We start from the raw sequence: 54,338 nt of genomic DNA, 5'->3' as shown, positions 1-54,338 counted from the left end.
AGGTCGCGGTCGATCCCGCCACCGGCCAGGTGACGGCCGAGCTGCGCTTCGCCGACTACCCGCCGGCGGCCAAGCTCGCCCGGTGGGGCATCGACGGGCACATGGGCCTGCTGTTCGGCCTGGCCAACCAGATCCTACTGGCCGTGCTGGCCATCGGCCTGATCACCCTGATCGTGCTCGCTACCGCATGTGGTGGCGCAGGCGGCCCACGCGCGGCTTCGGCAAGCCGTATCCCCGCACGGCCGACAGACAGGTGCACTGGGCTCTGCTGGCGCCGCTCGGCCTGCTCGCCGTCGTCGTCGGGATCTTCCTGCCGTTGATGGGCATCTCGCTGGCCGCGTTCTTGGTGATCGACGCCGTACTCGGGCTCCGCTCCCGGATGGGTTAGTGCTGGTCGCGCGCTTGGACCGAGCCCCGCCCTCGCCTGATATCAGATTCCCTGGCCAGGAGGAACCTCACGGCCAGGTCGCCGGCCGACTCGGCGACGTCTTGAGAGCCATCGACATCCAGGACCGGCACGTCATGCTTGACAGCTTGACGTCGGATCTCGGCGTCCCAGAGCTCGTCACGGCCCAGGCGATTCGCCAACGCCTGGGCGTGGTCGCTGTCTCCCCAGTTGGCTCGTGCCCGGTCCGGGTCAGCGAATCGGGTGCCCAGTGCATGGCGACGGAACCCGGGGGTCGGCAGCAGAAATACGGCCTGCTCACGCCACGTCAGCAATGGCGCGACGTACGCGGGCAGCGTACGGAAGTCGTCGACCAGCACGGGCCGGTCGGCCGGCAGGGCGAGCAGGTCTTCGATGACGAATCCGAACGTCTCGCCGTACAGACTGGGCATGCTCTGGAAGATCTCTTCCGGCGTGCGGCCCGTCCATCTGCGCTCCACGGGTGTTCGCAGCAGTTCGGACATGTAGGGCTGTTGTTGGGGCGTACACCGCTGCACGTGGCTACGTTCGGCGAGGTCGCCGTCATACACGAACACGTCATGGCGTTCGGCCAGGACCCTGCTGAGAGTGCTCTTGCCCGAGCCGGTGCCTCCGGCGATCCAGCGGACATGCGCGAGCCGGCGGACGAGATCGGCAGGGTCATGTCGGTTCAGGATGGTCATGCCCAGCAGTCTGCCCCGCCGGCGGGGACGTCACGGATTGAAGCGGTAGCCCATGCCCGGTTCGGTGATCAGGTATACGGGGTGGGCGGGGTCGCGTTCGAACTTCTTGCGGAGCTGGGCCATGTACTGACGCAGGTAGTGGGTCTCCTTGACGTGCTTGCTGCCCCACACCTCGGTCAGCAGGTGGCGCTGGGGGATGAGCTTGCCGGGGTTGCGGAGCAGGATCTCCAGGATGTGCCATTCGGTGGGCGTGAGCCGCAGCCCGCCCGAGACCGTCTTGCCGACGAGGTCGACTGTGTGGTCGCCGATCTGCATGCTGGCGAGGTCGGCCTCGTGGATGGCGGCGCGGCGTGAGACGGCGCGGATGCGGGCGAGGAACTCCTCGATGCCGAAGGGCTTGGTGACGTAGTCGTCGGCGCCCGCGTCCAGGGCCTCGATCTTGTCCTGGTTGCCGGCCCGGCCGGACAGGACGACGATGGGGATCCGGGTCCAGCCGCGCAGGCCGTGGATGACGTCGACGCCGTCGATGTCGGGCAGGCCGAGGTCGAGCACCACCAGGTCCGGGTGCCATTCGGCGGCACCACGCAGGGCGGAGGAGCCGTCGGAGGCGACCGCGACCTCGTAGTGGCGGGCGGCCAGGTTGATGCGCAGCGCGCGCAGGATCTGCGGTTCGTCGTCGACGACGAGGATCTTGGTCATGCGGTCACCGCCTGGGATGAGGTGGGCATCTGGACGGTCATAGTGAGACCTCCCCCTGGCGTCTCCTCGGGTACGAGGGTGCCGCCCATGGCTTCGGTCAGGCCGCGGGAGAGCGCGAGCCCGAGGCCCACGCCGGTGCCGTTGTCGCGGTCGCCGAGCCGCTGGAACGGCTGGAAGACCCGGTCGCGGGCCTCGGGCGGGATGCCGGGGCCGCGGTCGATGACGCGGATCTCGACCTGGTCTTCGTGCCAGCTGCCGGTGATCAGCACCTTCTGGTCGGCGGGGCTGTAGCGGACGGCGTTGGTCATGAGGTTGACCAGGACGCGTTCCAGCAGCGCGGGGTCGGCGACGATCTCGGGGAGGTCGATGGAGATGTCACCCTCGATGCGGTCGCGCAGCGGGCCGAGGTCGTCGATGGCGCGGGGAACGACCTCTTCCAGGGCGAGGGGCTGGAGGGAGAGGCCCAGCACACCGGCTTGCAGGCGGCTCATGTCGAGCAGGTTCTCCACCAGCCGGTCCAGCCGGGCGAGCGACTCCTGGGCGGTGTCGAGCAGTTCGTCGCGATCCTCCGGCGACCAATCGATCTCCTTGCTGCGCAGGCTCTCGACGGAGGCCTTGGCCGCTGACAGGGGGGTGCGCAGGTCGTGACTGACGGCGGCGAGCAGGGCGGTGCGCATCCGGTCGGCCTCCGCCAGGGGTTTGGCCTGCTCGGCTTCCTCCTGCAGGCGTTCCTGGCGCAGCGCGACGGCGGCTTCGGCGGCGAAGGCCTCCAGCACCCGTCGGTCGCTGGCGTCCAGCAGCCGGCCGCGGGCGGCGAGCACCAGCCGGTCGCTGATCTGCACGTCGGTGTCGGCGGTCGCGGGGGCAATGCACGGCGTGGCTCCGGTGGTGGCGACGATGCGCCAGGCTCCGGGCTCTGACTGGTCGTCCGGGGTGGGCTCGCCGGCGCGTTCGAGCAGGGTGACCGAGTCCAGGGAGAACGTCTCGCGCAGGCGGCCGAGCAGTGACGGCAGCGCGGCCTCGCCGCGCAGCACGTGCCCGGCCAGCGTGGACAGCGCCTCGGCGTCGGCGCGGGCGCGGGCCGCTTCTCTGGTACGGCGGGCCGCCAGGTCGACGATCGTGCTGACCGCGGCGGCGACCAGCACGAAGACGATCAGCGCGAGGAGGTTCTCCGGGTCGGAGATCGTGAGTTGCCCGACCGGCGGCGTGAAGTACCAGTTGAGCAGCAAGGACCCGCCGACGGCGGCGGTGAAGGCGGGCCAGGTGCCGCCGATGAGGGCGACGCCGACGACCAGGCAGAGAAACAGCAGGATCTCGCTGGGCAACGAGAGCACGTCGCGGAAGGGCAACAGGGCTGCGGTCAGCAGCGGCAGGCCGATGATCGCGACGGCCCAGCCGATGATGCGGCGCTTACGGTCCAGCGCTGCGCGCGAGCGATCCGGTTGGCGGCGGCCCTTCTTCGCCTCCTCGTGGGTGACGAGGTGGACGTCAATGGAGCCGGACAGGGCCGTGGTCTCCACTCCCACGCCACGGGAGAAGATCTGCGCGAAGCGCCCGCGGCGGGAGGCACCCAGGACGAGCTGGGTGGCGTTGACGCCGCGGGCGAAGTCGAGCAGCGCACGGGGGATGTCGTCGCCGACGACCTGGTGGTAGGTGCCGCCCATGCTCTCGACCAGGGTGCGCTGGCGGGCCAGGTTGGCCGGGTCGCCGCCGGCCAGCCCGTCGGAGCTGGTGACGTGGACGGCCAGCAGATCGGCGCCCTTGGTACGGGCGGCGATGCGAGCCGCCCGCCGTACCAGAGTGTCACCCTCGGGGCCGCCGGTGAGTGCCACCACCACGCGCTCGCGGGTCTCCCAGGTGGCGGCGATGCCGTGGTCGGCGCGATAGCTGTCGAGCTGGTCGTCGACCTTGCCGGCGACCCACAGCAGGGCCAGCTCTCGTAGGGCGGTGAGGTTGCCGACGCGGAAGTAGTTCGACAGCGCCGCGTCCACCTTCTCGGGTGCGTACACGTTGCCGTGGGCCATCCGCCGGCGCAGCGCCTCGGGCGACATGTCGACCAGTTCGACCTGGTCGGCCCGCCGGACCACCTCGTCCGGCACTGTCTCGCGTTGGGGGATGCCGGTGATCTGCTGGACGACGTCGTTGACCGACTCGAGGTGCTGGATGTTGACCGTCGAGATGACATCGATGCCGGCGTCGAGGATCTCGTCGATGTCCTGCCAGCGCTTGACGTTGCGCGAGCCGGGCACGTTGGTGTGGGCCAGCTCGTCGATCAGCGCCACCTTCGGCTTGCGCGCGATGACGGCGTCCACGTCCAGCTCCGTGAACGTGGCCCCGCGGTGGACCAGCGTCCGGCGCGGGATCACCTCCATGTCCTCCAGCAGCGCCGCGGTGCGGGGGCGACCGTGGGTCTCGACGAAGCCCACCACCACGTCACGGCCGCGCTGCAGGCCCCGGCACCCCTCGCCGAGCATCGCGTACGTCTTGCCCACTCCGGGCGCGGCGCCCAGGTAGACCCTCAGCCGCCCTCTCACGTCATCTCCCGTCGAGTGCCAGGTTGAGTTCGAGCACGTTGACGGCGGGTTCGCCCATGAAGCCGAGGACCCGCCCGGTGGTGTGCTCGCCGATCAGCGTCTTCACCTGGTCGAGGGGCAGCCCGCGTTCCTTGGCCACACGAGGTGCCTGGAGCTCGGCGTAGGCCACGGAGATGTGCGGGTCGAGGCCGGAGCCGCTGGCCGTGACGGCGTCCGCGGGTACGGCGGGTGTGCCCGCGCTCCCCCTGACGGGTACGGTCCGGCCCGCGGCGTAGTCCTCGCCTGGCTTGGCGCACTCCACCTTCAGCCCTTGGTAGGCGGTGACGAAGGGGGTGGCGGGGCAGGCCTGGTTGACGCTGACCGCGTGGCCGGGGAAGACCTTGAGCACCGCGCCGGCCCCGTCCGGGGTGCAGAACGGGCGGGCGCCGCTGACGCCTTCCAGCTCGCCGACCGCCTTCGAGCGGGCGCAGACCTGGGTGAGCAGCGACTGCCTGCCCTCGATGCCGGGCAGCGGCAGCACGTCGATGACGTCCTCGGGACCGAGGTTGGTGGCGCTGGTCGAGGTCGGGTCGTAGCCGTCACCGGCGGCCGACGGGCGGGACTGGAAGTACTTCCTGACCGGGTTACCGTCCTTGTCGGTGAAGGACTGGCCGATGGTTGCGCTGCCCGCGTCCTTGCCGCCGGCCTGCACGATCGAGCCGTTGGCCTTGTCGTGGAACAGTGCCTGGGCGACGCCGGTGGTGACCAGCGGGTAGAGCAGGCCGAGCAGCACGGTGAGCACGGCGACGGCCCTGATCGCGGCGAGATGCTGGCGCAGCCAGCTAGGTAGACGTTCCATGTCAGGACATCCCCGGAAGGAATTGGATGAGCAGGTCGATGAGCTTGATGCCGATGAACGGGGCGACGATGCCGCCAAGTCCGTAGACGTACAGGTTGCGGGAGAGCAGCTTGGAGGCACTGGAGGGCCGATACCGGACGCCGCGCAGCGCCAGCGGGATCAGCGCGATGATGATCAGCGCGTTGAACACGACCGCGGCCAGGATCGCCGACTGCGGGCTGGCCAGGCGCATGATGTTCAGGGCGTCCAGGCCCGGATAGACCGCCGCGAACATCGCGGGGATGATCGCGAAGTACTTGGCGATGTCGTTGGCGATCGAGAACGTGGTCAGCGCTCCGCGCGTGATGAGCAGCTGCTTGCCGATCTCGACGATCTCGATGAGCTTGGTCGGGTTGGAGTCGAGGTCGACCATGTTCCCGGCCTCTTTGGCGGCGCTGGTGCCGGTGTTCATGGCGACGCCGACGTCGGATTGGGCCAGGGCGGGGGCGTCGTTGGTGCCGTCGCCGGTCATCGCGACCAGCCGTCCGCCCTCCTGCTCCTTCTTGATCAGCGCCAGCTTGTCCTCAGGCGTCGCCTCCGCGAGGAAGTCGTCCACCCCGGCCTCGTCCGCGATGGCCTTGGCCGTCAGCGGGTTGTCGCCGGTGATCATGACCGTGCGGATGCCCATCCGGCGCATCTCGTCGAAGCGTTCGCGCATGCCCTGCTTGACCACGTCCTTGAGGTGGATGACGCCGAGCACGCGGCCCTTCTCCGCGACCACCAGCGGGGTGCCGCCGGAGCCGGAGATGCCGTCCACGAGGTGGCCGACCTCGTCGGTGGGGTGGCCGCCATGGTCGCGTACCCACTTCATGACCGCCGTGGCCGCGCCCTTGCGGACCTCCCGCCCGTCCAGGTTCACCCCTGACATGCGGGTCTGAGCGGTGAACGGCACCCACTCGGCATGGGCCAGCTCGCCCGGTTGGCGCTCCCGCAACCCATACGCCTGTTTCGCGAACACCACGATCGAGCGACCCTCCGGCGTCTCGTCCGCCAGGCTGGACAGCTGCGCCGCCTGCGCCAGCTCCGCCTCGCTCACCCCCGCCACCGGGACGAACTCCGACGCCTGCCGGTTGCCCAGTGTGATCGTGCCGGTCTTGTCCAGCAGCAGCGTGGAGACATCCCCCGCCGCCTCCACCGCCCGGCCGGACATGGCCAGGACGTTGCGCTGGACGAGGCGGTCCATGCCCGCGATGCCGATGGCCGACAGCAGTGCGCCGATCGTGGTCGGGATCAGGCAGACGAGCAGGGAGACCAGCACGATGCCGCTGACGCCGTCGGTGGTCAGCGCCAGGGAGTCGGGCACGCCCGGGTTGATGGACTTGGCGTAGATGGCCAGCGGCTGCATGGTCGCGGTGGCGACCAGGAAGATGATCGTGAGCGCGGCGAGCAGGATGTTGAGGGCGATCTCGTTCGGCGTCTTCTGCCGGTCGGCGCCCTCGACGAGAGCGATCATGCGGTCGATGAAGCTCTCGCCGGGCTTCTGGGTGATCTGGACGATGATCTTGTCGGACAGCACCTTCGTGCCGCCGGTGACCGCGGAACGGTCGCCGCCCGATTCGCGGATGACGGGCGCGGACTCGCCGGTGATGGCCGACTCGTCCACCGACGCGATGCCCTCGATCACGTCGCCGTCGCCGGGGATGGTCTCGCCGGCCTCGACGATGACGATGTCACCTTGCTGGAGCTCCGGGGCTCTGACGACGTCCCACTCGGCCGAGGTGCGGCTCTTGAGCCGGCGGGCCTGGGTGTCGGTCTTGGCCTTGCGCAACGTGGCGGCCTGGGCCTTGCCGCGGCCCTCGGCCACGGCCTCGGCCATGTTGGCGAAGACGACCGTCAGCCAGAGCCAGGACACGATGGCCCAGGCGAAGAACGACGAGTTGAGGACCGCAAGCACGGTGGTGAACACGGCGCCGATCTCGACGATGAACATCACCGGGTTGCGGTACAGCGTGGCCGGATTGAGCTTCTTCAACGCGTCCGGCAGCGACCTGAGCAGCTGTTTCGGATCGAGCAGACCGCCGCCCACGCGGCCGGTTCGCTTCGGCGCTTCGAGCACGGGGGTTGACATGTCAGGACAGTCCTTCTGCGATGGGGCCGAGCGCGAGCGCCGGGAGGAAGGTGAGGGCGACCAGGATGATCGTCACGCCGACGACCATGCCCACGAACTGCGGCCGGTGCGTCGGCAGCGTGCCCGCGCTCTCGGGCACCGGTGCCTGCTGGGCCAGCGAGCCGGCCAGCGCCAGTGCCAGGATGATCGGCAGGAACCGGCCGAACGCCATGCACAGGCCGAGCGCCACGTCGTACCAGGGCGTGTTGACGGTGATCCCGGCGAAGGCGGAGCCGTTGTTGTTGGCGGCGCTGGTGAACGCGTACAGCACCTCGGACAGGCCGTGCGGGCCGGTGTTGAGCATGCTCGCCCGCTGCTCCGCCGAGCCCATCGCGAACGCGGTGCCGATCAGCACCAGCGCCGGGGTGACCAGGAAGTACAGCGAGGCTAGCTTGATCTCGCGGGGGCCGATCTTCTTGCCCAGGTACTCGGGGGTGCGGCCGACCATCAGCCCGGCCACGAAGACGGTGATCACGGCCAGGATCAGCATGCCGTAGAGCCCTGACCCGACGCCGCCGGGGGCGACCTCGCCCAGCATCATGTTGAACAGCGTCATCATGCCGCCGAACGGCGTGTAGGAGTCGTGGAAGGAGTTCACCGCACCGGTCGAGGTCAACGTCGTTGACGCGGCGAAGGTGGCGGAGTTGGCGATGCCGAAGCGGACTTCCTTGCCCTCCATGGCCGCGCCGACGGCCTGCGGCACGGTCGCGTTCCCGGACAGCTCGAACACGTTGGTGAGCACGATGCTCGCGAGGGCGATGACGCCCATCACGGCGAGGATCGCGTACCCCTGCCGGACCTGCCCGATCAGCTTGCCGAAGGTGCGCGTCAGCGAGAACGGGATCGCCAGGATCAGGAAGATCTCGAACCAGTTCGTCCAGCTCGTGGCGTTCTCGAAGGGGTGGGACGAGTTGGCGTTGTAGAAGCCGCCGCCGTTGGTGCCCAGCTCCTTGATGACCTCCTGCGAGGCCACCGGGCCTCCGGTGATCGACTGGGTGCCGCCGGTCAGCGTGCTCACCTCGTGCAGGCCGGAGAAGTTCTGGATCAGCCCGCCGGCCACCAGGACCAGAGCACCGATGAACGCTATCGGCAGCAGGATGCGGATGATGCCGCGGACCAGGTCCACCCAGAAGTTGCCGATCGTGTCCGACCTGCGCCGGGCGAAGCCGCGCACCAGGGCGACGGCCACTGCCATGCCCACCGCCGCCGAGACGAAGTTCTGCACGGCCAGTGCGGCCATCTGGGTCAGGTGGCCCATCGTGGACTCGCCCGAGTACGCCTGCCAGTTGGTGTTGGTGACGAAGCTAACCGCCGTGTTCCAGGCGATGTGGTCGGTGACCGGCTTCATGCCCAGGCTCAGCGGCAGCTTGTCCTGCAGGCGCTGGATGCCGTACACGACCAGGATCGAGACCAGCGAGAACGCCAGCAGGCTGCGCGCGTACACGCCCCAGCTCTGCTCGGCATCCGCACGCACCCCGAGCAACCGGTAGATCCCGCGCTCGGCGACGCTGTGCCTGGTGGTCGAGTAGACCCGGTACATGTAGTCGCCGAACGGCCTGTACACCAGGCCCAGGGCGACGATCAGGGAGACGATGAAGATCATCCCTGCCACGGTCGTGCTCATCAGAAACGCTCCGGGAACAGCAGGGCCACGACCATGAAGACCACCAGCCCCACCACTACGACGAGACCAGTGGCGTTGACGGCGCTCACAGCCGCTCCACCGCCTTGACCACCAGCCCGAAGACCACGAAGATCGCGATCGTCAGGGCGACGAAGACGACGTCAGCCATCCCCACTCCTCAATCTGGACATGTTGGTTCGGCCACGCCCGTTCAGGGCGGCTCAAAGGCAAGCAAATCCCGAGATTTAGGCGGTTCTGGCGTTCTTGACGGCTTTCATACGGCCCGAGCCTGATTTTTAACGGCGTCCCTACGCGCCGCTTCGCGCGGCCGACTCGCCGATTTATACGTTTTCTTGACGCCTTGTCCTCCTCAACCGCTCTTTCGCCCCAGGTAGTGTCCGATGAGTCTTTACGGGGCCTTGACGAGGAGTGACCGTTATGGTGCTGGCGAAGCGGCCGGCCGCTACGGAAGGGACTGTGCGGTCCTGGCTGTTGGAGGGCTTGCAGACCGACCGTAAGCAGATCGAACACGGTCCCCACGTCAAGCACCCATGGTGGCGGGTGATGTGCCTGACCGGCGTGGACTACTTCTCCACACTGGGCTACCAGCCGGGCATCGCCGCGCTGGCGGCGGGCCTGCTGTCGCCGCTGGCCACGCTGTTCCTGGTGGCGCTCACGCTGCTGGGCGCGCTGCCGGTCTACCGGCGGGTGGCGGCCGAGAGCCCGTACGGGCAGGGCTCGATCGCGATGCTGGAGAAGCTCGCGCCGCAGTGGTGGGGCAAGATCTTCGTACTGGCGTTGCTCGGCTTCGCCGCCACCGACTTCGTGATCACGATGACGTTGTCGGCGGCGGACGCGACCGCGCACATCCTGGAGAACCCGTTCGTGCCGGACTTCCTGGCCGGCCAGCAGGTGATCGTGACCCTGGTGCTCCTGGCGGCACTGGGTGGCGTCTTCCTGATGGGGTTCACCGAGGCGATCGGCATCGCCGTGCTGCTGGTCTTCGTCTACCTGGCGCTGAACGCCGTCGTCGTCACCGTCGCGATCGCGCACGTGCTCGAGGCTCCGCAGGTGGTGGTGGACTGGCAGCGCGCGCTGAGCCTGGACTTCAGCAGTCCGCTGGCCATGGTCGGGCTGTCGCTGCTGGTCATGCCGAAGCTGGCCCTGGGCATGTCCGGGTTCGAGACCGGCGTCGCGGTGATGCCGGTGGTCAAGGGCGACATCCCGCAGCGGGTCAAAGGCACCAAGCGGCTGCTGACCGTCGCCGCGCTGATCATGAGCGTGTTCCTGGTCTTCTCCAGCTTCGTCACCACGGTGCTGATCCCGCATCAGGAGTTCGAGGAGGGCGGCAAGGCGAACGGCCGGGCGCTGGCCTACCTCGCGCACAGCTTCCTGGGCGACTGGTTCGGCACCGCCTACGACATCTCCACGATCGCCATCCTGTGGTTCGCCGGGGCCTCGGCGATGGCCGGGCTGATCAACCTGGTCCCGCGGTATCTGCCCCGGTACGGCATGGCCCCGGAGTGGACGGGCGCGGTACGGCCCCTCGTGCTGGTGTTCTCGGCGATCGGGTTCGGCATCACGATCATCTTCGACGCCGATGTGGACGCCCAGGGCGGCGCGTACGCCACCGGCGTGCTGGTGCTCATGTTGTCGGCGGCGGTGGCCGTGACGCTGTCGGCGTGGAAGAAGCGTCAGCAGCTGGCAACCGCCGCCTTCGCGCTGATTACGGCGGTGCTCGGCTACACACTGGTGGACAACGTGATCGAGCGCCCGGACGGCGTCAAGATCGCCTCGTTCTTCATCGCGGCGATCATCGTCACCTCCCTGATCTCCCGTGCCACCCGCTCGACCGAGCTGCGGGTCACGGAGGTCCACCTGGATCCGCTCGCCGAGGAGTTCGTCAACGACGCCTGCGGCGAGATAAACGTGATCGCCAACGAGCCGAACGCCCGGGACCAGGCCGAGTACAACGACAAGCTCCGCGAGACCTGGCAGACCCACCGGCTGCGCAGCTCGGAGCCGGTGCTGTTCGTGGAGGTGTCGGTGCCGGACGCCTCGGAGTTCGAGACCGAGCTGCACGTCAAGGGCGAGGAGCGGTACGGCCACAAGATCCTCACCATCGAGAGCTCGGCCGTCCCCAACTCGCTGGCCGCGCTGCTGCTGTACCTACGGGACCGGACCGGGGGCGTGCCGCACATCTACTTCCACTGGACCGAGGGCAACCCGGTCGTGGCCATGCTGCGGTACCTGGTCTTCGGAGGCGGCGACGTACCGCCGCTGACCAGGGAGGTGCTGCGCCAGGCCGAACCGGACCAGGAACGCCGTCCACACGTCCACGTCGGCTGACCGGCCCTCAGGCCGGCATGGAACCAGCGCGGCGCGGTGCTGGCCAGGGCTCTGCGGCGGCGCACCGACGCGGTGGTGTGCCGGATGCGCTTCCGCGTCTCATGAGGCCCACCGGCGAGTGGATGAGTACGCTCGGCTACCTGCCGACCCACAAGAGGGTGACACTACAGCTCGACCTGTAGCGGCAGGTCTGCCGGCCGAGGGCTTCACCGCCATCGGTTGTGTCCGGCCGCGTCAGCCTGGTCAAGCGGCCTCGTGGATGCCGTCGCGAACGGCCATGCCCGCTCCCCCTCAGGCGCCGAGCGCGTGCCCTGTCGTTGCGTCGATGTGGTCAGGGATCTCGGCATGGCGGTCGCCGACCGTCGGTGTCCCGGTGGGCTCGAACATGAGGATCGCGGCTCCAGTGGGAGCGGACGGCTTGTGCTCCGTGCCGCGGGGGACGGTGAACACCGCGCCCCGGGGGAGCACGACAGTGCGCTCCTCGCCGGGCTCGCGCAACGAGATGTGCAGCTCCCCGTCGAGTACCAGGAAGAACTCGTCGGTGTCGTCGTGGACGTGCCAGATGTGCTCGCCCTCGACCTTGGCAACGCGTACGTCGTAGTCGTTGACGCGCGTGACGATGCGAGGGCTCCACAGGGCGTCGAAGGAGGCCAGGGCCTTGTCGAGGGCGATGGGTTCATTGCTCACGAGTGAATCGTGGCCCATCGGACATGATTGGCGTGAGTGCTAGGAATAGCACATGGCGCAAGAATCCTCGCACGTCACCCATATGGCGGCTCCGCACCGGGTCGTCGTGATCGTGGACGAGAACTCCAACCCCTTCGAGCTGGGCTGCGCGACCGAGATCTTCGGCCTGCGCAGGCCCGAGCTCGGGCGCGACCTCTACGACTTCCGCCTGTGTTCTCCTGAGCCGCGCGCGCTGATGCGGGACGGCTTCTTCACGCTCTCGGGCGTCGCCGACCTGGAGGCCGCCGAATCGGCGAACACGTTGATCGTCCCCAACCGTCCCGACGTCGAGGTGCCCCGCCGCCCCGCTGTACTCGATGCCATCCGGCGGGCGCATGCGCGCGGCGCCCGCCTCGTCGGCTTCTGCAGCGGCGCTTTCACCCTGGCCGAGGCCGGGGTGCTCGACGGGCGCCGGGCCACCGCGCACTGGCAGTGGGCGGATTCCTTCCGGGTGCGATTCCCTTCCGTCCGGCTCGAAACAGATGTGTTGTTCGTGGACGACGGTGACATCCTCACGGCCGCGGGGAGCGCCGCCGCGCTTGACCTCGGCCTGTACATCGTCGGCCGAGACCACGGCGCGGAGGTCGCCAACTCCGTGAGCCGACGGCTCGTCTTCGCCGCCCACCGCGACGGCGGGCAGCGGCAGTTCGTGGAGCGGCCCGTGCCCGATGTTCCAGATGAGTCCTTGGCGCCTGTCCTGGCCTGGGCTCAGGAGCGGCTGGAGGCCCCGCTCACGGTGTCCGACCTCGCAGCGCGCGCCTCGGTCAGTCCGGCGACACTGCATCGCCGCTTCCGCGCGCAGCTGGGCACCACACCGCTGGCGTGGCTCACTGGGGAACGGCTTGCGTTGGCGTGCCGGCTGATTGAGCGGGGCGAGTCGCGCTTCGAGACGGTCGCGCGGCACAGCGGGCTGGGCACCGCTGCCAATATGCGTGCGCTGATGCGCCGCAGGATCGGGCTCACTCCATTGGAGTACCGGCACCGATTCGGTCCGGGGACAGGCCAGGGACCGGTCTCGTCCTCCTAGCAAGGTCATCGCGCGCCCGCATCCGTCCGAGTCGAAGGCGTCATCGGGGTCATCATCGTTGAAGCAGCCGAGATCCCATTCCCTGCTGAGCAGCCCGCCGTCCCTGCGGACGCTGAGCGACATCACCTCGTCCGGTCCGAGACCCGGCCGCTGAAGCTGGATCCTGTACGGGTCCGGTCCGTCGACGAAGCCGACCTCCTCGGTAGAGGCCAGTGCAACGGCGACCAACCCCCGAACGGCGCGACACTCGCGCCCGGCCCGGCAGAGACGATGATCAGTGATCCGTCGAGCTCAGGTCGCCTGGCTCTATGACCGCTCGTAGCGGAGAAGATCGCCCGGTTGGCAGTCGAGGACATCACACAGGCGCATGAGGGTGGAGAAGCGGATCGCCTTGGCGTGGCCGTTCTTCAGGATGGACAGGTTGACGACGGAGATCTGGACCCCGTTGGACAGCTCGGTGAGCGTCATGCCGCGCTGTTTGAGCAGCTCGTCCAGCCGTACGCTGATGGCCGGCTCGACCATCAGATCGTGGCCTCGACCTCTTCGAGCAGCACCACGCCACGCCGTACGATCTCCGACACGGCCAGCACCGCGACTCCCGTCACGACCCCGGCCACCACCTCGCCCGACGGCGGGTAGAACGAATTGCTCCTGTCCAGCAGCATCGAGGCCAGGATCGGCTCGGCCACCATGCCGAGCACGCCTGTGGCGAGCGAGCCGACAATCAGGATCCAGCCGAGGCGGCGCAGGTGAGCGGCGGTGACGGCGGAGAACAGTGCCCTGTCTCCTGATGTGGCCCTGCTCAGCGAACGGACGACGGTGAACAGCGCGAGCAGGGTGGTCGCGACGCCCGGCACCCACAGGAGCAGGTAGAGCAGGCCGACCAGCGGCGCGGGACCCTGGTGGGCAACCGTCACGTCGGCGGTCGCGCCGACGATCGCGGCTTCCGGTGCCGCCATGCCCTCGACCGGCACGTCGAACACCCGCAGCGGGACGCCGATGCCATTGGAGGTGCCGACGAAAGCGATCAGGACGGTATAGAGCAGCATGCCCAAGGCGCCGAGGCAGGCCAGGACCAGGAAGAGGGTGAGGAGGATTTGCAGCCGGTTGAGCCATCTCGCAGACATAACGATAATCGTAAATAACGACAATCGATATGTCCAGTCGGTGACCGCGATCCTCCGCAAGCCGCCCGTCGAAGAACGGATCGCAGCCAAGGTCGGCGCCTCGATCCACATGGCCGGCGTCGGTTTCGCTCCGGACGTGGTGGACATCGTGAGGGTGCCTCACGCAGGTTCCGGCAGGTGCATCGACGCGAGCCGTGCGGGATCGGCCAAGATTGCGATGGCGGCGATCCGGTTGTGGGTGACCGTGAACGAGATGATGGAGAGCGGGGTTCCGTCCTCGCGCCAGGAGATGAACCCGGGAAGGCCGTTGACGAGCACCGCGCGATGTCGGGCGACTGCGCCGGAGATCATCTGGGCGCCGGAGGCGACTTCGGTAGCGCCCAGGATGACGACCACGCCGTCGGGGGTGTCGACCGTCAGCTTCACATCCGGGTCGAGCACCCGCAGCAGCGCTTCGAAATCGCCATCGCCCGCTGCCGCGCGGAAGGCGTTGATGACCTCTCGTTGTTCTCGTGCGGCCGCCATCGGCCGCTCGGTGGCCTGCACCTTCCTGCGGGCGCGGCTGGCGATCATCTTGGTGGCGTCGGCGGATTTGCCGAGGATCTGGCCGATCTCGGCGAACGGCACCCCGAACAGGTCGTGCAGCACGAACGCCAGCCGCTCGCTCGGCCCGAGCGAGTCCAGGACGACGAGCAGCGCGAGCCCCACTGAGTCGGCCAGTGCCACGTACTCGGCTGGTTCAGCGCTGTCGTCGGCCGTCACCACCAGCTCAGGCAGCAGCTCGTCGTAGGCGGCCTCGGGGCGGATCTGGCGGGACCGTAGGGCATCCAGGCTGATCCGGCCGACCACCGTGGTCAGCCAGCCCGCCAGGTTCTCGATGGTCGTCGCGTCCTGGCGGGCCAGGCGCATCCATGCCTCCTGGACCACGTCCTCGGCGTCGGCGTGCGATCCGAGGACGCGGTAGGCGACTGCGCGCAGCCGGTCGCGGTGGGCCTCGAACGCCTCGGCCACCAGGTTCGTCCCACTGCTGTCAGTCATGTTCCCGCCTCCTCGGATCTGCTCGCCCATGGGTTATGACGCGCCCGGATCGTCGCGTAGCCTACGGTCAGCCATCGGCGCGGTTTGGGCGGCGCTGCTGGCGGAGCGAGATCCGGTTGCCGTCCGGATCCACGGCCTCGATGCCGACGCCGAACGGGTAGTCCTCCGGTTCGGGCCGATCGAATGTCACGCCTCGCCTGCGAAGCACCTCGAAATCCTTCCTCAGGTCGTCCGACTCAAGGATGAGTGGACCGGGGTCGACACCCAGCCGCTGCTCGACCGGCTGCCCTGCGGCCGGCGCATGCGACCAAAGGACGATCTCGACCGGACTACCGGCAACGCCCACGGTGAGCCAGCGTGATTCCCGCCCCGCAAAGTCGACGCGCTTCTCCAGGCCGAGCCCTTCGGTGTAGAACTTCAGCGCGCGGTCCTGATCGGTGACATAGACCGTCACATACATGATGTTCGTCAGCACCTTGATCTCCCATCTCGTGGTTGGTCGGCGGCCGTGGGGATACGCGGCCGTCGCCTGTATGACGGGAGCCGGCGCCAGAAGGTAACAAAGGGACTGGCGGGTGCGTCATGCACCGCCTCCTGGCTCCTCGCTGGTGGCGCTGGCCTCCAGGGCACCGAGCGATATCGCTTGACCCCTCTGGCGATGCTCGCCCGAGCGTGCTTGAACAGGATCGTCGCCTGACCCTCTAATGAGCCTCTGTCAAGCCAAAGGCGACCCAGCCCATGTCGCTGAAGCCCGCCGCCTCTGCGACGGCGGCGGAGGCGAGATTTTCTGGGCTGTGCATGTAGGTGGGGATCGCGCCTTCGTCCAGCACCCGCCTGGACGCCTGGGCAACCAGCTTGCGCGCCAAGCCGCGACCGCGGGCCTCGGGCGCCGTCACAACCGCGAGCTCGTGCCCATGGGCGTCGTGCCGTTTGACGCCTACCCCCGCCAGATACGCTCCACTCACGGGATCCCAGGCGACCAGCACGTCCCCGCCGAAAGGCCGTAGCCAGTCGGGCACCTCGGGCTCGTCTGCGGGCACCCAGACGCCGGCGTCGGGGAGTGGTGCGGGTCGGGTGGTCCAGCGGTAGACGGCGGTGAACCACGCGCGTTCGGGAAAGCCGACCAGGGCGGGGACCTGTGGTCCGAGTACGGCCACATCCTTGTCTTCGGCGTACTGCTCCGCCACCGTCCTGGCGTGCTCGGGCGGAACCGAAAGGACTCCCTGCTCGGGGCTCGCGATACCAATGACCGGATGTGTCTTGCCGTCCCAACCCGGGCGGATGCGTGCCGGGTTGCCAATGATGTCCAGTCCAGTAGTGGCCGGCCAGCCGCCCAGCCAGTGAGTGAGGTGTGCCACGAGCCTGGGCTCCGCGTTCATGCCAATCTCCTATACCCTAGGACCGTATAGTATATCGAAGATCACCAAGGAGGACACATGCGACGCCTGGCCCCGCTTGATCCCGCCAATGCGGCGGAAAAGTCCAGGGAACAGGAATACCATAGGGGGGTATAGTGTTGTTGAGGGCAGCGACCCAAGGGGAGGCTGGACATGAACGGATACAGCGAGAGCAAACACGACCACGCGATGCGGCTGCGCCGTATCGAGGGGCAGATCCGTGGCCTGCAGCGAATGTTGGAAGACGACAAGTACTGCATCGACATCCTCACGCAGGTGTCCGCGGCCACCAGCGCGCTGAGGTCGTTCTCCCTGTCGCTGCTTGAGGAGCACCTGGCCCACTGTGTGGCCGAGGCCACCCTCAAGGGCGGCCCCGAGGCTGAGGCGAAGGTCAAGGAAGCCTCGGACGCCATCGCCAGACTTGTTCGTTCCTGATCGGGCTGAAGGAGAGATCGATATGAGCACCGCCACCTACACCGTCAAGGGCATGACCTGCGGCCACTGCGTCAGCTCGGTCAAGGAGGAGGTCAGCGAGGTGACCGGCGTGACGAACGTCGAGGTCGATCTGGCCACCGGGCTGCTGACAGTGGAAAGCGACGACCCCATCGACACGGCGAAGATCGTCGCCGCGGTCGAGGAGGCCGGATACGAAGTGACGAACCCGTGAACACCGCAGCGAAGCTTGGCTCGTACGTCCTGGGCCTCGCCGTCGTCTTCGGCGGCGCCCTGGGCGCGGGCAAGGCGGTGGGGCCGGTCGGAGCACCTCCGGCCGAGGACCACAGCGCCATGGCGGCGCCCACCGCGAGCGCGGGACACGGGGAGCACGTCACGCAACAGACGAAGAGCGATACCCCCGGGGGGCTGCAAGTGTCCCAAAACGGCTACACCCTCAACCCGCTCACCACGACGATCAAGCCTGGCGAGCCGACCGACTACCGTTTCACCGTGACGGGTCCCGATGGCAAGCCGGTCACCGACTACCAGGTCGAGCACGACAAGAAGCTGCACTTCATCGTGGTCTCCCGTGACCTGGGCAGTTTCCAGCACCTGCACCCCACGGAGGCGGGCGACGGTGTGTGGTCGGTCAAGCTCACTCTCTCAAGTGCGGGAACGTATCGCGCGTTCGCCGACTTCTCGCCCACCGGCGGCAGCGCGCTGACGCTCGGCACCGACGTGCTCGTCGCCGGGGATTACGAGCCCAAGGCGCTTCCGCAGGTCAGCCGAACGGCGACCGTGGACGGCTACACGGTCACCCTGGACGGCGACCTGACGCCCGGACAGGCGAGCAAGCTCACCCTCAAGGTCACCAAGGACGGCAAGCCGGTCACCGACCTGCAGCCCTACCTCGGTGCGTACGGCCACCTGGTGGCTCTGCGTGCCAAGGACCTGGCCTACCTGCACGTCCACCCTGACGGCGAGCCCGGCGACGGGAAGACCAAGGCCGGACCCGAGATCGTCTTCTACGCAGAGGTGCCCAGCACCGGCGACTACCGTCTGTTCCTGGACTTCCAGCACGAGGGGGAGGTCCGCACCGCCGACTTCACTCTCAGCGCGGGCCGGCGTCCCGAGCTACCGACGCCCACGCCCACGCCCAGCGAGCACGGCGACGACCACAGCCACTGAGAAAGGAGAACGGTGATGACCTCTGTCACCGATGACCGGCAGAACGCGGTCGAGCTCTCGATCGGCGGCATGACCTGCGCATCCTGCGCCAACCGGATCGAACGCAAACTCAACAAGCTGGACGGCGTGACCGCGACGGTCAACTACGCCACGGAGAAGGCCAAGGTCACCTTCCCCGAAGGCGTCGACCCGCAGCAGCTCATCGCCGAGGTGGAGAACGCCGGCTACACGGCCGCGCTTCCTGCCCCGCCCAAGGCGGAAACGGCGGAGGAGGAGCCGGAGGACGAGCTCCAGCCGCTGCGCAACCGGCTGATCACGTCGGTGGTGCTGGCGGTGCCGGTGATCGCGATGGCGATGATCCCGCCGTTGCAGTTCACGAACTGGCAGTGGTTGTCGCTCGTGCTGGCGGCACCGGTGGTGGTGTACGCGGGCTGGCCGTTCCACAAGGCGGCCTGGACCAACCTGCGGCACGGCGCCGCCACCATGGACACGCTGATCTCGATCGGCACGCTGGCCGCGCTCGGCTGGTCGCTGTGGGCGCTGTTCTTCGGTACGGCCGGTACGCCAGGTATGACGCACCCGTTCGCGTTCACCATCGAGCGCACCGACGGCTCCGGCAACATCTACCTGGAGGCCGCGGCGGGAGTGACCGCGTTCATCCTCGCCGGACGCTACTTCGAGGCCCGCTCCAAGCGACGGGCGGGCGCCGCGCTCCGGGCCCTTCTGGAGCTGGGCGCCAAGGACGTGGAACTCGCCGACGGCCGCCGCGTCCCGGTCGAACAGCTCAAGACTGGCGACCGCTTCATCGTCCGGCCCGGCGAGAAGATCGCCACCGACGGCGTGATCGAGGAAGGCACCTCGGCGGTCGATGCCTCGATGCTGACCGGCGAGTCCGTTCCGGTCGAGGTCGCGCCGGGCGACGCCGTCACGGGCGCCACGGTGAACGCGGGTGGCCGTCTGATCGTCAAGGCGACCCGGGTGGGCGCCGACACCCAGCTGGCGCAGATGGCCAGGCTGGTGGAGGAGGCGCAGACCGGCAAGGCGCAGGTGCAGCGGCTGGCCGACCGGATCTCCGGCATCTTCGTCCCCATTGTGATCGCGCTGGCCATAGGCACGCTCGGGTTCTGGCTCGGCACCGGCGACGGCGTGGGAGCGGCGTTCACGGCGGCGGTCGCGGTGCTGATCATCGCCTGCCCGTGCGCGCTGGGCCTGGCCACACCGACGGCGCTGCTGGTCGGCACGGGGCGGGGCGCGCAGCTCGGCATCCTGATCAAGGGTCCCGAGGTGCTGGAGTCCACCCGCAGGATCGACACGATCGTGCTGGACAAGACGGGCACGGTCACCGAGGGCAAGATGACCCTCACCGATGTGCACCTGGCAGAGGGCGAGAGCGAGTCTGAGGTGCTGCGGCTGGCGGGCGCGCTCGAGCACGCCTCCGAGCACCCGATCGCCCAGGCCATCGCCAAGGGCGCCGCCGGCCGCGTCGGCGAGCTGCCCGCTCCCGAGGACTTCGCCAATGTCGAGGGGCTCGGCGTGCAGGGCATCGTGGACGGGCACGCGGTGCTGGTCGGTCGGCCCAGGTTGCTGGAGGAGTGGTCGCAGCACCTCTCGCCGGAGCTGGAGCGGGCCTTGCACGCCGCCCAGGCGGCCGGCCGTACCGCGGTCGCCGTGGGCTGGGACGGTCAGGCGCGTGCGGTGCTCGTGGTGGCCGACGTGGTCAAGCCGACCAGCAAGGAGGCCATCGAACGCTTCCGCGCGCTCGGCCTCACCCCGGTGCTGCTGACCGGCGACAACGAGTCCGTGGCCAGGACCGTGGCGGCCGAGGTGGGCATCGACGAGGTGATCGCCGAGGTGCTGCCCGCCGACAAGGTCGACGTCGTCAAGGAACTGCAGAGCGAGGGCAAGGTCGTGGCCATGGTGGGCGACGGGGTCAACGACGCCGCCGCACTCGCCCAGGCCGACCTCGGCCTGGCCATGGGCACCGGCACCGACGCCGCCATCGAGGCCTCCGACCTCACCCTGGTCCGCGGCGACCTGCGGGTGGCGGCCGACGCCATCCGGCTGTCCCGCCGCACGCTGGCGACGATCAAGGGCAACCTGTTCTGGGCGTTCGCCTACAACGTGGCCGCCCTGCCGCTGGCCGCGCTCGGCCTGCTCAACCCGATGATCGCCGGAGCCGCGATGGCGTTCTCCAGCGTCTTCGTGGTCAGCAACAGCCTGCGGCTACGCCGCTTCAAGTAATCATGAATGCGATGCCTCCGAGCCGGCACCGGCTCGGAGGCATCGGCGTGAAGAGGGGACGCGCTTCGCACATGCCGCAGCCCGGTCACAGCACCAGGCGGAAGGCGCCGGCGGCGACCATGGGGGGCGGCCTCAGTGGCAGTCAGGCCGAGCAGCAGGGGTCCACCCGCGCCACGCGCTGGTGCGCGGCAATGGTGGGGCCGACGTACAGGTGGCGCACCAGCGTGTCATTACTCCATGCCCGGGTCGGTATATGGCGAGAGGGTGGGGGCCGCCCAGCTCGGGGAGGCCATCGTCGGGATTCATCGATACGCGGTAACGGCAGCCGTTCCAGGGAACATATGGCCAGGTCGGCCTGGGGCCGACTCGCAAGTCGATGTGCTGAAATCGGGGGGTTCAGCGGTCATGAGCAGCAACACAAGGGCTGTACACAGCGTCTTTCTGACCACTTCCCTGGCGGCGGGAACGCTGGTCCTCGCCGCCTGTGGCGGCAACACAGCGGTCCAGGACATGGCGGCCGGGTCCAGAGCCGCACCGGTCGCCACCACGGCGACCGCTCAACCGAGCGCCGAGTTCAACAACGCGGACGTGCGGTTCACGCAGATGATGATCGCGCACCACCAGCAGGCCATCCAGATGGCCGAGCTGGCCTCGACGCGAGCATCGAACACGGAGGTCAAGGACCTGGCAGAGAAGATCAAGGCATCCCAGCAGCCGGAGATCGAGACAATGCAGGGCTGGCTGGAGGCTTGGGGGAAGCCGATGCCGACCGGCGACATGGGGCATGAGATGCCGGGCGGGATGTCCGACGCGGACATGCAGAAGCTGGAGAAGGCCCAGGGGGCCGCCTTCGACAAGCAGTTTCTCAAGCTGATGATCGTTCACCACAGGGGAGCGATCACCATGGCCCGCGCCGAGCGGAAGCGTGGAGAGAATCCGCAGGCGAAGCAACTGGCGGAGAAAATCATCAGCGACCAGCAGGCCGAGGTGGAGCAGATGCGGAAGATGCTGGACCGGCTCCAATAAGGAATGGCTCTGTTCGACTAGATCGGTCGCTGAGCGACTATGCGGTGGTGCGGCTCGCACGGGTCCCGTGCGAGCCGCACCGAAGATCAGCGGACGTAAGCGACCAGGATGCCCATGGCAAGGTGCGGGGCCGTGGAAGCGGCAGGTTGCCACCTCGTGGAAGCGTGACCTGCCGCGTGGCGGACCCGGATTGTCACACGCGGACGTGCGGCGGGGAATCAGGAGAGTCTTGTTTAAGACATGCTGTCAGGTATGCGACAGTTCGTAGACTAGCCGGATGCCGAAGCTGTGGAACGAGACGATCGAGGCCCACCGGCGTACCGTGCATGACGCGATCCTTGACGCCACCGTCGAGCTGGTGCGGGAACGTGGGCTGCTGGGGGTGACGATGTCGCAGATCGCCGAGAAGACCGGCATCGGCCGTGCGACGCTCTACAAGTACTTCCCCGACGTCGAGGCGATCCTGCTGGCCTGGCATGGTCGCATGGTTGCCGCACATCTGGAGCACCTCGCCCAGACCGCCCAGCGCGAGAGCGACGTCGGACGGCGGCTCGTGGCCATGCTCGAGACGTACGCTCTGATGCACCAGCGAATGGCACGGCACGGGTTTGCCCCCGATCTCGTCGCGCTCCTGCACCGGTCCGAGGACGTCGGCCAGGCCCAGCAGCGGTTGCACGCCATGCTGCGCGACGCGCTCGCCGACGCCGCCCGGGCCGGGCAGATCCGTGCGGACGTGCCGGCGGACGAACTGGTCATGTTCTGCCTGCATGCTCTGCAGGCGGCCACCGCCCTGCCCGCCGAGGACGCCGTCCAGCGGCTGGTCGCGCTCACCTTGGCAGCGCTTAGAGAGAGCTGAGCCGAGACAGGCGGTCCGCGACGGCTTCCATCTGGCGGTCGCGGCTCTTCAGCGGGCCCTGGAGGAGGTGCGGCGGCGCCGGAGGTGGATGGCGACGAGAGCGCCCTTCGCCAGGACCATCGCCAGGATCATCGCCAGCACGGCGTCCGCGCCCAAGCCCGCCCAGTGCGGAACCGTCAGCACACCGGCGCCCAGCCCCATATGCACGGCAACGGCCAGGACGGCGGCCGATGTGAGGGCGACCGCGGTGTGACGCCTCCTGCGTAGGGGGACAGAGGAGGCGCTGGTGGTTCCGTCGGGATGGCGCCACTCCACAGTCAGGTTGTCGCGGCGGCCTATTCTGGTGATGTTCCTGGTGAGAAGGGCTTGGATGCGCTGCAGGCCGTCCTCGTCCACGGCCTCGACGTGCAGCGTTAACTCCTTGGGAGTGGCCCGCAGGGTGCAGGTGCCCCAGTCCAGGCTGATGGTGCCATCCGTCTCGGACCACTTGGCCTCGACGTTCTTCGGGCGTTCGCCGCCAATGTGCGGGCCGCGGTTGGCGTGGCTGGGGAAGCCGTGCCCCATCTGGCTGGCATGGCGGCACAGCTGGACGAGGTAGCGGCTGGCCCGATCGGTTGTGATGTGCGCTTCGGCGGTCGGCATCGCGGTCCTTTCGCGTGGTCAGATTCTGGTGATGGCGGCGAGCCAGGCCAGGACGCCGTCGGGGATGGCGGTGTTGTCGATGGTCCTGGCCTCGATCGAGTCGAGCTTCCAGCCGTCGGCGAACGCGTCCACGATCTCCTCCCGCGTTACGCGTCGCGGCCCGTACTGGCCTTCGCCGGGCTGCTGATCGCTGAAGCACAGCAGGAAGAGACGGCCGCCCGGCCTGACGACCGAGCGCAGGCTCTCCACATAGAGGGGCCGTTCGTCGTCGCCGAAGATGTGGAACACCAGGGAGTCCAGCACGGTGTCGAAGAACTCGCCGAACTCGGCCAGCCTCAGCACGTCGTGCTGGAGGAAGCGCGCTGTGAGTCCCCGTTCGCGCGCCTTGTCTCGGGCGCGGTCGATCGCTCTGGGGGCGAGATCGATCCCGGTGGCGTCCAGGCCACGAGCGGCGCACATGAGGGCGTGCTCCCCGGTGCCGCAGCCGACGTCCAGCACCCGGCCCCGGATGGCGCCGGCGTGGGCGAGGTCGAGGAACGCCGGTTGCGGGCGGCCGGTGTCCCAGGGAAGCGGAGTGCTGTAGAGCTCCTCCTGCGGCCCGTGTGGCGTATCAGTCATGGAAGTGTCGTTCGGTCTCTCCGATGAGCATTATGTATCTGATATATACACCATGTCTCGCAAAATCGTAGAGCCGACAAGGCATCCATACCGCATGAGCTCTCTTGAAGTCCCGGACGCCCGCCTCTACTACGAGATCCACGGCATCGGCCCTCTGATGGTCCTGATCACTGGGGCGCCCGGCGTGGCCGACATCTACCGAGCGGTCATCCCGTACGAGCCGCCCGCCCTGCGGCTGCTCCCCGACGGCGACACGTGGGCGGACTTCTTCTCCGAGGTCTACGACCTATACCTGCGAGAAGGGATCGAACGTGAGGAGCGAATGACAGTGGTGGGCCAGGAAAGAGCTGACGCCGGGCACCAGGGCGACCGCTGTCGGTCCGCTCAGCAGCAGTCCCACGCTGAGCACCCCGGCCAGGCGTTCTACCCGCTTGAGCGGAGATGCGGGATGGAGCATACGACGTACGCGAACCAGCGCGGTCTCCCCACCGGTGCCGAGCGCGAAGGCGGACGTCCGGCCGGTGGCCAGGCCGACCAGTGCGGCGGCGATCTGCTCGGGCGAGAGGCTCCGCAGCGCACCGGTAGTGATCACGGTTTGGGCGTTCCTGCCCGGCAGGCAGTAGGCCAGCCGCTCGTCATGGTCGAGCACTACCGCATCCAGGTCGCCGTCGCGCCGGCCGAGCAGAGCGAGCAGCTCCGCGTGCTCGCGTCGTTCCATGCCGGTCCTGGTCAGGACGACGGCGCCGCACGAGAGCACACGGACGACTGTGGCGCCCGCGACCAGGAGCGCACCGGCCGCCGTCAAGCCCTCGCCGTCGGAGAGCATGGCGGCACACGCTTCGAACAGCCCGGCCAGGCTACTCGCATGAGTCTCGGCAACCAGATCGCGGCGGCCACTATATAGAGCGCCAGGACGACGGCCGCGATCACGCCGGCCCGCCTTTGTAAGGGAACACCTGCAGGGCAGCCTGGAGCGCGGTCGCCTCCTCCGGGGTGAGCCGTTCGAGGAAGTGCACGAGTGTGGCGGCCTGGTTGCCGCTACCTGCCAGCACGGCCCGCATCAGATCGGCTGTGTAAGCCTCTTTCGACGAGATGGGCTCGTAAATATAGGCACGGCCGACGGGCTTGCGCTTGAGCAAACCCTTGGCGTGCAACTTGTCCATCACGGTCATCACGGTCGTGTAGGCGATGGTGCGCTGCTGTTGCAGTTCCTCCAGCACTTCACGAACGGAGGCAGGCCGTCGCCGGGCCCACATCACCTCCATGATGGTGGACTCGAGCTCCCCTAGACCGCGCATCATGCCGTTGATGCTACCGGCCATCGTAGTGATTCTTATTGGTCGACTTCCCTGGTCTGGGCCACTTGCCGGGTCGGACTGGTCGACTCAGGAGAAGGCATGTACGGACGGCCGTAGTGGTCAGCAGTCATGTCGCTGCACCGGAAAGGTAAAAAATCGCGCTCAAAACCCCTGCCCGGCAAGGGATTCTGCCACATCTGGTCAAACCGGATTTGCACCGTTCTATGCATATTTCTTACATTTGGTGGACCTGGGGCCGCACCAGCACAACTGCTTTACGCGGGGAGGTGCGTCCCTGATTGCCGAGACCGCGCTCCACCTGTACGGCAGCATGCCCGCAGGGCAGGGTGCGGCCGCCGAATCCGCGAAGAGAGCGGAACCGGGGACCCAATTTCTTGGGGTGAATCGGAACACCCGCGAGGCAGTTCCGTAGGGCACTTCCAGGCCCGAACCCGTCAGCTAACCCGGTAGGCGGCATGGAAGCAAGGAGCAGCAAACCCCAGCATGACCAAGAACGTACTTTCTCGCGCCTTCGGGTCGGCGAACAGTCCCCGGCTGGTGCTTGGAGCCGCAGTCGCCGCAGGGGCCATCTTCACCGGCACCCCCGCCCTTGCTGCGGACCACCAGAACGACCGCACGGTCGCCCAGCAGAAGCCCGCACAGGTCACGGCGGACGCGGTAATCAAGATCGCGGAATCCCAAGTGGGCGTGACCGAGAACGCGGCGGGTGGCGGCACGCCGTTCCACCAGTGGTACATGTCCTCGCCCCGCGCCATGGAAACCGTCGCCCGTGACGGGGGGAACATCCAGGCGTACGCGAACGCTCCATGGTGCGCGATGTTCGTCTCCTGGATCGGCGAGAAGGCCGGCGCTCGTCCCACCATGGGCTGGGACGCCTACACCATCACCTGGGCCAAGTGGTTCCAGAACAACGGCCGGTGGGGCACCGTCGCCAAGCCCGGCGCCGTCGTCTACTTCTCCTGGGACGACAAGACCGTCGACAGCATTGACCACATGGGCCTGGTCAAGAAGGACAACGGGGACGGCACGATCACCACGGTCGAGGGCAACACCGGCAACGGCAAGGTGGAGGAGCGGATCCGGCCCACGTCGCAGGTCGTGGGCTACGGCTACCCGCAGTACAAGGCCTGAACGAGCGCAACTGATCGGGACGGGGCCGACTGGGCCCCGTCCCGATCATGCGTTGTGCGCCCAGCATGGGCGATTGCCTGGGGGTGAAAATCCGAGCGCCACGAGCAGGGCTGAACCACGGCTTGCCAAGCGGTGACGGCGTTCGGGCATGACCAGCAGATAGCCGGACGGCCCGTCCCACCGGTCAAGCCCGGCGACAAGCCCTGCCCGCCCGTGCACCGTGGACGGGATCGTTTGTTGCGGCAGACCGCGATGGCGTTGCGGCAGGGCGAGCACGTGCACGAACAGAAGCATTCTCGCGAGGTCACGGTACGCCGGATGGCGCTGTCGAGGACTGCTCGGTCGTGGCCAACGGTGGTGAGCATGGCCTGCAAGCCAAGCTCCTTCTCGGTATCACTTGTTCGGAGGCCGGTGCGTCGCTTGCTTTGCCCGGTGGTGAGGTGGAAGGCCAGTGGATGGCAGAGCGCTTGAGGCAGCCCGCGCTCAGACACCGTGAACGGAGATACCACCCCCGGTGAAGCCGCCTGTGCCACCTGTGCGGCCCCTCGGACGGGTTCCCCCGGTCCTGGCGCAGCGCCCGCGTTGCCTGCTGCTTCTGGCGCTCTGCCCGAAGAAGCGCGCGTAGTTGCGCCGACTCCAGGTCAACGCTGATTCCACCGCCGTGGCGTATGCACGGGCCAGGCCATGCCGGAGTCGGTGGCAGCGAACGCCAGTGAGCCGGTCGAGCTTGCCAATGTAGTCAGCGCCCACCTCCGTGAGGGTGCCGTCGTCATGGAACAGGACTGGGTTGTCCTCGTGCCGCGAGTGGAGCATCAAGGTGTCGCCGCGGTCGGCGTGTTGCTTCAGCCAGTGGGTCGGCGTGCTCGGGTTGCAGCCATCATGAGGAGTTCGGGCGCAATGATCCCAGCACTCTGCCCGTCAGCAGGAGTCCAATGACCGGAAGGGCCCAGCCGATGCGCAATGGGAGCGCCGCCAGCCATTCGGGGATGCCGCTGAGCACGATGCCGGTGGCGATTACCGGGAGGCCGCGAGCGTCGATACGGGCTGCCTGGCGTTCCTGCTCGATCATGCGATCTTCCAGCTTGTCGAAGCGGCCCTGGAGGGTTGCCGCCAGTTCGGCGAGTTGTTTGTCCCTCGCGCTCTTTTCGTCGGCGAGGGAGGTCATGAGCTGGTTGAGACGGCCTTCGACGCTGCGGAGGTAGGCGTACACCATCGCGACCTGGTCGGCGACTGGCTGGTCGGTGAGCCGAGGTGGGGGCGCGTTCATGATCGTCGTGTTGCCGAACGTCTCACCGGAGCCGGATGCGCTCAGGCTGAGGGGTTGCGGCGAAGGTTTCCGGATGCGATCGAACTGCGCCCGCATCCACGAGGCAGAGGGCTGGAGGAGTGCCCGCCATCCGGCGGGGCTGATGATGATCGCCCCGATCACGGCGATAACGACACCGACGCCCTTGTTGACTTCGGCGAGGATGGCAGCCTCGGTGACGACGCTCGTACTGTTCACGAGCGCTGAGGTTATCTACAATGGCACGATCTGCCAGGGATGCCACGCTGGAGGCGATTTGGCTGTTACATCCTGGCCCTACTGTCCTGACTCAGTCGAAGTGATGCCCGTCGTGGCGCGCTCACCTGTGGCGCATCAGATGCGCTGGTTGGCTGAACGGGGCGGCATTGGGCTGCCTGAGTCGAGGCATCCAGTCGATGCTCCTTCCGCATCAGCTACCGGTGAACGGGAGAAGGCTGGAACCCGCGTGAAACCCGGTGCACGTGCGATTCCCTACAAGAGATAGACGCCCGGATTTCCTCGAATGTGACAGGATGCCGCGCGCTCAGACAGGCTGTGGGGCTGAACGCGGTTTTAATCCGTATGTTCCAGGTTCGAGACCCGGGCGCCCTACCACTCCGACCTGCGGTTTCCCGTGCCGTCCGACCACCACCACCCCAGCCCTGGCGTGATCATGCTGCCGGCATCGCGGGAGGTGCCAGCGATCCTGCTGATCCTGGACGAGGGCAAAGAGGTCCTCGGAGATGCGGCGATCCGGGGAGATTCGCCAGGCGTTCAACGCGGCCGGCTGCGCCTCGCCTTCTCCCCTTGCGGATGATTCGCGTTGCGCGTGGTGCATCCGGGAAGGTGGAGCGCGAACCGCGCGCCGCGGGGGCTGTCCTCAAGGGTCAGGGTGCCGTTGTGGGCGTGCGCGATCTGCCGGGCGATCGGTAGTCCAAGCCCTGTCCCACCGGCGTCCTTGACTCGGGAGGCCTCAAGCCGCGCGAACCGCTCGAAGATCATCTCCCGTTGCTCGGGTGGCACGCCTTCTCCGTCGTCGCTCACCTCCAGCACCGCCTCACCGTCCTCAAGCGTGAGGAGCACGGTGATGACGGACTCGGCGTGCCGTTCGGCGTTGTCCAGCAGATTGTTCAGCAGCCTGGCCAGGTCGAGGCGGTCACCCTCAACGATCACCCCGGCCATGAGGCGGTGGCGTAGGTAGACCCTGGCCGGCCGCTGGTCCAATTCGCGCCGCACCAGCTCGGTCAGGTCGAGCCTCTCGCGGCGGCCGGTGACACCCGCGTCCAGCCGGGCCACCTGCAGCAGGTCGCAGACCAGGATCTGCATGCGTTCCACGCTCTCCAGCACCGCGTTCGCGACCTTTGGCCAGTTCGCCTGGCGCGGGTCCATCAGGGCCTCTTCGATATGGGTGCGGATGGCGGTCAGCGGGCTGCGCAGGTCGTGGGAGGCTTCGCTTGCGAAGCGGAGCTGCTGCTCGACCGCGGATTGGGCTCGATCCAACGTGCGGTTCGCGGTCTCGGCCAGATCCCGCAGCTCGTCGCGGTACCTGGGCACCAGCACCCGATGGCCCAGGTCGCTGGCGGTGATCTGGGCGAGGTTGCCGGTGATGATGCCCACCGGCTCCAAGGTCTTGCCCACGATCCGATAGCTGCCCGCTGCGGTCGCCCCGACCAGGAGCAGCCAGCCGGCGGCAAGCGGGATCAGCAGCTCCGGACCGACGTACCAGGGGACGTCGGGAACGGCCATGTCGATCTGCCACACGCCGTCGGAGCGGTGAAAGGGATAGACGAGCACGATCATGCACCGGCCGGGGAAGGCCCGCGTATCGCACGTGCGGGCGCTGGCGAAGGCGTCGGGATCGGGGCGCAGATTCGTCATCGGTGGCTTGTCCGCCATGTCCGGGGTGGCCGCGGCCATGGCGCCGGCTGGGTTGAACACCTGGACCGCCCGGACCGGACTGCCTTCGGTCAGATCGGGGATCTGCTGGCGCGCCTGGATGCCCATCTCCACAGCATGCGCAAAGAGCTGCTCGGTCCGGTGTTCGATGGCCGTCTGCCGGGCCACCAGCACGATGAATACCGCCAACGCCGAGCACAGCAGCGCCATGACGGCACTGGCCAGCAGGGCCAGACGGGCCCGGATCGAACAACGATGCCACCTGCTGAACCTGATCACCCCCTCGTGATCAGCTGCACCGCAAAACCCCCGCACCGAAACCTTAACTGGCAATAAGGCGAAAAACGGTCAAAAGACCGCAAACCCCACCATGGGTGCAGTTGTGGGGATGGTGGCCGTCGTGTACGCGGTCATCGCTTCATCGGAACACGGCTGGGGCGGCCCGGTCACCATCGGGTTGCTGGCGTTCGGGCTCATGGTCATGGCCGTCTTCTTAGTCTGGAAACCGATTGTTCGGATATATCCGAACAATCGGATATCCTCGTGCTATGAGCGATGTAGACAGGTTCGTGGAGGATGCCGGGCTCTTCTACGAGCGGCTCGGTCTGAGCCGCACGTCCGGGCGGGTGATGGGCTGGCTGCTGACCGCCGAGTCCGACAGCGCGGACGCGCCGGAGCTGGCCGAGGCCCTGGCGGTGGCCAAGAGCAGCATGAGTGTCGCGCTGCGCCAACTGGAGCAGGCCGGCCTGGTCGAGCGGTTCCGGGTGCGGGGCGAGCGGCGCGACCGCTACCGGTTGGCGGAGGACGTCTTCGCCCGCGCTTTCCGCGCCAAGATGGCGGAGTTCCAGACCTTCCGCGAGCTGGCCGAGCAGGGCCTGCGCGCAGTCGGCGACGATCCGGCGCGCCGGCGGCGGCTGGAGCTGATGCGTGACATGTACGTGTTCATGATGGACCGCTTCCCGAGCCTGCTCGACGAGTGGGACAAGCGCAAGGACCAGCGATGAGACCGTTATTGATCACCGCGGGCAGCCGCGGAGACGTCCAGCCCTACCTCGCACTGGCCCGCGGGCTCCGCGCCGCCGGGCACGAGCCCGTCGTGGCCGCGCCCCGCCGGTTCGAGCCGCTCGCCACCGCGCACGGCGTCGCCTTCGTGCCACTGTCGGACGAGATGTTGGCGCTGCAGGACTCGGTCAAGGGGCAGGGCGTGCGCGCGGCCATCACCGCCGCCCGGTCGGTCAAGCCCATGCTCCGGCGCCTTCTCAACGACCAGGCCGCCCTCGCCTCACAGGAGGCCGACGTGGTCGTCTACCACCCGAAGTCACTCGGCGGGCCGTACGTGGCCGAGAAGCTCGGCGTCCCGGCCATCGCCGGCCTGCTGCTCCCGCTGTACCTGCCGACGGCAGCGTTCTCCTCCCCCATCCTCCCCGTACGCGTGCCGCATGCGCTCAACCGGGCGAGCTGGCGGATCGCGGCGGCCGTCGAGGCCCCCTACCGGGGCACCGTTCGCGCCTGGCGGACGCAGGCGCTCGGCTTGGCCGACGGCTTCCGGCCGGTCGCCGACCTGGTCACGGAGGGCGGTGTGCTGCACGCCTGGAGCTCGCACCTGCTCCCGGCGCCCGCCGACTGGCCCGCGTCCGCCCATCCCACAGGCTTCTGGACGATGTCGGCGGACGACGGTTGGACGCCTCCGGAGCGGCTGGCCCGTTTCCTCGAAGAGGGCGATCCGCCGGTGTACGTCGGCTTCGGCAGCTCGGTCACCGGCGACCCCGAGACGCTGACCGCCACCGTGCTGGAGGCCGTGCGACTGACCGGGCGGCGTGCCGTGCTGGCCACGGGCTGGGGTGCCCTGCGGCCTGACGTGGTACAGGACGACATCCTGGTGATCGAGGAAGCCCCGCACGACTGGCTGCTGCCGCACATGGCGATGGCCGTGCACCACGGCGGCATCGGTACGGTGGCGGCCGCCCTCCGCGCGGGCGTCCCGCAGGTCGTCCGCCCCTTCGTGGGCGACCAGCCGTTCTGGGCCGATCGCCTGCACCGCCTCGGCGTCGCCCCGGCCCCCCTCACCGGCCGCCTCACCCCCGAACGCCTGGCCGCCGCCTTGATGGCCGCGACAGAGCTGGTGTCCGCGGCGCGGGCCGTCGCGAAAGCCGTCTCTTCGGAGGACGGCGTCGCCGCAGCCGTGTCCCGCATCGCCACCCACACCTGATCTCGACACGGACAGCACCAGCAGCTCCCGACCGCCCATGCGGGTGGTGCCGGTCGACGGCCGAACGAGCCGAAGGTCGAGACCATTCCGCGGTCAGGAAGGCCAGAGCGTGACGGCCGGAAGGATCAGTGTGACGCCGACCATGATCGTGCTCATGATGTTCCACCGACAGGGGGTCCTACTGAATCGGACGTCGCAACGGGCGTGTCCGATACCGGTCTGCCTGCGCCGCAGCCACGGGATGTCGAAGGCGATCAGGAGGAAGACCGCGATGGCGGGCCACCTGCGTTCGGCCTCGTCGTTCATGTGATGTCCGACATCGCCGGCATGTTGCAGCGCTGCCCGCAGTTGAGCGTTTGACACCGATGGCCAGGGCATGTCGGTCCGGGGACCCGCCTGGCTTGCCTGCCCGCTATTTCGCTTGAGAAGCGGCGGGTGCTGAGCCTCGAGCGCCTGGGGTCGCGGTCGGGTCCGCCGGAACATACCAACGCAGTAGATGAACACCCACGGCGATGATCCAGCAGAAGCCCGTCAGCAGCGAGAGGTGTTCGAGCAGGCCCGCAGGAGCCGGGCGCCAGACGCCGAGGACGTCAAGGCGGTAGGCGATGCCTGCGGCGAAGGCGAAGACGATGATGAGAACGCCGGACAGACGGGAGTAGACGGCCCAGGCGCGGCTCGTCTCACCGAGGCGTCTGGCCAGCACGAGCGCGGCCGCGCTCAGTCCGGCGAACAGCGCGAAGCCGGCCGCCTGGTGGACGAGGCCACTGGGGGTGACCCCGGTCGGCTGACCGGGCGGGTAGCCCAGCGCCGGGTCGGTGGGCACCAGCCCGGCCACGATCATCCCAGTCGCCGCGGCCGCGAGCAGGACCGGTCCCCATTTGGCGCCGCGGCCGCCGCGCAGGACCCGGCGCAGCCCGGCCGTGAAGGCCAGCAGGAGCAGCCCGTTGAGCATGAAGTTGGCCGTCTGCAGCCAGGCGCGCTCGCCGGTGCCGAGTTGGCTGGCGCCGTGGTGCCACAGGCTGTAGCCGGGGCGGGTGGCGCCGTCGGCCCACAGCAGCGCCGGGACGAGGACGCCGGCGGCGATGCCGCTGCCGAGCAGTGTCCTGGAGACGCGGGTCGGGGTGGCCATGGGGAAGCTTCCTCCTGTTTCTCCGCGGCAGTGAATGTCGCGGGCCGACCAGACTTCCCGGCTCTCCAACGGCACGCCCCGGCGGGGCATATGCTTGATCAATACACGGATTTTAGCTCATGCTGAAATAACTGCAAGAGGAGTGAGAACCGCCCGTGACCGAGCAGGAACAGCTTTTGGAGTGGGTGGAACGGGTTGCCATGTACCTGGCGCGCGATGGAGTGCCGCCGATCGCCGGGCGCGTGCTGGGCTGGCTGATGGTGTGCGATCCGCCGGAGCAGTCCGCAGGGCAGATCAGTGAGGCCATCGGCGCCAGCCGGGCGTCGCTGACGTCGAATCTTCGGCTGTTGACGGGCATGGGTTTCTTGACGTGGCGGACCCGGCCGGGAGAGCGGACCGTCTATTACCGGATGGCGGAGGACGCCTGGGGGCTCGTGGTGCGCCGCCAGATCGCCTCGATCACCTCGTTTCTGGACATCACGCGCGACGGCTTGGGCTTGGTCGGGCCGGATGATGCTCGGGCCTCGCGTGTCCGGCAGGCGCACACCACCTTCGAGTGGATGGCCAAGGTGTTCGACAGCGCGCCGCCCCTTCGCCTCGACGACTCCGACGGCAAGGAGACGACATGATCAGGCAGGCGATCGTGGTGGGCGGCGGCATCGGCGGGCTGGCCGCCGCGCCACGGTGGCGTGCGACGGCATCGAGCTGAGCGCCGACCTGGTCATCGCCGCCGACGGCATCCGCCGCACCTGCCATCGTCGGCCCCGCGCCACTGAGCCGGGTGCGAGCGCCACGCGTGGCCGCCTCTCGCTCAGGGCCGCAAGGGGCTGATGGCTCGGGGTGTGTGGCGCTGGTGGGTGGGCAGCTGCTGGTGATCAATGCATCCGAAGGGGCCGCACGGGCGGGTGCCTCGGCGGATCTGGTCGGGTTCACGCTGGTAGCGCCGTCGTCGCCCTGGTCACCGCTTTGCTCGTGACGGTACGTGATTGCCTTGCACGGTCCGTCCGTACTCCAGTTGAAGCAGGACGAGGGCTGCGGCGGCGATCTGGGTGATCCGGATGTTGCCATCGCTGGTCAGCTGCTTGGGGCGGGTGCCATCCAGAAACCAGCGGAGCACCATGACGGCCTGTTTGAAGCAGGGTTGGATCGAGGTCGCGCACACCGTCTCTCCGGCCCCGGCGAGGTCATATCAAAGGAGAGGGCGGGATACCCTGCCTGCGGTGCCTCGCGAACCACGTGACCGGAGGAGTCGATGCTGGGATGACGGCAGGGCGACCGATGCCTACACAGGACGACGTGCTCGGGTACTTCAACACGCTGTCGAACTGGGGACGGTGGGGCGACGACGACGAGCTCGGCACTCTGAACCACATCACCGACGACGTCCGGCTGGCGGCAGCGCGGGCTGTGCGCCACGGCAGGAGCGTGTCGTGCGCGTGGGAGGTTGCCGTACCGGAAGACATGGAGCGGTCGACGACGACGTGCCCGTGCGCCGCCGACATGCCGGGTGCCGAGGACATGCCGGTGCCCGGATTCCGCAACGACCGGCGCTGGGGCTTTTCGTCCGAGCGGCTCGGCATCACGTTCCACGGCAACACCCTCACCCACGTCGACTCGCCGTGCCACATCTTCTGGGACGGCACGATGTACAACGGGCGGTCGCACTCGCTGGTCGACGCCGCAACGGGATCGGCGTGGGCGTCCGTCACGGCGGCGGCGAACGGGATCATCACGCGTGGTGTCCTGCTGGACATTGCGAGCGTGCGGGATGTGCCGTGGTTGGAACCGGGGCAGGGTGTGTTTCCCGACGATCTCGAGGAGGCCGAGCGTCGCCAGGGTGTGCGGGTGCGATCCGGCGATGCGGTACTCCTGCGGACCGGCTATGGCCGCGTCCGGCACGAAACCGGTGCGGCCAGCGGTTTCACGCAGGCCGGCTGGCACGCGTCCTGCCTGCCGTGGCTGCATGAACGGGAGGTCGCGCTGATCGGCGCTGACACCCCCCAGGACGTTCAGCCATCGGGGTACGAAGACGTGTTGATGCCGGTTCACGCCGTGAGCCTCGTCGCCATGGGTCTGTGGATGCTCGACAACTGCGACCTGGAGGCGTGCGCGACGACGGCTGCCGAGCTCGGCCAGTGGGACTTCCACCTCGCAGTCGCGCCGGTCCGCTTCGCCGGTACGTCCGGCAGCCCAGTCAACCCGATCGCCACATTCTGACCGCGGTTCACGAGGAGGTGCGACGCCATGAAGGGCCCGGCCCGCACCTGGCACTCGGTCGTGGTCGGTGAGGACACGCCGTGCTGGTCGGGAACCAGGCGGCACGAGCGCCTCAAGGCGGGGTGTTGCAGCGTGCGATAGCTGCCGGCCGGACTGACGTTGGATCCGCCGTCTGGCCGCCCGCCCCGATCAGGACCGAGCGGCTCGTGCTGCGCGAGTCGCTGGCTCGGGATCGTGCGGCGTTCGTCGAGCTGTTCGACTCGTCGGAGGCGGGTGCCTACGTCGGTGCTGCTCGGCCGCGTGAGGAGAGCCGATAGTCGTTAAGTACTCGAAAGTGATCTCCGTGGGGCCGGGCGGGCGCGGGGCCGGGCGTCCGGCCGCACCGGTGTCGGACGGCAGAGGCGGAAGCGCGGCCGTGCATCAGAAGGAGTGCTCCTTCCACGGGGGATGATGACCGGGTCGGCCGGCATCTCGACGGGGATGAACGCCGCCGGCCGGAACGGGCCATGGTGGGCCGAGCACGACGACCTGCGTTGGAGGACGGAACCCTCCCACGACGATGGCGCGTTTCATTCCCGGCCACCTGCCGGTCTGCGCAGGCGGCGGGTGACACCGCCATACCAGGCCGGGACCTCGCGCTCATCGTCGAAGGTGCGGGCGACCACGATGTCGGTCGAGGAGTGCAGCAGGATCGAGAGCACGATGGTGACGGCCACGATTTGGAAAACGCCTTGTGCGGCAGTGATGCCGGAGGCGAGTACGAGCAGGCCGTAGACGACCGAGGCGAAACCCTTTGGCCCGAACCAGGCCACCGCCGCCTGTTCGCGCACCGACAGTCCGGAGCGCAGAAAGGACAGCCAGATGGCGATGGGGCGGGCCAGCACCAGCGCGCCGATCGCGAACAGCCAGCCCTGCCACCCGACCGCGCCAAGTAGCGCGGGGGTGATGAGCGCGCCGAACACCAGCAGCGCGGCCAGCTTGAACACTTCGGCGATGAGCTCGCCGAAGTGCTCGAACGACTCGCGTTGCCGCTGTCCGAACGTGGCGACGGTGATGCCGGCGGAGAAGGCGGCCAGAAACAGGTTGCCGTGGGTCGCTTTGCCGACGGCGAGCACGAGCAGGCCGATGGCCAGGGCGTTGAGCGGCTCGTACTGGGTGGAGGCGGAGAACCAGCGGGTCTGCTCCAGCTTGATCGCCGCCCAGGGGATGGCGACCCCGATGAGCACGCCAAGGCTGAGCTCCAGGCTGAGCTCGCCCAGGTGCAGGTCCTGCGCCCCGGAGGCGATGGCCAGGAAGACGATGACGAACGGCAGCGCGAGCCCGTCGTTGACGCCGGACTCGACGTTGAGCAGTTGCCGCAGGCGGGGCGGTACCTTCTCGTTGCCGACCAGGGCGGCGGCGAAGACGGGGTCGGTGGGCGCCAGGATCGCGCCGATCAGCAGGGATTCGATCCAGCCCAGCCCGAGGAGGTAGTGCGCGCCCACGGCGGTGATGGCCAGGGTGAGCGGCAGTCCCCAGCCGAGCGCCCGGCCGGGTAGCCGCCAGGCGCTGCGCAGCTCACCCCAGCCCACCCGCATGCCGTCGGTGAACAGCACGGTGAACAGGGCCAGCTCGGCCAGCGTGGCCACCAGCTCGTCGCCCGGTTTGAGCGAAACTACGCCTAGGACGCCGTCGCCCAGCACGAACCCCGCGATCAGGAAGAGCGCGGCCGTGGACAGGATGGTGCGGTGGGCCAGGCTGGACAGCAGCACGGCCAGCAGCAGCACGCCCGCGAACGCGGTCAGCAGCGCGCCCATCAGTGGCACCGCGAAGAAGAAGTCACTGTGCGTACGCCTCCGGTCGGGATCTCCTACACGATCTTGCCGACCAGACTTCCCGGCGCACCGCCGCTCACCCTAGCAGCGGCCATGTCAAGCGGATAGACGGATTCTTGACGGCAACGCCAACACACACATCACCGAGAGCCGGCGGAGAGCTGCCGATCCCGCTCTCAGTGATCTTGACGGGCCTTGATAGGTTGTCTACAGGTGAGCCGGGAAGTCTGGTCGGCACGTTCTGTCCCATTTAGCAAAGGATGTGCCGGTGCGCGCCCGAGATCTGCTTGCCGACTTCCCCACCGTCCGGCTCGACTCGCCCGTGATCGACGCGGCCAAGCTGCTGGCCGAGCAGGATCTGCCCGGCCTCATCGTGGTCGACGACGGGGACTCGCCGTTCACCATCCTGCCCGGCACCCAAGTGCTGCGCCTGGCCGTGCCCGGCTACTGCCAGGACGACCCGGCGCTGGCCCGGGTCGTGGACGAGGCACACGCCGACGCCTTTATGCAGGCGCTGGACGGCCGTACCGTGCGCGAGGCCCTGCCACGGCAGCCCCGCGAGCTGCCGGTCACCGACCCTGAGGCGACCGTGCTGGAGGTGGCCGCGCTGATGGCCCGCACCCACAGCCCGCTGGTCGCCGTCGTGGACGGGGGCCGGCGGTTGGTCGGGGCGGTGACGCTGCAGGCGCTGCTGGACAGGGTGCTCGCGGTATGAGCGTGCTCGCGTGGGTGAGCGTGGCGGTGTTCCTGGCCGCCTACACGCTGATCGCCACCGAGAGGATCCACCGGGTCGCGGCCGCGCTCGGCGGGGCGGCGATCATGCTGCTGATCCATGCCACCAACAGCGAGGCGGCGTTCTTCTCCCGGCACGCCGGGGTCGACTGGAACGTCATCTTCCTGCTGCTGGGCATGATGGTCATCGTCGGCGTGCTGAAGCAGACCGGTGTCTTCGAGTACCTGGCCGTCTGGGCCGCCAAGCGGGCCCGGGGCCGGCCGTTCCGGCTGATGGTGCTGCTGGTGCTGATCACCGCAGTGGCCTCGGCGCTGCTGGACAACGTCACCACCGTGCTGCTCATCGCGCCGGTGACGTTCCTGGTGTGCGAACGGCTCGCCGTCAACCCCGCACCCTTCCTGATCGCCGAGGCGATGGCCTCCAACATCGGCGGCGCCGCCACCCTGGTCGGCGACCCGCCGAACATCATCATCGCCAGCCGCGGCGGCCTGACCTTCAACGACTTCCTCGTCCACATGGCCCCGATGGTCATCGTCTTGATGGCGGTGTTCGTAGGGTTGTGCTGGCTGATGTTCGGCCGGTCATTCCGCTACGACCCGGAACGCGCCGCGTCCATCATGGCGCTGGACGAGCGGGAGGCCATCGCCGACCGGCGCCTGCTGTGGCAGTCACTGGCCGTGCTCGCTTTGGTGATGGCCGCGTTCGTGCTGCACCCGGTGCTGCACTACGAGCCGTCTGTGGTCGCGCTGCTTGGCGCGGGCGTGCTGGTGGCCGCGACCAAGGTGACCACCGAGCAGGCCATCTCCGAGGTCGAGTGGCCCACGCTGGTGTTCTTCGCCGGGCTGTTCATCATGGTCGGCTCCCTGGTCGAGACCGGCGTCATCGGCGAGCTGTCCAAGGCCGCCGTCGCGGCGACCAGCGGGCAACCGGCAGCCGCCACCATGGGGCTGCTGGGGGTCTCGGCCACGCTGTCGGCCATCGTGGACAACATCCCGTACGTCGCCACGATGAGCCCCATCGTCGAGCAGCTCGTCCAGGCCAACGGGGGACACGACGTGTTGTGGTGGGCGCTGGCCTTCGGCGCCGACCTCGGCGGTAACGCCACCGCCGTTGGCGCTGCGGCCAACGTCGTGGTGCTCGGTATCGCCGCCCGCAATGGCACGCCGATCAGTTTCTGGCAGTTCACCAAGTATGGCCTGATCGTCACGGTGGTCACCGTCGCTCTGGTCGCCCCGTACCTGTGGCTGCGCTACCTCCTCTGACCAGAGGCAGCACCCACAACCCATATGCAGGCAGGTGGACAGGATGGATCACGGCATCCTCATCCGGGCAGCCGTTTTCGTCGCCTTCACCGTCGCCTGGCCGGCCGCGGGCAGGCTCGCGACGCTGCTGTGGCCCGCCGTCATCGTGGTCCCCGCCGGCCTGGCCCTGCATGCCTGGATCAAGCACCGCGACCCTCTGGACAGACCACGATGGTTGCTTGATTATGTTTACGAGACCGTTCCGTTAATAAATTAAGGGCCGATCATGGATAGCGATGTTCTGGTGGTCGGCGCCGGGCCGGTGGGCCTGGCGCTGGCGGGCGCGTTGCTGCAGTACGGCGTCTCGGTACGCGTGATCGACAAGGCCGCGGGCCCGGCCACCACGTCACGGGCGAACTTTGTGCACGCTCGCGGCTCGGAGGTGCTGGACCGCCTGGGTGCCCTCGGCAATCTGCCGGAGGAATCGGTGCGGGCGATGACCATCACCACGTACGCAGGGGATCGCCCGATGATGAAGATCAGGTTCGGCGACCCGGGGCTGGGTACCGCGGCTCCGCCGATGGTGATCTCTCAGGCGCGGGTCGAGGGGCGGCTGCGTGAGCGGCTTGCCGAGTTGGGCGGGCGGCCGGAATGGGACAAGCAACTGACCGCCTTGCGACAGGACATGGCCGGGGTCACCGCGATGCTGGCTGATGGCCATACCATCCGGGCGGGCTGGCTGGTGGGCTGCGACGGAAGCGCCAGCGCGGTGCGCAAGCTGGCGGGGATTCGCTTTCCCGGAGTGAAGGTCAGCGAACGTTTCCTGCTGGTTGACGGCCGCCTCGACCCTGGGCTGGACCGGTCGGGCACCAGCGGCTGGGCGCACCCCGACGGCGTTTTGGGTGCCATGCCCATGCCAGGCGATCAGTGGCGACTGCTCGCCTACGACGCCACCTTCCGCGATGACAAGCCCGGCGAGGAACAGATCGTCGAACGCATGCGGCGCATCCTGCCCGAACGCACCGGCCTGACCGGCCTGCGCTTGCACGACGTCACCTGGGCGTCGTTGTTCAGCGTGCACCGGCGGCTGGCCGACACCTACCGCGACGGGCGCATCCTGCTGGCCGGGGACGCCGCCCACGTGCACGCCCCGTTCGGCGGGCAGGGCATGCTCACCGGGCTCGGCGACGCCGAGAATCTCGCCTGGAAACTGGCCCTGGTCGTGCAAGGCCGGGCCGCGGAGCGCCTGCTCGACATCTACCAGGCCGAACGCCGTCCACTGGCCACCCAGGTCCTGCGTGGCAGCACCGCCGCCACCAAGGTCAACATCGCCGGCAGTCCGCTCGGCCGGCTCCTGCGCGACCAGGTGCTGATGCGGGTGTTCAACCAGGCATGGATCCAGCGGTGGACCACGTACACGACCTCGCAGCTGTGGGTGAGCTACCGGCGGGGACCGCTCGGCGGGCGCGGCCGCAAGCCTCGCCCCGGCGACCGCATCGGCGACCTGTCGTGCGAACGCCCCGACGGCAGCCGCACCCGGTTGCACGCCGAGCTGCGCGGGAAGTGGGCCGTGCTCGGCGATGAGACCGCCTTCGAGGCAGCCCGGCAGCGGCTCGGCGACCAGGTGGTCAGCCTCCGCGCCGCAGGGCCCGCAAGCGGGCCCGCCATGCTCGTACGCCCGGACGCCCACCTGGCCTGCAAGGGCGGCCCCGCCGAGCTCACCCGCTGGCTGGACGGAGCCCTCGGATGACCGCCACCCGAGGACGCGGACGCCCGCGCGATCCCGAAACCGACACCGCGATTCTGAACGCCGCGCTGGAGCTGTTCGTCGAGCGCGGCGTCGAGGGCACCAGCATCGAACAGGTCGCCAAGCGCGCCGGGGTGGGCAAGCTGACCGTCTACCGCCGCTGGAGCAGCAAGGAGGACCTGCTCGCCCAAGCCATCGAGCAGTGGGTCAGCGACGAGGTGACACCTTCCGCCGCCGACGTCCACACCCTCCCGCCGCAGGCGATCGTCGAGCACATCCTTCCGGCGGCGGCCGAGATGGCCGCGAGCCCGGACTTTCGCGCGCTGGTCGCCCGCATCATGGGCTCCGCCGTGAGCCATCCTTCCCTGATGGCCGTCTACTGGAGGCATTACATCCTGCCCCGCCGCGAGTTGGCCGCCGCGATGCTCCGGCGCGCCCAGCAGGACGGCACGGTGGCACCCGACGCCGACCTTGACGTGCTGATCGACATGATGGCCGGGGCGGTGACCTACCGCGTGCTGCAGCCCGATCCCCCGGACGCCGCCGAAATGCTGCGCTACCTCACCGCCGTCTACCGCCAGGCCGGCCTGTACCCCGCTCAGGACTCCTGACCTGCGGTCCGTCGACCGACGCGCGCTCAGCTCGGCCGGACGCGCACCGGCAGGGCGGCCAGCGCCCGTTGCATGCCGGGCCGCCAGCCGACCTGGTCAGCGGGCACGGCCAGTTCCAGCCCCGGCAAGCGGCGCAGGAGCGTGCTGAGGGCGATCTCGGTCTCGGCGCGGGCCAGCGCGGCGCCGAGGCAGTAATGGATGCCGTGGCCGAAACCGAGGTGGGCGTTGTCCGCGCGATGCGGGTCGAGCTGGTGCGGCCGGTCGAAGCGGCCGGGGTCGCGGTTGGCGGCCGCGTACACCACTTGCACGGCCTCGCCCGCGCTGATGGTGACGCCGCCGAGCTCGACCGGTTCGAGGGCATAGCGCAGGACAGCGATCTCGGCGGGACCGCTGTAGCGCAGGAACTCCTCCACCGCGCGAGCGATGTCATCGTCGCCGAGCTTCAGCGATCGGGTGAGGATCAGGTGGACGCTCTGGCTGATGAGGCCGACCGTGGTCTCGTGGCCGGCGATCAGGATGCTGATGGACAACGCGATCAGCTCGTGCTCGCTCAGCCGGTCGCCGTCGTCGTCCCGCACCGTGATGAGCGCCGACAGCAGGTCCTCGCCGCCCTGGCCCGCCTTACAGGCGAGGAGCCGGGCCATGTACGCCACAAGCCCGCGTGCCCCGGCCGCGATCCGGGCCGGGTCCGGGGCGGTCAGGTCGCCGGCCCAGCCCCGCCAGGTGTCGCGATCCTCCCCCGGCACGCCGAGCAGTTCGCAGATGACCTGGATCGGCAGCGGGTAGGCGAAGCGCTCGATGAGGTCGAACTCCTCCGGCAGGCCGTCCAGCAGCTCGTCGGTGATCTGCTGGATGCGCGGGCGCAGCCGCTCCACTCGGCGGGCGGTGAACGCGCGCGACACCAGCCGGCGCACCCGCGTGTGGTCCGGCGGGTCGTAGGCGCCGAGGGTGCGCATCAGGTAGGGCGCCACGTCCTCGGGCAGCCCAGCCGCCGAGGCCACATCGAGCTGGGACTGTTTGGTGGGATCGCTGCTGAAACGCGGGTCGGTCAGCACGGTCAGGCTCTCGGTGTGGCCGGTGACCAGCCACAGAGGCGTGCCGTCCAGGTAGACGCCGCGGCTGACGGGCCCCTCGGCCGCCAGCTTGGTCAGAAACGCGTCCCGGTCGGGGGCGGTCAGCAGGTCGATGAGGTGGGTCATGCTCATGCCTCCAGAACGGGCAGGACGAGGGTGGAAGGCCGCAGGGGGTCGTGGTGGATCAGGCGTTCGGTGGCCCGCATGCCGCCCCAGCCGGACACCAGCACCGCGCGTACCCCGGCCAACCGGATCGCGGGCAGGAACCAGAAGCCGGTGGTGTGCACCAAGTGCGGGTAGTCCAAGCCGTCCGGCAGTACGTGGCCGCTGAAGGCCTGCAGCACGGTGGCGGGACGCCCGTCCGGGTGGCGCAGAATGCCGTACGGCTCGGCGAGCGAGGCCATCGCGGCCGGCGCGCCGAGCACTGGCTCGTGCCCAGCCCGCTTCAGGACCAGCGCGAGGGCGGCATACGGCTGGACGTCACCGCGGGTGCCGTGGGTGAGGATGAGGACCTTCATCGGCGTTCCTTGTCCGAAGGGACTTGTTTTCGCTCGCCGACCAGGCTTCCCGGCACACCGTCAGCCCTCGACAGGCCGAATATCAGCAATATAGCCAAAGTTCGGAAATTTCTGAAGTCTTCCTACTTCCGCTATCCTGCTCACGGAGGTGGCAGGTGAGCGACAAGGAACGGTGGCAGGCCGCGGAACGGCTGGCGCTGGCGCTGACGGAGGGCGGCTTGCAGCGCATGTCGGCGCGTGCTTTGGCGGTGTTCCTGTTCACCGACGCCGAGACAGTCACCATGGGAGACATCGCCGACCGGCTCGGCGTCAGCGCGGGCTCGGTGTCCGGCGCGGTCAAGGCGCTGCTGTCGGTCGGTCTGATCGAACGCCTGCCCGCGCCAGGCAGCCGCCGCGAGCACTATCGCCTGCGCGACAATGCCTGGCCCACCCTGTTCTCCACCCAGAACACGGTGGTCCGCGTCATGTTGCAGGCCGCCGAGACCGGGATCGCCACCACCGCCTCCGGCGACCCGGCCCATGAGCGACTGATGCGGATGCGCGACTTCTATCAATTCCTGCTGAGGGAGTTGCCCGGCCTGCTGCAGCGCTGGGAGCAGGAACAGCATCCCGCCCGCCACTCGGGGCGAGGGACGCAGCCCGCCTGACCCGCACGACGAGCGCCGAAGCCGCCTACGTCTCGCAAGGCGACGGGCCCTGCGGGGACCCGTCACCCCCGACCTGTACGGCAGGACAGCCGGGCTGCTCGAGCCGCACTCACCCAGCGACCGGGGGCTTACCAGATCTCCGCCTCACTTGAGGAGCGGTATTTCCCCGCTGAACGCGAGCTGACCATCCTGGACCAGCAGGCGCGGCAGCGGAGCGCGGAGTCCCGCGGAGAGTCCGACCTTGAGGCCGAAATAGCGGCTATATCAGCGCGCGTCGAGCAGCTGGCCAGAGAGATCGGCCAAGCCCGGCAGCAGGCCAACGCTGAGATCATCGATCTGGCGACACATCGGCGACGACGATCTTGCCGCCCGACGCACCCGGCGAGCATTCAATAAATCGATAGCGTCCGATGACCCTAAGTCGAATACTCGTTACCGTACGCAATCATCGAGGTCAGGAGTGATCACATGCTCAAGATCCGAACGACCATGCTCGCCCTCACTCTCGTTCTCACGCCGCTCACCCTCACAACTCCGGCACGCGCCGCCGACGGCTTCGGCAGATGCCCGAGCGGCCACCTGTGCCTGTTCTCCGAACGCGACGGGAACGGCACCATCGGCGCGTTCCGGTCCGGCGCGCCGAATCTCGAGCCCTTCGGCGTGCTCAATCCGCTCGCGGCCTGGAACCGAACGAGCCGCACGTTCTGCCTGTACACCTATCCGGACTACGTACAGCTCGCCGACACCATCGCCCCCGGCTATCGAGGTGGGCTCAACGGCGAGATCGCCTACTCGTCCGTACGGGCCTGCTAGCCCTCACCCACGGGACCACACTCAAGGAGCAGCATGCGCACCCTCATGCTGGCGGCCTCCGCGGCCCTCGCCGTCACACCCTGCACCGCTTCGGGTGCGGTGGCGGCCCAGGAGCGCTTCACCTTCCTGTACGACGGCGTCATCCTCTGGAGCATCGAGGGCGTCGCGGACTCTGCCGGTCACGTCCAAGCGGTCACGTCGACGTCACGCGGGTGCACGGGCTGGGAGAGCACGACTGAGGTGGTGGTGTCGCCCAGTTCCGCCAGTTGTTCGATCACCTGCTCCAGATGGGCCGCGTCCCGTACGGCGATGGCCAGCTCGTAACAGTTCTCGCCGGTGACGTGTACACAGGACAGCACGTATCTCATGGCCAGTAGGCTCTCGCGCAACTGGGCGACACCCTTGCGGGAGCGGTGGCGGGGGCGCAGCCAGACGCGGGCCTGGAGCGGGAGGCCGAGGCGGGCCAGGTCCACGTGCGCGGCGTAGCCGGTGATCACAGCGGTCTCCTCCAGCCTGCGTACGCGCTCGGCGACGGCGGGCCTGCTGAGGTTGATCCGCCGGCCCAGCTCGGCATGGCTGACGCGGGCGTCGCGGGTCAACTCTCGGACAATCTGCAGGTCGAGCGCGTCCAGCGACGAATCGACTGGTGGCATTGCCAAACACCTCCGTATCGCAAGCCACAGATAGCCTCCGCCTCCGAGATGGTATGGGATGGGCAAGGCCGGGCGGCATACGGTTACCCCGCATGAGAGCAACCGTGATCCGGGGCGTGGGGGACGTCCACACCACCGACGTCCCCGATCCCGTCATCCATGAGCCCACCGACGCCCTGGTACGCATCTCGCTGGCCGCCGTTTGCGGCTCCGACCTGTGGCCGTACCGGGGCCAGGAGAAGTTCAGCCCCGGCGACCGGATGGGCCACGAGTGGCTCGGCGTGGTCGAGAACGTGGGCCGTGAGGTCACCAGGATCAGGCCCGGCGATCTGGTACTGGCACCTTTCGCGTTCTCCGACGGCACCTGTGAGCGCTGCCGCGACGACGTGCAGAGCTCATGCGTGCGGGGCGGGTTCTGGGGCGGGTCGAACCAGGGCGGGCAGGCCGAGGCGGTCCGGGTGCCGTTCGCCGATGCCACGCTCGTCGCTGTACGCACGGACGCCGCCGACGACAGCCTGCTGCGCAGACTGCTGCCACTCACCGACGTGATGTCCACCGGCCATCACGCCTGCGTCCTGGCTGGAGTCCGCCCTGGCCAGAGCGTCGCCGTGATCGGTGATGGCGCAGTGGGGCTGTGCGCCGTGCTCGCCGCCCGCCGCGTAGGCGCAGAACGCATCTTCGCCATCGGGCGCCACCCCGACCGTCTACGCCTGGCCCGTTCGTTCGGCGCCACCGACACCCTGGACGCCGACGACCCCGCCACGGTTCCCGAACTGATCGACAGCACGAACGGAGGCGTCAGCTCGGTGGCCGAGTGCGCGGGCACGCAGTCGGCGCTGGACCTCGCGCTCGCCCTGACCCGTCCGGGCGGCACGATCGGTTCCGTCGGCGTGCCGAACGGGGTGCACACCGTGGACCTGTACCGTTTCTTCCGTTCCAACATCGCGCTGCGTGCAGGCGTCGCACCGGTCCGCCGCTACCTGGAACCGCTGGTCGCCGACGTGTTGTCGGACGCGCTCGACCCTTCCCCCGTGTTCACCGCCGAGGTCCTCCTGGAGGATGTGGCCACCGCCTACCAGCGGATGGACCGGCGTGAAGTCATAAAGGCGCTGGTGAGAACGTGATCTCTAGACGGCGCTCGGTCAGGCGACGCGGGCGTCGGTGTTCAGATTCACAAAGAACGCCCGCAACCGCCCAGAATCCCGCAACCCAGCTCGATGAAAGCCATACGAAGATCACACTTAGTACGACACCGTTAGACTCGTCGCCCGGACCACCGTCGAGAGTGAGGATGTCTGCGATGGCGGAGGGATACGCGCTCCAGGGAAACCCCTTCGGGGCCGGAGCAATGGACTTCAACATGATCGCCGGGAAGCTGGAAGGGCTTCGCTATCAGGGCGACTCCACCTCTCTCCCCGGCCTGGCTCTCGGGATCGCGGGTGAGTGGCCCGCGCGGCACGGGTTCAACGACATCTGGGCCAGGCTCGGGCAGGCGTTCGACCGCGGTGTGGACGAGGCCCATGATGTTGCGCAGACATTGGAGATGACTGGCGGCAACTACAGCAGGGCGGAAACAGCGGCCGGTAGGCATGTCCTGGATGTTGTGGCGGCGGCCCAGGAAGCCAAAGCCTCGCTGCCGACACCTCCCGAGAAGCAGGACGACCTCGAATATGGGCACCTCGAGAGCATGTGGGAGAGGATCGGCGAGGTCTGGGCGGGGCCGTATTTCCAAGGGTTCGACGGCGTCGTCGTCGCGCTGGGGCTGCGCATGTACGCCGCTGTGGAGAAAATGCTGTACGAAGACGAGCGATATGACCGGCTGAGCTTGGTCAACGAGCGCGAGGCAGAGGCCCGCCTGGCAAGGGCCGAACACCGCTCTTGGGATGCCGACTATCACTCAGGTCAGGCGGAGCGGACGAGGACCAGGCTGTCCGAGTGGAGCAAGGCGACTGAACGCCGACTGGCTCTCGGTAGGAAGATGAGCTGGACCGTCGTCGCCGGGGCTCTGGCATGGACGGCGGTGGTGGTGGAGTCGGGTGAGCCACTCGACCGGGCGGTCTACGAACTACGGGAGATCGCCTACGAGCTCGGTGAGGCGTTCGGGCACGACACCGACGCCGTGCGCCGGGCGGTGACCGCGTTCTGGGAGGGCGAGGCAAGCGGTGCTGCCGATGCACGGATGGTCGCCTTCATCGATGAGGGGAACCGGCTGACCGTCGAGGTCGGGAAGCTGGCGCGGGCCATCACGGAGTCGGTCCGGGCTCTGGAGGTGATTCACTGGTCCGCGCTGGGCTTCTCCGTGGCCATGTTCCTGGCGATAGCCGCGTTGAGGGTGGCCGCGCGGTTCAACCTCACGATCGACTGGGTGACGAAGTTCATGGGGTGGCGGTGGTCCACGTTGATCATCGTGCTGGCCAACCTCGTTCCCGCCGTCGCTGCCTTCGGAGTGGCGTGGTACAAGTCGTCCACGATCGGGGATCCCGGGAATATCTGGTCCGCTGTCGAGTCACACCCCCGCTAGCGCGAATGCAGGGTAGGTATCTGCCGTGGTCCTCCGAGCGCCATGTGTAGATCAGCGCGGGTCGCCGTTTGAGAACTACGGATCTCGATCAGGAGATGCCCCGCATCTCCCCCTGCTCCCGTCAGCTGCCGTCTCCGGGACTGTCAGGCGGGTTCGCTCGGCCGAGTGGGCAAGGAACTGCACCATGGGCCGGTGAAGACCAACACCGGTAAGTGATCGCTCCCCCTGCTCGGCATCGGTCGAACCCGTAACGGTCAACGGCCTATTCGAGTAGACCCGTTGCAGTACCAGGTGCAGCAAAACACCCCGAAGCTTGATCGCTTCGGGGCGTTTTCGCTGGTGGGGCTACCAGGACTTGAACCTGGGACCTCTTCCTTATCAGGCAACTCGAATGTCTGTTCGGATCACGTTGGGGGCCGGTGGGACGTGCACCCGAGTGTCCGCCAACGTCCATCCATGTCCGTGATCAACTCTGGCCGTTGTCACGCAGTTGGTCACGCAGGCTGAAACACTGGGGGGTGGCGTACCCCCCAGTGTTTCAGCCTCCTACCGCGCGAAGCGCGCATGAAGCGTGCGAAGCACCTCATGAGTATCTAGATCTGACCCTGCCACTCACGGCAGGCGATCAACGTCGACAAGAGACGCCCTGAGTGCCACACAGAAGCACGTACGCGCATGTCCTGATGTCTTTACATTGGCGTCAAGTTGTTCTTGCTAGAAGGGCTCTCAGCGCTTTGCATCTCATCGGGGACACCGGGGACAGCCCACTTCCCGCACTGTCCCCGATCGCGCTAACCGTTTCCCCTGGTCAGAGGCCATCCGGGGACACCGGGGACACGGGGGACACAGAGTGTCATCCTCAATCATCGCGAAGGGTCGCTAGTCGCCCATTGCACCGTCTGGCGGGGATTTCACGTAGACGCCCATGCCCTTCACGGTCTCGACGAGCCCCTCATCCTTGAGGACCTGAACGGCCTTGCGAAGGGTGTCACGCGCAACTCCGAACTCCGCCTCCATCTCGACGAGGCTCGGGATGCGGCGGCCCGGAGGTATCTCCCCCAATTCGATGCGCCTTCGGATGGCGGCTGCTACCTGCCGATACGGCGGGACCGGCCCCTCTCTGTCGATCACCTGGCAAGGCTATGCAGTCGACGCAAACGAGCCATAGCTACCCTCTGTGCTAGACGGGGGTAGTACACCTGCTTTACCGTGCGGTTATGTGCCCGAAGCGAGCGAGGACACGACCGACTCAGTCAGCCCTCGAACTGGATTGGGCGCCTTACGCCGCCCGCGGGGCGCGACTGCGCGTCCGAGAATTCATCGTCTGCGACGGTATCGAGTACGAGCTGTGCAGCGAGGGCGGACAGATGCTCATCCGGCGAATCGTGCTCAGGAACGGCCAGACGGTCACGAGTGAGGCATGTCGAGGTCTCTCCCGTGAGACATTCGCCGTGTGGACGCAGCTCGTGGAAGTGATAGACGCCCTGAGGGCGGGGCGGGGCGGTGGTGTTACATCTACCTAAGCGCGTCCGCCAGTTCCGCCATGCTTGTCACAATGAGGTCTGCCCCAACAGCGCTAAGCCGCTCGACTTTCCCTGGCCGGTTGGCATAGCCGACGGCTACCACCCCGGCGAGCCGTGATGCTTCGACGTCCGTCACCGAGTCGCCGACCAGCAAGGCGGACGAAGGATCAGCGCTCAAGTAGGTGAGTGCCTGATCGAGTAGGTGAGGGTTCGGCTTCATCAAGGATGGATCTTTTGCTGTGCGTGCCGAGATGTAGTCGATCTGCGCGGTGAGTTCCTCGCGGTCCAGGAAGGCCGTCACGGCGGCCACGGAGTTGTTGCTTGCGATCGCGACAGCCATGCCCCTGCCGCGTGCCAGTTCTATGAGGTCCGCCGCACCAGGCGTGGGGCGCGCCGTACCGACGGCCTTGACCTCCAGTTCGGCGAGCGTGCCCAACGCAAGCCGGTTCAGGTCGTTGCTGAGCGCTCCGCTGAACCGGAAGACCTCCAAGGGGTCATCCGTGGTGCGCACTTCGGGTGGAAGTGTCGCGCCCGCCTCCTCCAGTGTGGCGCGGAGGCTGGCCGCGACCATTGGCGCCGGCAGTCCGGCGAAGATATCGCAGACTGGCCCGTCGAAGTCCAGAAGCAGGCACTGCGCCCTGCGCATGACGGCCCGAACAGCTTCCGTCCCTGAGAGCGCCATCACCCAACCTCACGCGCCACACTGCCCCACACCGCGTCGAACCACGCGGAAGACTGCTGTACGAACTGGGCCGACGTGGAGTCCGGGCCATCGCTCAGCGCGAAGTGGAACAGTTCAGTGTCCTTACCCATCAGGTCGAACATCGCGACAGGGGTGCCGCCCAACGCGACGGTGTGCTCAGCCACGGCGTAATAGCCGAAGAACGCCTCTTCTCCGTTGATGACGTACATCTTGAACCGTGGCGGTTCTCCACTGATGCGGACCTCTGCCGACGCCTGCGCCACCAAACCAAGGTCGCGAAGCTCATGAACGGACTCCACGATGGCCTGAGCGTGCCGAGAGATGATCTTATCGGCACGCTGCCTGAACAAGGGCTCATCCTGCCCGTTGTCCACACGGCAAGGGAGAGACCACGAACGGTTGGTGTCCGGCAGGATTAGCCGGATCGAGATGCGCTCGGGAGACAAGCGCCCCGCGCGAATGCTATCGAGGGCTTCTTGAACCGCACCATGCAACGTCTCGCCCGAGAATCCGGCGAAGTCGATGGAGACCTCAGGCCGCTTGAACGCTTCCTCGATATGAGGACGCAGGCCAACAGGGCGCGCGGTCTTCTCTCGTACAAACACGCCGCTTCCCTGCCGGGACACGATCAGGCCTTCATCCCGTAGTTCTGGGATCGCCTGCTGGATCGTCTGTCGCGCCACGCCGAACGTCTTGGCGAGTTCCGGCCCCGAAGGGAGCTTCTCCCCTGGTGCGAACTTCCTGGTCAGGATGGCCGCTCTGAGCTGCGTAGCCAACACCGTCGCCGGGCACCAGCGCGCCGGGGAGAACAGGACCCCGCCGGTCCCGCTGCCCGTCCTGCAACCGCTGCTGGCGGCCTGCCTCTACCTGGTCGACACCATCGGACCGCACCTCGTTGAGCTGCGCGAGGAGTTCCGCCGGGCCCCCGAGTGGGGCAGCGCGCCACCGGGACCGCTCACCGACACCGGCATCGCCCGGCTCACCGCCTTCCTCACCGACCAGATCGAGGCGGGCCACGCCTTGCAGCGGCTGCCACAGGCCGCGATTGACCGGCGCCTGGCCAACGGCTGGAGCCCGGCCGACCCGGTACTGCCGGTCAACCTCAGCCCGCTGGGGCGTCAGCTCGGCTACGGCAAGCTGCTGCTGCGCCACGTCGAGCAGATCCGGCCCCACCTCGAACACACCGTCCGGGTGCTGGGGGTCGAGCACGCCTGGGGCCGCAACGCGGCACCAGTGCTCGGCGCGGACGGCGGCGAGCCCCGCGCCTGGACGCTGCCGGTGTCCTACCACGAGATCCGCGGCCTGGTTACCGCGGTCCGCACCGCCTGCCTGATCCTCACCGCGGCGGCCAGCGGCATGCGGACCAGCGAACTGCTGGAACTACGCATCGGCTGCCGACGGCCTCCCCTCACGATCACGGGCGGCGGCCAACGCTTCCGCCTAGCCAGCAAGGTCATCAAGGGTCGACAGTTCGGCGGCGAGGACGACGAATGGGTCGTCGTCGCCGAGGTCGACCAGGCGATCGCGCTCGCCGAACGCCTCCACGGCGGCCACACCGGCGAACCCGTGTTCGGCGCGATGGTCTTCCACACCAGCTACCCACACCTGCGGAACTGGATCAACGGACCGACCGGGCAGCGACTCGGCCTGACACCGATCCCCGCCAGCCCGCTCAACCTGCGGATGCTGCGCCGCACACTGGCCCAGGAACTCGCGCAACGCCCCGGCGGACTGCTCGCGGCGAAGATCCACCTCAAGCACGTGTCGACCGCCACCACCGAGGGCTACGCCAACCGCCCCGGCGGGTCACAAGCCCTCTTCCACGCCGAAGTCCAGCAACTGGAGGAAAAACACCATTTCCGCCTGACCATCGACGCATTCCGCCAGTTCCAGGCCGGACAGCTCCCCGCCGGACTCGGTGCCCGCGACCTCATCGCGACCTTCACCCACATCGACAACGCGCTGCGGGACAGCGCACCGGCCGAGCCGACGGTGCTGGACACCGACCGGCGAATCGAAAACCTACTCCGCGCGCAGGCCGCAAGCCTGCACGTCGGCCCGGCCAACTACTGCTGGTTCCGCGACCCGTCCAAAGCGCTTTGCCTGCGACTGGCCGGGACCACAGAGGCGACACGGCCGCTGATCGGACTGTGCGACTCGGCCCGCTGCCCGCAGGCCACCCACCACGCCTGCCACCGACCGATCTGGGCCGAGCAGGCGGCCACCTTCCAAGCGTTCCTCGGCAACCCCAGAGTCCCCACGGGAGAGAAGACCCGGCTTCGGCGCGAGCACGACCGTGTCCAACGAGTGCTCGACAGCATCGACGAGGCCACCAGCACCGCTGGGAGCACACCCGTATGTCCTCCGGTTCCGACTGGCGAGCCCGACATATGCAGAAGTTAGGACTTACTGCGTGCGAAAAGAATCGCTTGCTGAGCTTTCGCATCCGGGTCGAGCAGCATCTGAGCCTCGACCACGAATCCGGCATCGCGCAGCCAGGATGCCACCTGGTCAGGCTGACGGCGGTGGACATGGACCTTCATCGGGTGACCGCCATAGCCCTCCGTCATCAACCGCGACTCGTCGCCGACGTGAAACAGGAGCTGCAGCGGTCCGCCGGGACGCAATGCTCGGTGGAAGTGCCCGAACACAGTCGGCACCTCGTCGTCAGGGATGTGGATCAACGACTGCCAGGCGAGCAGGCCGGCCACCGAAGCGACGGGGAGGTCCAGGTCCGTCATCGAGCCCACCTCGAACCGCAGGCCGGGGTGGTCGCGCCGGGCCACGTCGATCATCCCAGGGGAGAGGTCGACACCGAAGGCGTCGACACCGAGCTCATGCAGGTGGGCGGTGACTTCACCGGGGCCGCAGCCGATGTCCGCGACCGGCCCGCCGCCAGCGATCCGCACGCTGTCGGCGAACAACGCCAGAGCCGCGCGCAGGTACTGGTGTCCGGCGAGGGCGCCGCGCACTTGGTCGGCATAGCTGACCGCGACCGTGTCATAAGAGGTTCGGGTGTCGGCCAACCAGTCATCCGTGGTCATGACCGGCACGATATTCCATGATCACGACCTCGTGGACGGCCGACGCAGAGAGACCGATCATCGGCCGCCAACTGGCCCAGAACTCCGCCACGTTTCCGCAGACCGCAATGCAGGAGAGCACATCATGCCGCTGACCACCGAACAGCGCCGCCGCAACGAGGCCAGCATCCGTGCTGCGATGGACCGCCTACTGCTGGGGCAGCTTCCAGCCCGCGGCGGTTGCGACCTCAAGACTCTCGCACGAGAAGCCGGCGTCGCCAGAACGGGCTTCTACGCACGCACCGACCCGCAGGGCAACCAGCGGCCAGGGCCCTATCAGCACCTGGCCGAGGAGTTTCAGCGTCGGCTGGCCGATCTCCGCGAGGCGGGCACCGTCTCAGACCCGCGCGAACTCCAGATCACCAGGCTGCAAGACGAGAACGCCAAGCTCCGTGAACGCGTCCGGGAACGCGATGCACGGATCACCGAGCTCATCGAGTTCAAGGAGCGCGCGTTGTCACAACTCGCCGCGCAGCACGAAGAGATGCTCCGGCTTCGACAACGCGCCGACTCACCGAACAACGTCCGCACCCTCCCCACCGCCAGGAAGTCGAGGATCACCGGACCATGCGGCTGAACGAAAATCTGTTCCAAAGGAGTACCGCGACACGACATCACCCATCCACCGACCGCAAGTCCGATCGTCTAACGTGGACGCACACGGCTCCGATGGGCTTCACTGGCTGGTCGCAACGCGACACGCTCACAACGGGACACGGCCACTGCCGCGACAACCGCCGCCAATCCACCGGCGAGATCACCGCCATCGTCACCGCGCTGGCCAGCGCGGGGCTACGCCTGCACGGATTCGGCGTCAAGACCGGCGGGCTTGACCGATACGGCTACCGGCTGTCCTCCGCCGACTCGATGGCCTGGAGCTACGCCGCACGCCGCGAACCCCCGCTGCCAGGATGCGCCAGTCACAAGAACTGCGCCAACTGCCTGATCTACGCCCGACGCTGGCGCTCTCGCCTGCTGTCGGGCCTGGCTCGGCGCGGCCACCAGCCCGACCTGTTCGACCACCTCACGCGGGACACCGCATGAGCGCGCCCCTCATCGTCACCTACCAGGGCGAGCGCTACCGCCTGTGGCATGGCCGCCTGGTACTGGACTGGCACAAGAAGCGCGAGCACTGGGGCGGCGGTCGCGCCCGCCCCTGCCGGTTCTGCCGCCGCCCGTGCCGCCTGATTGACGACAACGGCCAGCCCGTTCACAAGGTCTGCCTGGAGCTGGCCATCACCGCCGACCTGCTCAGCCGCACGGAGGAGAGTGCCGCATGAACGACCCGACTCGCTACGCACTGGCCGCCGCCGCACGCGGCTGGCACGTCTTCCCGCTGGTGCCCGGCGGGAAGGTGCCGCCCCGCGGTTTCACTCACTGGGAGGACCGCGCCACCGCCGACCCCGACACGATTCGCGCCTGGTGGGAGCGCACGCCGTACAACGTCGGCATCGCTACCGGCCCGTCCCGCCTGGTGGTGATTGACCTCGACACTCCCAAGGAGGGGCAGAGTCCGCCGGCCGAATGGGATCGGCCCGGCGTTGCCGAGGGCGCGGATGTGCTGGCCGCGCTGTGCGGCGACGCCGGACAACCGCTGCCGCTGGAAACCTTCCAAGTCCGCACGCGGCGCGGCGGCATGCACCTGTACTACACCGCGCCCGAGGGCACCACGCTGGCCAACACCACCGGCGCCAAGGGCGGACTTGGCTGGCTCATCGACACCCGCGTGTTGCCCGGCGCTGAAAATGCCGACGAAGCAGGCACTGACGGTGCCGACGATCGGCGACGAGAACACCCCGCCGCTGGGGTGTGCGACGGGGTGTTCATCGGCAAGGTGTCGTCGTTCGTCGGCAT

General features: G+C 68.2%; 62 protein-coding genes, 1 pseudogene and 1 riboswitch (1 of these 64 running past the window's edge). Of the genes and pseudogenes, 32 read left to right on the top strand and 31 right to left on the bottom strand.

What is annotated here, in order from left to right; translation table 11 throughout:
- The 3 genes and pseudogenes from ABN273_RS43260 to ABN273_RS43255 form a co-directional block, all read left to right on the top strand.
- On the top strand, positions 1 to 33 hold the 3' portion of the coding sequence (locus tag ABN273_RS43260; RefSeq protein ID WP_349455352.1) for a PepSY domain-containing protein. Its footprint begins 417 nt before the window's first position; only the last 33 of its 450 coding nucleotides appear in the window; its start codon lies off the left edge, out of view; the stop codon is at positions 31 to 33.
- Positions 30 to 167: pseudogene (locus ABN273_RS59860) on the top strand (PepSY domain-containing protein); the annotation flags it as partial. The gene ABN273_RS43260 and the pseudogene ABN273_RS59860, both read left to right, overlap by 4 nt.
- 20 nt (positions 168 to 187) lie before the next feature.
- On the top strand, positions 188 to 388 hold the full coding sequence (locus ABN273_RS43255; protein ID WP_349455351.1) for a hypothetical protein: 201 nt from the start codon (positions 188 to 190) through the stop codon (positions 386 to 388).
- Here ABN273_RS43255 and ABN273_RS43250 read toward each other — a convergent pair.
- Genes ABN273_RS43250 through kdpF form a run of 7 tightly spaced genes read right to left on the bottom strand, consistent with a single transcriptional unit; the run spans position 385 to position 9,037 of the window.
- Positions 385 to 1,107 carry a hypothetical protein gene (locus ABN273_RS43250; protein WP_349455350.1) on the bottom strand — a complete coding sequence of 241 codons (723 nt, stop codon included), beginning with the start codon at positions 1,105 to 1,107 and terminating at the stop codon, positions 385 to 387. The two genes, ABN273_RS43255 and ABN273_RS43250, sit on opposite strands and share 4 nt — an antisense overlap.
- A gap of 30 nt (positions 1,108 to 1,137) precedes the next feature.
- A complete protein-coding gene (locus tag ABN273_RS43245) occupies positions 1,138 to 1,806 on the bottom strand; it encodes a response regulator (RefSeq protein WP_349455349.1) in 669 nt (222 codons plus the stop codon).
- Positions 1,803 to 4,340, bottom strand: a complete 2,538-nt coding sequence (locus ABN273_RS43240; RefSeq protein ID WP_349455348.1) for a DUF4118 domain-containing protein — start codon at positions 4,338 to 4,340, stop codon at positions 1,803 to 1,805. The genes ABN273_RS43245 and ABN273_RS43240 overlap by 4 nt, the downstream gene beginning before the upstream one ends.
- Before the next feature lies 1 nt (position 4,341).
- The gene (locus tag ABN273_RS43235; protein WP_349455346.1) at positions 4,342 to 5,178 is read right to left on the bottom strand and encodes a potassium-transporting ATPase subunit C; all 837 of its coding nucleotides are present in this window, start codon (positions 5,176 to 5,178) and stop codon (positions 4,342 to 4,344) included.
- Between the two features lies 1 nt (position 5,179).
- Complete coding sequence (kdpB, locus tag ABN273_RS43230) at positions 5,180 to 7,285, bottom strand: potassium-transporting ATPase subunit KdpB (RefSeq protein ID WP_349455345.1); 2,106 nt, start codon at positions 7,283 to 7,285, stop codon at positions 5,180 to 5,182.
- A gap of 1 nt (position 7,286) precedes the next feature.
- On the bottom strand, positions 7,287 to 8,948 hold the full coding sequence (gene kdpA, locus ABN273_RS43225) for a potassium-transporting ATPase subunit KdpA (protein ID WP_349455343.1): 1,662 nt from the start codon (positions 8,946 to 8,948) through the stop codon (positions 7,287 to 7,289).
- On the bottom strand, positions 8,948 to 9,037 hold the full coding sequence (kdpF, locus tag ABN273_RS43220) for a K(+)-transporting ATPase subunit F (RefSeq protein ID WP_349455341.1): 90 nt from the start codon (positions 9,035 to 9,037) through the stop codon (positions 8,948 to 8,950). Before kdpF ends, kdpA begins: the two co-directional genes overlap by 1 nt.
- Before the next feature lie 388 nt (positions 9,038 to 9,425).
- On the opposite strand from kdpF, the gene ABN273_RS43215 reads away from it, so the two are divergent.
- On the top strand, positions 9,426 to 11,297 hold the full coding sequence (locus ABN273_RS43215) for an APC family permease (protein ID WP_349455339.1): 1,872 nt from the start codon (positions 9,426 to 9,428) through the stop codon (positions 11,295 to 11,297).
- Positions 11,298 to 11,588: 291 nt separating this feature from the next.
- Here ABN273_RS43215 and ABN273_RS43210 read toward each other — a convergent pair whose 3' ends face one another.
- Positions 11,589 to 11,984, bottom strand: coding sequence for a cupin domain-containing protein (locus tag ABN273_RS43210; protein ID WP_349455338.1), 396 nt, complete (start codon positions 11,982 to 11,984; stop codon positions 11,589 to 11,591).
- Between the two features lie 52 nt (positions 11,985 to 12,036).
- On the opposite strand from ABN273_RS43210, the gene ABN273_RS43205 reads away from it, so the two are divergent.
- The gene (locus ABN273_RS43205; RefSeq protein WP_349455337.1) at positions 12,037 to 13,050 is read left to right on the top strand and encodes a GlxA family transcriptional regulator; all 1,014 of its coding nucleotides are present in this window, start codon (positions 12,037 to 12,039) and stop codon (positions 13,048 to 13,050) included.
- A 306-nt stretch (positions 13,051 to 13,356) separates the two neighbouring features.
- Here the strand turns inward: ABN273_RS43205 and ABN273_RS43200 are convergent, their stop codons facing one another.
- The 5 genes from ABN273_RS43200 to ABN273_RS43180 all read right to left on the bottom strand — a co-directional run bounded on the left by ABN273_RS43200 (position 13,357) and on the right by ABN273_RS43180 (position 16,594).
- Entirely contained in the window at positions 13,357 to 13,572 is a 216-nt protein-coding gene (locus ABN273_RS43200; RefSeq protein ID WP_349455335.1) for a helix-turn-helix domain-containing protein, read from the bottom strand.
- Positions 13,572 to 14,177, bottom strand: a complete 606-nt coding sequence (locus ABN273_RS43195; protein WP_349455333.1) for a DUF2975 domain-containing protein — start codon at positions 14,175 to 14,177, stop codon at positions 13,572 to 13,574. The genes ABN273_RS43200 and ABN273_RS43195 overlap by 1 nt, the downstream gene beginning before the upstream one ends.
- 159 nt (positions 14,178 to 14,336) lie before the next feature.
- Positions 14,337 to 15,215 carry a sigma-70 family RNA polymerase sigma factor gene (locus ABN273_RS43190; protein ID WP_349455332.1) on the bottom strand — a complete coding sequence of 293 codons (879 nt, stop codon included), beginning with the start codon at positions 15,213 to 15,215 and terminating at the stop codon, positions 14,337 to 14,339.
- 67 nt (positions 15,216 to 15,282) lie between these two features.
- A complete protein-coding gene (locus ABN273_RS43185) occupies positions 15,283 to 15,690 on the bottom strand; it encodes a VOC family protein (RefSeq protein ID WP_349455331.1) in 408 nt (135 codons plus the stop codon).
- 226 nt (positions 15,691 to 15,916) lie between these two features.
- Positions 15,917 to 16,594: a GNAT family N-acetyltransferase gene (locus tag ABN273_RS43180; protein ID WP_349455329.1), complete on the bottom strand. Its 678-nt coding sequence runs from the start codon at positions 16,592 to 16,594 to the stop codon at positions 15,917 to 15,919.
- 171 nt (positions 16,595 to 16,765) lie between these two features.
- Between ABN273_RS43180 and ABN273_RS43175 the strand changes: the two genes are divergently transcribed.
- The 6 genes from ABN273_RS43175 to ABN273_RS43150 all read left to right on the top strand — a co-directional run bounded on the left by ABN273_RS43175 (position 16,766) and on the right by ABN273_RS43150 (position 22,358).
- Positions 16,766 to 17,047 carry a metal-sensitive transcriptional regulator gene (locus ABN273_RS43175; protein WP_349455327.1) on the top strand — a complete coding sequence of 94 codons (282 nt, stop codon included), beginning with the start codon at positions 16,766 to 16,768 and terminating at the stop codon, positions 17,045 to 17,047.
- A 22-nt stretch (positions 17,048 to 17,069) separates the two neighbouring features.
- The gene (locus tag ABN273_RS43170) at positions 17,070 to 17,279 is read left to right on the top strand and encodes a heavy-metal-associated domain-containing protein (protein WP_349455325.1); all 210 of its coding nucleotides are present in this window, start codon (positions 17,070 to 17,072) and stop codon (positions 17,277 to 17,279) included.
- Positions 17,276 to 18,235, top strand: a complete 960-nt coding sequence (locus ABN273_RS43165) for a DUF8832 domain-containing protein (protein WP_349455322.1) — start codon at positions 17,276 to 17,278, stop codon at positions 18,233 to 18,235. The genes ABN273_RS43170 and ABN273_RS43165 overlap by 4 nt, the downstream gene beginning before the upstream one ends.
- 15 nt (positions 18,236 to 18,250) lie before the next feature.
- Positions 18,251 to 20,476, top strand: coding sequence for a heavy metal translocating P-type ATPase (locus tag ABN273_RS43160; protein ID WP_349455320.1), 2,226 nt, complete (start codon positions 18,251 to 18,253; stop codon positions 20,474 to 20,476).
- A gap of 510 nt (positions 20,477 to 20,986) precedes the next feature.
- Positions 20,987 to 21,502 (top strand): DUF305 domain-containing protein, encoded by a 516-nt coding sequence (locus ABN273_RS43155; RefSeq protein WP_349455319.1) that lies wholly within the window; start codon positions 20,987 to 20,989, stop codon positions 21,500 to 21,502.
- A gap of 277 nt (positions 21,503 to 21,779) precedes the next feature.
- The gene (locus tag ABN273_RS43150) at positions 21,780 to 22,358 is read left to right on the top strand and encodes a TetR/AcrR family transcriptional regulator (RefSeq protein ID WP_349455317.1); all 579 of its coding nucleotides are present in this window, start codon (positions 21,780 to 21,782) and stop codon (positions 22,356 to 22,358) included.
- Positions 22,359 to 22,406: 48 nt separating this feature from the next.
- Here ABN273_RS43150 and ABN273_RS43145 read toward each other — a convergent pair whose 3' ends face one another.
- Both ABN273_RS43145 and ABN273_RS43140 read right to left on the bottom strand, forming a co-directional pair.
- Positions 22,407 to 23,000, bottom strand: coding sequence for a DUF2218 domain-containing protein (locus tag ABN273_RS43145; RefSeq protein WP_349455316.1), 594 nt, complete (start codon positions 22,998 to 23,000; stop codon positions 22,407 to 22,409).
- An 18-nt stretch (positions 23,001 to 23,018) separates the two neighbouring features.
- Complete coding sequence (locus ABN273_RS43140) at positions 23,019 to 23,618, bottom strand: class I SAM-dependent methyltransferase (RefSeq protein ID WP_349455314.1); 600 nt, start codon at positions 23,616 to 23,618, stop codon at positions 23,019 to 23,021.
- Between the two features lie 94 nt (positions 23,619 to 23,712).
- Between ABN273_RS43140 and ABN273_RS43135 the strand changes: the two genes are divergently transcribed.
- On the top strand, positions 23,713 to 24,522 hold the full coding sequence (locus ABN273_RS43135; protein WP_349455312.1) for a hypothetical protein: 810 nt from the start codon (positions 23,713 to 23,715) through the stop codon (positions 24,520 to 24,522).
- A gap of 22 nt (positions 24,523 to 24,544) precedes the next feature.
- On the opposite strand, the gene ABN273_RS43130 is transcribed toward ABN273_RS43135, so the two are convergent.
- A complete protein-coding gene (locus tag ABN273_RS43130) occupies positions 24,545 to 24,940 on the bottom strand; it encodes a BlaI/MecI/CopY family transcriptional regulator (RefSeq protein ID WP_349455311.1) in 396 nt (131 codons plus the stop codon).
- A 320-nt stretch (positions 24,941 to 25,260) separates the two neighbouring features.
- A riboswitch (cyclic di-AMP (ydaO/yuaA leader) is annotated at positions 25,261 to 25,405 on the top strand.
- Positions 25,406 to 25,420: 15 nt separating this feature from the next.
- Between ABN273_RS43130 and ABN273_RS43125 the strand changes: the two genes are divergently transcribed.
- Positions 25,421 to 26,068, top strand: a complete 648-nt coding sequence (locus ABN273_RS43125; RefSeq protein WP_349455309.1) for a CHAP domain-containing protein — start codon at positions 25,421 to 25,423, stop codon at positions 26,066 to 26,068.
- A gap of 45 nt (positions 26,069 to 26,113) precedes the next feature.
- Here the strand turns inward: ABN273_RS43125 and ABN273_RS43120 are convergent, their stop codons facing one another.
- The 4 genes from ABN273_RS43120 to ABN273_RS43105 all read right to left on the bottom strand — a co-directional run bounded on the left by ABN273_RS43120 (position 26,114) and on the right by ABN273_RS43105 (position 29,732).
- Positions 26,114 to 26,362 (bottom strand): hypothetical protein, encoded by a 249-nt coding sequence (locus tag ABN273_RS43120; RefSeq protein WP_349455307.1) that lies wholly within the window; start codon positions 26,360 to 26,362, stop codon positions 26,114 to 26,116.
- 583 nt (positions 26,363 to 26,945) lie between these two features.
- Complete coding sequence (locus tag ABN273_RS43115; RefSeq protein ID WP_349455306.1) at positions 26,946 to 27,572, bottom strand: hypothetical protein; 627 nt, start codon at positions 27,570 to 27,572, stop codon at positions 26,946 to 26,948.
- 555 nt (positions 27,573 to 28,127) lie between these two features.
- Positions 28,128 to 29,528, bottom strand: a complete 1,401-nt coding sequence (locus ABN273_RS43110; RefSeq protein WP_349455305.1) for a sensor histidine kinase — start codon at positions 29,526 to 29,528, stop codon at positions 28,128 to 28,130.
- Positions 29,529 to 29,597: 69 nt separating this feature from the next.
- Positions 29,598 to 29,732 (bottom strand): hypothetical protein, encoded by a 135-nt coding sequence (locus ABN273_RS43105; RefSeq protein WP_349455304.1) that lies wholly within the window; start codon positions 29,730 to 29,732, stop codon positions 29,598 to 29,600.
- A 65-nt stretch (positions 29,733 to 29,797) separates the two neighbouring features.
- Between ABN273_RS43105 and ABN273_RS43100 the strand changes: the two genes are divergently transcribed.
- Together ABN273_RS43100 and ABN273_RS43095 are read left to right on the top strand one after the other, a co-directional pair.
- The gene (locus ABN273_RS43100; RefSeq protein WP_349455303.1) at positions 29,798 to 30,253 is read left to right on the top strand and encodes a GbsR/MarR family transcriptional regulator; all 456 of its coding nucleotides are present in this window, start codon (positions 29,798 to 29,800) and stop codon (positions 30,251 to 30,253) included.
- Positions 30,250 to 31,458, top strand: coding sequence for a glycosyltransferase (locus ABN273_RS43095; protein ID WP_349455302.1), 1,209 nt, complete (start codon positions 30,250 to 30,252; stop codon positions 31,456 to 31,458). The genes ABN273_RS43100 and ABN273_RS43095 overlap by 4 nt, the downstream gene beginning before the upstream one ends.
- Before the next feature lie 93 nt (positions 31,459 to 31,551).
- Here ABN273_RS43095 and ABN273_RS43090 read toward each other — a convergent pair whose 3' ends face one another.
- A complete protein-coding gene (locus tag ABN273_RS43090) occupies positions 31,552 to 31,764 on the bottom strand; it encodes a hypothetical protein (RefSeq protein ID WP_349455300.1) in 213 nt (70 codons plus the stop codon).
- Positions 31,765 to 31,870: 106 nt separating this feature from the next.
- A complete protein-coding gene (locus ABN273_RS43085; RefSeq protein ID WP_349455299.1) occupies positions 31,871 to 32,587 on the bottom strand; it encodes a DUF998 domain-containing protein in 717 nt (238 codons plus the stop codon).
- Between the two features lie 155 nt (positions 32,588 to 32,742).
- Here ABN273_RS43085 and ABN273_RS43080 point away from each other — a divergent pair, with 155 nt between their 5' ends.
- Complete coding sequence (locus tag ABN273_RS43080; protein WP_349455298.1) at positions 32,743 to 33,216, top strand: GbsR/MarR family transcriptional regulator; 474 nt, start codon at positions 32,743 to 32,745, stop codon at positions 33,214 to 33,216.
- A gap of 329 nt (positions 33,217 to 33,545) precedes the next feature.
- Here ABN273_RS43080 and ABN273_RS43075 read toward each other — a convergent pair whose 3' ends face one another.
- Positions 33,546 to 33,749, bottom strand: a complete 204-nt coding sequence (locus tag ABN273_RS43075; protein WP_349455296.1) for a hypothetical protein — start codon at positions 33,747 to 33,749, stop codon at positions 33,546 to 33,548.
- Between the two features lie 134 nt (positions 33,750 to 33,883).
- Here ABN273_RS43075 and ABN273_RS43070 point away from each other — a divergent pair, with 134 nt between their 5' ends.
- The gene (locus ABN273_RS43070) at positions 33,884 to 34,804 is read left to right on the top strand and encodes a cyclase family protein (protein ID WP_349455295.1); all 921 of its coding nucleotides are present in this window, start codon (positions 33,884 to 33,886) and stop codon (positions 34,802 to 34,804) included.
- Between the two features lie 80 nt (positions 34,805 to 34,884).
- Complete coding sequence (locus ABN273_RS43065) at positions 34,885 to 35,121, top strand: hypothetical protein (RefSeq protein WP_349455294.1); 237 nt, start codon at positions 34,885 to 34,887, stop codon at positions 35,119 to 35,121.
- 252 nt (positions 35,122 to 35,373) lie between these two features.
- On the opposite strand, the gene ABN273_RS43060 is transcribed toward ABN273_RS43065, so the two are convergent.
- Positions 35,374 to 36,600 carry a cation:proton antiporter gene (locus ABN273_RS43060; RefSeq protein WP_349455293.1) on the bottom strand — a complete coding sequence of 409 codons (1,227 nt, stop codon included), beginning with the start codon at positions 36,598 to 36,600 and terminating at the stop codon, positions 35,374 to 35,376.
- 286 nt (positions 36,601 to 36,886) lie between these two features.
- Here ABN273_RS43060 and ABN273_RS43055 point away from each other — a divergent pair, with 286 nt between their 5' ends.
- The 5 genes from ABN273_RS43055 to ABN273_RS43035 are packed head-to-tail and all read left to right on the top strand — an operon-like array spanning position 36,887 to position 40,950.
- Positions 36,887 to 37,333, top strand: coding sequence for a CBS domain-containing protein (locus tag ABN273_RS43055; protein ID WP_349455291.1), 447 nt, complete (start codon positions 36,887 to 36,889; stop codon positions 37,331 to 37,333).
- On the top strand, positions 37,330 to 38,613 hold the full coding sequence (locus tag ABN273_RS43050) for an ArsB/NhaD family transporter (protein WP_349455290.1): 1,284 nt from the start codon (positions 37,330 to 37,332) through the stop codon (positions 38,611 to 38,613). Before ABN273_RS43055 ends, ABN273_RS43050 begins: the two co-directional genes overlap by 4 nt.
- A 43-nt stretch (positions 38,614 to 38,656) precedes the next feature.
- Entirely contained in the window at positions 38,657 to 38,869 is a 213-nt protein-coding gene (locus tag ABN273_RS43045) for a hypothetical protein (protein ID WP_349455289.1), read from the top strand.
- 9 nt (positions 38,870 to 38,878) lie between these two features.
- Positions 38,879 to 40,342, top strand: a complete 1,464-nt coding sequence (locus ABN273_RS43040; protein WP_349455287.1) for an FAD-dependent monooxygenase — start codon at positions 38,879 to 38,881, stop codon at positions 40,340 to 40,342.
- Complete coding sequence (locus ABN273_RS43035; protein ID WP_349455286.1) at positions 40,339 to 40,950, top strand: TetR/AcrR family transcriptional regulator; 612 nt, start codon at positions 40,339 to 40,341, stop codon at positions 40,948 to 40,950. Before ABN273_RS43040 ends, ABN273_RS43035 begins: the two co-directional genes overlap by 4 nt.
- Positions 40,951 to 40,976: 26 nt before the next feature.
- Here ABN273_RS43035 and ABN273_RS43030 read toward each other — a convergent pair whose 3' ends face one another.
- Both ABN273_RS43030 and ABN273_RS43025 read right to left on the bottom strand, forming a co-directional pair.
- Complete coding sequence (locus ABN273_RS43030) at positions 40,977 to 42,155, bottom strand: cytochrome P450 family protein (protein WP_349455285.1); 1,179 nt, start codon at positions 42,153 to 42,155, stop codon at positions 40,977 to 40,979.
- Positions 42,152 to 42,541 carry a glycosyltransferase gene (locus tag ABN273_RS43025; RefSeq protein WP_349455283.1) on the bottom strand — a complete coding sequence of 130 codons (390 nt, stop codon included), beginning with the start codon at positions 42,539 to 42,541 and terminating at the stop codon, positions 42,152 to 42,154. Before ABN273_RS43025 ends, ABN273_RS43030 begins: the two co-directional genes overlap by 4 nt.
- A gap of 155 nt (positions 42,542 to 42,696) precedes the next feature.
- On the opposite strand from ABN273_RS43025, the gene ABN273_RS43020 reads away from it, so the two are divergent.
- Positions 42,697 to 43,188: a GbsR/MarR family transcriptional regulator gene (locus ABN273_RS43020; protein ID WP_349455282.1), complete on the top strand. Its 492-nt coding sequence runs from the start codon at positions 42,697 to 42,699 to the stop codon at positions 43,186 to 43,188.
- Positions 43,189 to 43,656: 468 nt separating this feature from the next.
- Positions 43,657 to 44,001, top strand: a complete 345-nt coding sequence (locus ABN273_RS43015) for a peptidase inhibitor family I36 protein (protein ID WP_349455280.1) — start codon at positions 43,657 to 43,659, stop codon at positions 43,999 to 44,001.
- Positions 44,002 to 44,180: 179 nt separating this feature from the next.
- On the opposite strand, the gene ABN273_RS43010 is transcribed toward ABN273_RS43015, so the two are convergent.
- Positions 44,181 to 44,654: an Lrp/AsnC family transcriptional regulator gene (locus tag ABN273_RS43010; RefSeq protein ID WP_349455279.1), complete on the bottom strand. Its 474-nt coding sequence runs from the start codon at positions 44,652 to 44,654 to the stop codon at positions 44,181 to 44,183.
- A 92-nt stretch (positions 44,655 to 44,746) separates the two neighbouring features.
- Here ABN273_RS43010 and ABN273_RS43005 point away from each other — a divergent pair, with 92 nt between their 5' ends.
- Both ABN273_RS43005 and ABN273_RS43000 read left to right on the top strand, forming a co-directional pair.
- Complete coding sequence (locus ABN273_RS43005) at positions 44,747 to 45,778, top strand: zinc-binding dehydrogenase (RefSeq protein ID WP_349455277.1); 1,032 nt, start codon at positions 44,747 to 44,749, stop codon at positions 45,776 to 45,778.
- 176 nt (positions 45,779 to 45,954) lie between these two features.
- Positions 45,955 to 47,175, top strand: a complete 1,221-nt coding sequence (locus ABN273_RS43000) for a hypothetical protein (RefSeq protein WP_349455276.1) — start codon at positions 45,955 to 45,957, stop codon at positions 47,173 to 47,175.
- Positions 47,176 to 48,054: 879 nt separating this feature from the next.
- Here the strand turns inward: ABN273_RS43000 and ABN273_RS42995 are convergent.
- The 3 genes from ABN273_RS42995 to ABN273_RS42985 all read right to left on the bottom strand — a co-directional run bounded on the left by ABN273_RS42995 (position 48,055) and on the right by ABN273_RS42985 (position 50,180).
- Positions 48,055 to 48,306: a GntR family transcriptional regulator gene (locus tag ABN273_RS42995; RefSeq protein ID WP_349455275.1), complete on the bottom strand. Its 252-nt coding sequence runs from the start codon at positions 48,304 to 48,306 to the stop codon at positions 48,055 to 48,057.
- Positions 48,307 to 48,690: 384 nt separating this feature from the next.
- Complete coding sequence (locus ABN273_RS42990) at positions 48,691 to 49,380, bottom strand: HAD family hydrolase (protein ID WP_349455273.1); 690 nt, start codon at positions 49,378 to 49,380, stop codon at positions 48,691 to 48,693.
- Complete coding sequence (locus ABN273_RS42985; protein WP_349455271.1) at positions 49,380 to 50,180, bottom strand: GntR family transcriptional regulator; 801 nt, start codon at positions 50,178 to 50,180, stop codon at positions 49,380 to 49,382. The genes ABN273_RS42990 and ABN273_RS42985 overlap by 1 nt, the downstream gene beginning before the upstream one ends.
- On the opposite strand from ABN273_RS42985, the gene ABN273_RS42980 reads away from it, so the two are divergent.
- Positions 50,095 to 51,804, top strand: coding sequence for a site-specific integrase (locus tag ABN273_RS42980; protein WP_349455422.1), 1,710 nt, complete (start codon positions 50,095 to 50,097; stop codon positions 51,802 to 51,804). The two genes, ABN273_RS42985 and ABN273_RS42980, sit on opposite strands and share 86 nt — an antisense overlap.
- Here ABN273_RS42980 and ABN273_RS42975 read toward each other — a convergent pair.
- Entirely contained in the window at positions 51,801 to 52,445 is a 645-nt protein-coding gene (locus ABN273_RS42975; protein WP_349455270.1) for a class I SAM-dependent DNA methyltransferase, read from the bottom strand. The genes ABN273_RS42980 and ABN273_RS42975 overlap by 4 nt on opposite strands.
- Between ABN273_RS42975 and ABN273_RS42970 the strand changes: the two genes are divergently transcribed.
- The 4 genes from ABN273_RS42970 to ABN273_RS42955 form a co-directional block, all read left to right on the top strand.
- On the top strand, positions 52,438 to 53,061 hold the full coding sequence (locus ABN273_RS42970; RefSeq protein ID WP_349455269.1) for a hypothetical protein: 624 nt from the start codon (positions 52,438 to 52,440) through the stop codon (positions 53,059 to 53,061). The genes ABN273_RS42975 and ABN273_RS42970 overlap by 8 nt on opposite strands.
- Positions 53,062 to 53,153: 92 nt before the next feature.
- On the top strand, positions 53,154 to 53,528 hold the full coding sequence (locus ABN273_RS42965) for a deazapurine DNA modification protein DpdA family protein (RefSeq protein ID WP_349455267.1): 375 nt from the start codon (positions 53,154 to 53,156) through the stop codon (positions 53,526 to 53,528).
- Positions 53,525 to 53,764 (top strand): hypothetical protein, encoded by a 240-nt coding sequence (locus tag ABN273_RS42960; protein ID WP_349455266.1) that lies wholly within the window; start codon positions 53,525 to 53,527, stop codon positions 53,762 to 53,764. Before ABN273_RS42965 ends, ABN273_RS42960 begins: the two co-directional genes overlap by 4 nt.
- Positions 53,761 to 54,338, top strand: a 578-nt coding sequence (locus tag ABN273_RS42955; RefSeq protein WP_349455264.1) for a bifunctional DNA primase/polymerase, incomplete at its 3' end; no start/stop codon positions are given. The genes ABN273_RS42960 and ABN273_RS42955, both read left to right, overlap by 4 nt.

The sequence above is a fragment of the Nonomuraea sp. B19D2 genome (assembly GCF_040137845.1).
Lineage (GTDB): Bacteria > Actinomycetota > Actinomycetes > Streptosporangiales > Streptosporangiaceae > Nonomuraea.
The sequence above is the reverse complement of the archived record's forward strand: the minus strand, read 5'-3'. Positions and strand labels throughout refer to the sequence as shown.

Coding starts and splice junctions, on each gene's coding strand:
- ABN273_RS43040 (WP_349455287.1), top strand. CDS start 38,879: ATGGATAGCGATGTTCTGGTGGTCGGCGCCGGGCCGGTGGGCCTGGCG.
- ABN273_RS43180 (WP_349455329.1), bottom strand. CDS start 16,594: ATGAACGCGGAGCCCAGGCTCGTGGCACACCTCACTCACTGGCTGGGC.
- ABN273_RS42965 (WP_349455267.1), top strand. CDS start 53,154: ATGGGCTTCACTGGCTGGTCGCAACGCGACACGCTCACAACGGGACAC.
- ABN273_RS43130 (WP_349455311.1), bottom strand. CDS start 24,940: ATGGCCGGTAGCATCAACGGCATGATGCGCGGTCTAGGGGAGCTCGAG.
- ABN273_RS43120 (WP_349455307.1), bottom strand. CDS start 26,362: ATGCTTCTGTTCGTGCACGTGCTCGCCCTGCCGCAACGCCATCGCGGT.
- ABN273_RS43000 (WP_349455276.1), top strand. CDS start 45,955: ATGGCGGAGGGATACGCGCTCCAGGGAAACCCCTTCGGGGCCGGAGCA.
- ABN273_RS42990 (WP_349455273.1), bottom strand. CDS start 49,380: ATGGCGCTCTCAGGGACGGAAGCTGTTCGGGCCGTCATGCGCAGGGCG.
- ABN273_RS43015 (WP_349455280.1), top strand. CDS start 43,657: ATGCTCAAGATCCGAACGACCATGCTCGCCCTCACTCTCGTTCTCACG.
- kdpB (WP_349455345.1), bottom strand. CDS start 7,285: ATGTCAACCCCCGTGCTCGAAGCGCCGAAGCGAACCGGCCGCGTGGGC.
- ABN273_RS43095 (WP_349455302.1), top strand. CDS start 30,250: ATGAGACCGTTATTGATCACCGCGGGCAGCCGCGGAGACGTCCAGCCC.
- ABN273_RS43050 (WP_349455290.1), top strand. CDS start 37,330: ATGAGCGTGCTCGCGTGGGTGAGCGTGGCGGTGTTCCTGGCCGCCTAC.
- ABN273_RS43155 (WP_349455319.1), top strand. CDS start 20,987: ATGGCGGCCGGGTCCAGAGCCGCACCGGTCGCCACCACGGCGACCGCT.
- ABN273_RS43190 (WP_349455332.1), bottom strand. CDS start 15,215: ATGACTGACAGCAGTGGGACGAACCTGGTGGCCGAGGCGTTCGAGGCC.
- ABN273_RS43145 (WP_349455316.1), bottom strand. CDS start 23,000: ATGCCGACCGCCGAAGCGCACATCACAACCGATCGGGCCAGCCGCTAC.
- ABN273_RS43160 (WP_349455320.1), top strand. CDS start 18,251: ATGACCTCTGTCACCGATGACCGGCAGAACGCGGTCGAGCTCTCGATC.
- ABN273_RS43035 (WP_349455286.1), top strand. CDS start 40,339: ATGACCGCCACCCGAGGACGCGGACGCCCGCGCGATCCCGAAACCGAC.
- ABN273_RS43045 (WP_349455289.1), top strand. CDS start 38,657: ATGGATCACGGCATCCTCATCCGGGCAGCCGTTTTCGTCGCCTTCACC.
- ABN273_RS43205 (WP_349455337.1), top strand. CDS start 12,037: ATGGCGCAAGAATCCTCGCACGTCACCCATATGGCGGCTCCGCACCGG.
- ABN273_RS43105 (WP_349455304.1), bottom strand. CDS start 29,732: ATGACCATGAGCCCGAACGCCAGCAACCCGATGGTGACCGGGCCGCCC.
- ABN273_RS43135 (WP_349455312.1), top strand. CDS start 23,713: ATGAGCTCTCTTGAAGTCCCGGACGCCCGCCTCTACTACGAGATCCAC.
- ABN273_RS43090 (WP_349455300.1), bottom strand. CDS start 31,764: ATGAACGACGAGGCCGAACGCAGGTGGCCCGCCATCGCGGTCTTCCTC.
- ABN273_RS43060 (WP_349455293.1), bottom strand. CDS start 36,600: ATGGGCGCGCTGCTGACCGCGTTCGCGGGCGTGCTGCTGCTGGCCGTG.
- ABN273_RS43175 (WP_349455327.1), top strand. CDS start 16,766: ATGAACGGATACAGCGAGAGCAAACACGACCACGCGATGCGGCTGCGC.
- kdpA (WP_349455343.1), bottom strand. CDS start 8,948: ATGAGCACGACCGTGGCAGGGATGATCTTCATCGTCTCCCTGATCGTC.
- ABN273_RS43100 (WP_349455303.1), top strand. CDS start 29,798: ATGAGCGATGTAGACAGGTTCGTGGAGGATGCCGGGCTCTTCTACGAG.
- ABN273_RS43250 (WP_349455350.1), bottom strand. CDS start 1,107: ATGACCATCCTGAACCGACATGACCCTGCCGATCTCGTCCGCCGGCTC.
- ABN273_RS43245 (WP_349455349.1), bottom strand. CDS start 1,806: ATGACCAAGATCCTCGTCGTCGACGACGAACCGCAGATCCTGCGCGCG.
- ABN273_RS43030 (WP_349455285.1), bottom strand. CDS start 42,155: ATGAGCATGACCCACCTCATCGACCTGCTGACCGCCCCCGACCGGGAC.
- ABN273_RS43235 (WP_349455346.1), bottom strand. CDS start 5,178: ATGGAACGTCTACCTAGCTGGCTGCGCCAGCATCTCGCCGCGATCAGG.
- ABN273_RS43085 (WP_349455299.1), bottom strand. CDS start 32,587: ATGGCCACCCCGACCCGCGTCTCCAGGACACTGCTCGGCAGCGGCATC.
- ABN273_RS43010 (WP_349455279.1), bottom strand. CDS start 44,654: ATGCCACCAGTCGATTCGTCGCTGGACGCGCTCGACCTGCAGATTGTC.
- ABN273_RS43140 (WP_349455314.1), bottom strand. CDS start 23,618: ATGACTGATACGCCACACGGGCCGCAGGAGGAGCTCTACAGCACTCCG.
- ABN273_RS43200 (WP_349455335.1), bottom strand. CDS start 13,572: ATGGTCGAGCCGGCCATCAGCGTACGGCTGGACGAGCTGCTCAAACAG.
- ABN273_RS43005 (WP_349455277.1), top strand. CDS start 44,747: ATGAGAGCAACCGTGATCCGGGGCGTGGGGGACGTCCACACCACCGAC.
- ABN273_RS42960 (WP_349455266.1), top strand. CDS start 53,525: ATGAGCGCGCCCCTCATCGTCACCTACCAGGGCGAGCGCTACCGCCTG.
- ABN273_RS43150 (WP_349455317.1), top strand. CDS start 21,780: ATGCCGAAGCTGTGGAACGAGACGATCGAGGCCCACCGGCGTACCGTG.
- ABN273_RS43195 (WP_349455333.1), bottom strand. CDS start 14,177: ATGTCTGCGAGATGGCTCAACCGGCTGCAAATCCTCCTCACCCTCTTC.
- ABN273_RS43170 (WP_349455325.1), top strand. CDS start 17,070: ATGAGCACCGCCACCTACACCGTCAAGGGCATGACCTGCGGCCACTGC.
- ABN273_RS43255 (WP_349455351.1), top strand. CDS start 188: ATGTGGTGGCGCAGGCGGCCCACGCGCGGCTTCGGCAAGCCGTATCCC.
- ABN273_RS42975 (WP_349455270.1), bottom strand. CDS start 52,445: ATGACCACGGATGACTGGTTGGCCGACACCCGAACCTCTTATGACACG.
- ABN273_RS43125 (WP_349455309.1), top strand. CDS start 25,421: ATGACCAAGAACGTACTTTCTCGCGCCTTCGGGTCGGCGAACAGTCCC.
- ABN273_RS43025 (WP_349455283.1), bottom strand. CDS start 42,541: ATGAAGGTCCTCATCCTCACCCACGGCACCCGCGGTGACGTCCAGCCG.